We start from the raw sequence: 56,873 nt of genomic DNA, 5'->3' as shown, positions 1-56,873 counted from the left end.
CTGAACGAAGGTGAAATCGTGTCGCTGATCGGCCCCAACGGCGCCGGTAAGACCACGGTGTTCAACTGCCTGACCGGTTTTTACCGCCCGACCGGCGGCACCATCAAATTGCGCGATCGCCACCTGGAAGGGTTGGCGGGGCAGGCCATCGCCCGCATGGGGGTGGTGCGCACCTTCCAGCACGTGCGGCTGTTCCGTGAAATGACGGTGATCGAAAACCTGCTGGTGGCGCAGCATCAGCACCTGAAAAGCGGCGTGTTTGCCGGGTTGCTGAAAACCCCGGCGTTCCGCCGCGCCGAAGCCGAAGCGCTGGCGCGCGCGGCGGAGTGGCTGGAGCGCGTCGGCCTGCTGGAAATGGCCAACCGCTCGGCGGGCAACCTGGCCTATGGGCAGCAGCGGCGGCTGGAGATCGCCCGCTGCATGGTGACCCGGCCGGAGCTGCTGATGCTGGATGAACCGGCCGCCGGCCTCAACCCGAAAGAGACCGACGAGCTGGATCACCTGATCGTCGAGCTGCGCGATCGGCATAAGGTATCGGTGCTGCTGATCGAGCACGACATGAAGCTGGTGATGGGCATTTCCGACCGCATTTACGTGGTGAATCAGGGCACGCCGCTGGCGCAGGGCACACCGGCGGAGATCCGCAACAACCCGGACGTGATCCGGGCTTATTTGGGCGAAGAATAATATGTTGTCATTCAATCAGGTATCCGCCCATTACGGCAAAATTCAGGCGCTGCATCAGGTCAGTCTCACGATAAGCCAGGGGGAAATCGTGACGTTAATCGGCGCCAACGGCGCCGGTAAAACCACGCTGCTCGGCACCCTGTGCGGTGAGCCGCGCGCCAGCGAAGGCAGCATCGTCTTTCAGAACCAGGACATCACCCAGTGGCAAACCTCGCGCATCATGCGCGAAGCGGTGGCGATCGTGCCGGAAGGGCGGCGCGTCTTCTCGCGCATGACGGTGGAAGAAAACCTGGCGATGGGCGGCTTCTTCGCCGATCGCCGGCAGTATCAACAGCGCATCGAACGGGTGTTCACTCTGTTCCCGCGCCTGCTGGAGCGCCGAAGCCAGCGCGCCGGCACCATGTCCGGCGGCGAGCAGCAGATGTTGGCCATCGGCCGCGCGCTGATGAGCCAGCCGAAGCTGTTGCTGCTCGACGAGCCCTCGCTCGGGCTGGCGCCGATCATCATCCAGCAGATTTTCGACATCATTCAGCAGCTGCGGGAAGAGGGCATGACCATCTTCCTGGTGGAGCAAAACGCCAATCAGGCGCTGAAATTGGCGGACCGCGGTTATGTGCTGGAAAACGGCCGCGTGGTGTTGGAAGATACGGGGGCTGCATTGTTAGCCAACGAAGCAGTGAGGTCGGCGTATCTGGGCGGTTAATCCGCCCCCCTACGAATTAAAATAATCAGGTACGAGAAGAAGAAATGAAGACAGAAGGGTTACTCGCGCAGCGCATCGTTAACGTAAAAAGTTCGGCCATCCGTGAATTGCTTAAACACAGCAAGATGGAACACGTCATTTCGCTGGCGGGCGGCATCCCCTCTGATGCGCTGTTCGATTTCGAAGGATTGAGCATCGCCACCCAGCAGGCGATCACCGAACAGCCGAAAAGCGCGTTCCAGTATGGCCTGACCGAGGGCAGCCCGCTGCTGCGTGAGCGCATTTGCGCGCTGTGCGCCGAGCGCGGCGTCACCGCTGGCGCGGAAGAGGTGATGGTTACCGCCGGCTCGCAGCAGGCATTGGATTTGGTGATGCGCGCCATCGTCAACCCCGGCGACGTGTTCGTGGTGGAGCGCCCGACCTACCTGGCGGCGCTGCAAACGTTGGAGCTGGCGGAAGCCAACATCATGTCGGTCTCGTCCGACAGCGACGGCATGGTGGTGGAAGAGCTGGCCGAGCTGCTGAAAACCCAGCGCATCAAGGGCGTGTACGTGGTGCCGAACTTCGGCAACCCCAGCGGCATCACTCTGAGCGCCGAGCGCCGCGAACTGCTGGTGAAGCTGGCCGCCGAACATAACTTCCTGATCATCGAAGACGATCCGTACGGCGAGCTGCGTTTTACCGAAGAGCGCCACCCGACGCTGCATCAGGTGTCACAGCGGGTGCTGGGCAACACCGACCACATCATCTATACCTCGACCTTCTCCAAGATCCTGGCGCCGGGCCTGCGGTTGGGCTGGGCGATCCTGCCGCCGTTCCTGCTGCATAAAGTGGCGATCATCAAGCAGGCGGCGGATCTGCACGCCAGCGCGCTGTCGCAGAGCATCGTCGAATGCTACCTCGGCCTGGGCCGCCTGCCGGCGCAGATCGACAAGATCCGCGCCGCCTACAAACAGAAGGGCGAGATCCTGGCCGGTTTGGTGGAGCAGGAGCTGGGCGACTACATCACCTTCGATAAGCCGAAGGGCGGCATGTTCCTGTGGGCACGTTTCCGCCAGCCGTTCAACGCCACCGAATGGCTGAACGCTACCCTGCAGCAGGGCGTGGTGTTCGTGCCGGGGGAATACTTCTTCTCCGACAACCCGGATCGTTCGACCTTCCGCCTGTCGTTCGCCACCGCCACCGAACAGCAGATGCAGGAAGCGGTGGCGCGTCTGCGCCGTTCGCTGTAATCCTCGCGGCGGCGGAGCCCATGCCCGCCGCCGACATCAAACCGCCATCTTCACTTCACCTTGCCGTCATGTGGCTGTCATATAACGGTTATTTTTCTGTCATCCGCGCATGGCATGTTATCCCCCGTCATCTTTCGAGCCGCAGCGTTGTTGGCTGCCCGACTGCCCCCCTGTCACTTAGTTAGCTAAGCTCCAGGGTGCCAGCAGGTTGCCGCCTAGCTGCAACTCGAAAGCTATAGGGGGCACTCCCTCATCAAGAATTGATTCTTTTCGCTCACGCGCTTTTACACCAGCTTTTTTCAGGAGTTAGGCATGCTCACCTACGCTATTCGCAAAACCACGCTGTGCGTCGCGTTGACCCTGGCGGTCAGCACTCAGGCGCTGGCGGCGACCGAGATCCCGTTCTGGCATTCGATGGAAGGCGAACTGGGTAAGGAAGTGGATTCCCTGGCGGATCGCTTCAACCAGTCGCACAGCGACGTCAAGATTGTGCCGGTTTATAAAGGCAACTACGAACAGAGCCTGGCGGCGGGTATCGCCGCTTACCGCTCCGGCAAGGCGCCGGCGATCCTGCAGGTTTACGAGGTGGGCACCGCCACCATGATGGCCAGCAAGGCCATCAAACCGGTCTACGAGGTGTTTAAAGAGGCCGGCATCAACTTCGACGAGTCGGTGTTCGTGCCGACGGTAGCCGGCTATTACACCGACAACAAGAGCGGCCATCTGCTGTCTCAACCGTTCAACAGCTCCACGCCGGTGCTGTACTACAACAAAGACGCCTTCAAGAAGGCCGGCCTGAACCCGGACCAGCCGCCGAAAACCTGGCAGGAGCTGGCGGCGGATACTGCCAAGCTGCGTGAGGCCGGCATGAAGTGCGGCTACGCCAGCGGCTGGCAGGGCTGGATCCAGCTGGAGAACTTCAGCGCCTGGCACGGCGTGCCGTTCGCCAGCGAAAACAACGGGTTCGGCGGCACCAACGCCAAGCTGGAGTTCAACAAGCCGCTGCAGGTCAAGCACATCGAGCTGCTGGAGGCGATGAACAAGAAGGGCGATTTCACCTACTTCGGCCGCAAAGACGAATCCACCGAGAAGTTTTATAACGGCGACTGCGCCATCACCACCGCGTCATCCGGTTCGCTGGCGGACATCAAGCACTACGCCAAATTCAACTACGGCGTCGGCATGATGCCGTACGACGCCGACGCGAAAAACGCGCCGCAGAACGCCATCATCGGCGGGGCCAGCCTGTGGGTGATGAACGGCAAAGACGCCGCCACCTACAAGGGCGTGGCCGAGTTCCTGCAGTACCTGGCGCAGCCGGAAATCGCCGCCGAATGGCACCAGAAGACCGGCTATCTGCCGATTACCACCGCGGCTTACGATCTGACCAAGCAGCAGGGCTTCTACGACAAGAACCCGGGTGCTGACGTCGCCACTCGCCAGATGCTGAACAAGCCGCCGTTGCCGTTCACCAAGGGCCTGCGCCTGGGCAATATGCCGCAGATCCGCAGCGTGGTGGATGAGGAGTTGGAAGGCGTGTGGACCGGCAAGAAAACGCCTCAGCAGGCGTTGGACGCCGCCGTGCAGCGCGGTGACGTGCTGCTGCGCCGCTTCGAAGCATCGACCAAGTAACCCTGCGTCGCGAGCCCGGCAGACCGGGCTCGCGTCTTCACGCCGATCCTTCCGTACCCGATTAATGGTTTAACTTCTATGTCATCTTCCCGTCCCGGTTTCGGCTGCAGCTGGCTGCCCTATGCGTTGGTGCTGCCGCAGCTGCTGATTACCGCCGTGTTCTTTTTATGGCCCGCCGGCGAGGCGCTGTGGTATTCGGTGCAGAGCCTCGATCCGTTCGGCCTGTCCAGCCAGTTTGTCGGGCTGGATAACTTTACGCAGCTGTTCCAGGATCCTTACTACCTCGACTCGTTTTACACCACGCTGATCTTCAGCTTCCTGGTGGCGGGCATCGGGCTGGCGGTGTCGCTGTTCTTCGCCGCGCTGGTGGACTACGTGCTGCGCGGCAGCCGCCTCTATCGCACGCTGATGATCCTGCCCTATGCGGTGGCGCCGGCGGTGGCGGCGGTGCTGTGGATCTTTCTGTTCAACCCCGGCCTGGGGTTGATCACCCATTTCCTCAACGGGCTGGGCTATAACTGGAACCATGCGCAAAACAGCGGCCAGGCGATGTTCCTGGTGGTGCTGGCCTCGGTGTGGCAGCAGATAAGCTATAACTTCCTGTTTTTCCTCGCGGCGCTGCAGTCGATCCCGCGCTCGCTGGTGGAGGCGGCGGCCATCGACGGCGCCGGCCCGGTGCGGCGTTTCTTCCATCTGGTGCTGCCGCTGATCGCGCCGGTGAGCTTCTTCCTGCTGGTGGTCAATCTGGTGTACGCCTTCTTCGATACCTTCCCGGTGATCGACGCCGCCACCGGCGGCGGGCCGGTGCAGTCCACCACCACGTTGATCTACAAGATCTACCGCGAAGGCTTCGCCGGATTGGATCTCTCCAGCTCCGCCGCACAGTCGGTGATCCTGATGCTGCTGGTGATCGGCCTGACGGTGATCCAGTTCCGCTTCGTTGAACGTAAGGTGCGCTATCAATGATTGAGAATCGACGCGGGCTGGATATCTTCAGCCATGTGATGCTGATTATCGGCGTGCTGGTGGTGCTGTTCCCGCTGTACGTGGCCTTTGTCGCCGCCACGCTGGACGACAAGCAGGTGTTTCAGGTGCCGATGACGCTAGTGCCCGGTGGCCACCTGTGGGAGAACATCCGTAATATCTGGCAGGGCGGCGTGGGCAACCTCAAGGTGCCGTTCTCGCTGCTGCTGCTCAACAGCGTGATCATGGCGCTGGCGATCACCTTCGGCAAGATCGCGGTGTCGGTGCTGTCGGCTTACGCCATCGTGTATTTCCGTTTCCCGATGCGCAGCCTGTTCTTCTGGCTGATTTTCCTCACCCTGATGCTGCCGGTGGAGGTGCGCATTTTCCCGACGGTGGAGGTGATCTCCAACCTCAACTTGCTGGACAGCTACACCGGCCTGACGCTGCCGCTGATGGCCTCGGCCACCGCGACCTTCCTGCTGCGTCAGTTCTTCATGACGCTGCCGGATGAGCTGCTGGAGGCGGCGCGCATCGACGGCGCCGGGCCGATGCGTTTCTTCTGGGACATCGTGCTGCCGCTGTCGAAAACCAATCTGGCGGCGCTGTTCGTCATCACCTTTATCTACGGCTGGAACCAATACCTGTGGCCGATCCTGATCACCAGCGACGCCTCGATGGGCACCGCGGTGGCGGGCATCAAGAGCATGATCTCCACTTCCGGCGCGCCGACCCAGTGGAACCAGGTGATGGCGGCGATGATTCTGACTTTATTGCCACCGCTGGCGGTGGTGCTTCTGATGCAGCGCTGGTTTGTGCGCGGTCTGGTTGATAGCGAGAAATAACGACGATGGCAGGATTAAAACTACAGGCGGTCACCAAGTCTTACGACGGTAAAACGCCGGTGATCAAACAGATCGACCTCGATGTGGCGGACGGCGAATTCATCGTGATGGTCGGCCCGTCCGGCTGCGGCAAATCCACGCTGCTGCGTATGGTGGCCGGGCTGGAACGCACCACCAGCGGCGATATCTATATCGATACCCGGCGCGTGACCGATCTGGAGCCCAAGGATCGCGGCATCGCGATGGTGTTCCAGAACTACGCGCTCTATCCGCACATGAGCGTGTACGACAACATGGCCTACGGCCTCAAGATCCGCGGTTTCGGCAAAGATCATATCCGCCAGCGGGTGGAGGAGGCGGCGCGCATCCTGGAGCTGGAGCCGCTGCTCAAGCGCAAACCGCGCGAACTTTCCGGCGGCCAGCGCCAGCGCGTGGCGATGGGGCGCGCCATCGTGCGCGAACCGGCGGTATTCCTGTTCGATGAGCCGCTGTCCAACCTGGACGCCAAGCTGCGGGTGCAGATGCGCCTGGAGCTGCAGCAGCTGCATCGTCGTCTGAAAACCACCAGCCTGTACGTCACCCACGATCAGGTGGAGGCGATGACGCTGGCGCAGCGGGTGATCGTAATGAACAAGGGCGTGGCGGAGCAGATCGGCACCCCGAGTGAAGTGTACCAACGGCCGGCTTCGCTGTTTGTCGCCGGCTTTATCGGATCGCCGGCGATGAACCTGCTGCCCGGCACCCTCAGTGCCGACGGCGGCCAGCTGCTGCTGGCGGACGGCATGGCGCTGCCGTTGCCGGCGGCCAAGCCGCAGTGGGCGGGGCGGCAGTTGACGCTGGGCGTTCGGCCGGAGCATATTCAGCTGGTGGCGCAAGGCCAGGGCGTGCCGCTGCAGCTGCAGACGCTGGAACTGCTGGGGGCCGACAATCTGGCGCACGGCCAGTGGGGCGGCCACGGGGTGATCGCGCGGCTGTCGCATGAAACCTTGCCGGCGGCGGGCAGTACGCTATATTTGCAGCTGCCTGCTCAGGCGCTGCACTTCTTTGACACCCACAGCGGATTACGGATGGATTGATGACTAGACCCTGGCCTTACCCTCATATCGTCGCCCACCGCGGCGGCGGTTCTCTGGCGCCGGAAAACACCCTGGCGGCGATCGACGTCGGCGCGCGCCACGGCCACAAGATGATCGAGTTCGATGCCAAGCTGGCGCAGGACGGGCAAATTTTCCTGCTGCACGACGACACGCTGGATCGCACCAGCAACGGTTGGGGCGTGGCGGGCGAGCTGCCGTGGGACAAACTGGTGCAGCTGGACGCCGGTAACTGGTACAGCTCGGCCTTCAAGGGCGAGCGGCTGCCGCTGTTGTCGGAGGTGGCGGAACGCTGCCAGGAACACGGCCTGATGGCCAATATCGAGATCAAGCCGACCACCGGCAGCGACGATGAAACCGGCCGGGTGGTGGCGCTGGCGGCGCGGTTGCTGTGGCAAGGGCAGACCGATCCGCTGCTCTCTTCCTTCTCGGTAGAAGCGCTGGCGGCGGCGCAGCGCACCGTGCCGGATTTGCCACGCGGCCTGCTGCTGGAGGCCTGGGACGACAACTGGCGCGAGCTGACCGAACGTCTGGATTGCGTCTCGCTGCATATCGATCACAAAGCGCTGACCGCCGAGCGGGTGAAAGCGTTGAAAGACGCCGGGCTGCGCATTCTGGTGTATACCGTCAACCAACCGGATCGCGCGCGCCTGCTGCTCGACTGGGGCGTTGACTGCATTTGCACCGACCGGATAGATTTGATCGGCCCGGATTTTTAATCCGGCACCGATGAATCCCGCGACGACAAGCCTTGCCGCCGCACCACCGGAAGGAATGCGATGCCTGGCTTTATCCTGTCACTGTGGCACCAGATCGTGCTGTCTTTACCGCTGTTTGTTCTGATCGCGTTGGGTTATGGGCTGATTCGCTGGGGGAAGTGGCCTGCCAGCATCACCGATGGCCTGACGCGTTTCGTGTTTTCCCTCGCCTTGCCCGCCATGCTGTTTCGCATGATGTGCGATTTCTCGCAGCGCCCGGCGGTCGATGCCCGGCTGCTGATCGCGTTCTTCGGCAGTTGCCTGATCGTGTTTGTGCTCGGCCGCCTCGTCGCCCGGCATCTCTTCCGGCTGGATGGCGTCGCCGGTTCGGTGTTTGCGCTGGGCGGTATTTTCTCCAATAACGTGATGCTCGGCTTGCCGATCGCCAGCGTGATGCTGGGGCAGGCGGCGATCCCGTCGGTGGCGCTGGTGCTGGTGTTCAACGGCCTGATCCTGTGGACGCTGGTCACGGTGTCGATCGAATGGGCGCGCAACGGCTCGCCGACGCTGAGCGGCTTCGCTAAAACCGCGCGCAGCGTGCTGACCAACCCACTGATCGTCGGCATCCTGTCCGGCACCCTGTTCAGCCTGACCGGCCTGCCGCTGCCGGCCTTCGTCGATCGGCCGGTCAGCATGCTCGGCCAGGTGGCGGCGCCGCTGTCGTTGGTGGTGCTTGGCATGGGGCTCGCGGAGTATCGCATCGGCGAAGGTTGGCGGCTGAGCAGCGCCATCTGCGTGCTGAAATTGCTGGTGCAGCCGCTAGTGATTTGGCTGCTGGCCTGGATGATGGATCTGCCGCCGATGGAGACCCGCGTTGTGGTGCTGCTGGGGTCGATGGCGGTAGGGGTGAACGTCTACCTGATGTCGCGCCAGTTCAATACGCTCACCGGCCCGGCCGCCACCAGCCTGGTGATGTCCACCGTGCTGGCGGCGATCACCACGCCGCTGATCCTCACCGTTATGGGCGTGCGGGCGTAGCCGGCATCGGCGCCTGCGGCACCGCCGGTGCGGTGCGGTTGAACGGATCGCGCGGCTGGTTGCCGTTAGGCAGCAGCTGCCCGCCGTTTGGCGTGGTTTGCAACAGCTGTTGCCGTTGATTGTCGAACTGTCGCTGCTGCTGCAGGCGGCGTTGATCCATCTGCCGGTTGTTCAACAGGCGCTGTTGCTGCGCCTGCTGGTTGTTTTGGTTGAGTAACTGCTGCTGTGAACGCAGGTCGGTTACGCCGTTGGCCGCCGCCGCCAACCCAGGCAGCAACAGAAGAGCGAACAGAATGTGAGAAGTTTTCATGATGGTTACCTCGTCTTTTTATTAAGCCTAACCCAGCGGTGAAATTTTGCCGGTAGTTTGTCTTTTGTTCAGATGTAAACCGCCTTTCATCCCCTTATGCGTCCATCTTCCGTTACAATCGCCCTTTCGGTCTTTTTAGGGTGAACCCATCGTGCTGCTTTTGGTTATAACCACCATCCTGTGGGCATTTTCTTTCAGCCTGATTGGCGAGTACCTGGCGGGCCATGTCGACAGCGGGTTCTCGGCGCTGGTGCGCATCGGGCTGGCGGCGCTGGTGTTTCTGCCGTTTCTGCGTTGGCGCAATATCAAACTCAAGGTGATCCTGCTGTATATGCTGGTGGGCGCCTTCCAGCTGGGCATCATGTACCTGTTCAGCTTCCGTGCCTACCTGTACCTGACGGTGCCGGAATTCCTGCTGTTCACCGTGCTGACGCCGCTGTACATCACGCTGATCTACGACTTGCTGAGCGGCCGACGCCTGCGTTGGGGCTATGTCTTCAGCGCGCTGCTGGCGGTGCTGGGCGCGGCGATCATCCGCTATCACCAGCTGAGTGAGCATTTCTGGTGGGGGCTGCTGTTGGTGCAGGCGGCGAATATCAGCTTCGCCATCGGCATGGTCGGCTATAAGCGCCTGATGGAAGTGCACCCCTTGCCGCAGCACACTGCGTTTTCCTGGTTCTACCTGGGGGCGGCGGCGGTGGCGGTGGTGGCCTGGTTCCTGTGGGGCAATCCGCAGCAGCTGCCGACCACCAATCTGCAGTGGGGCGTGCTGATCTGGCTGGGCGTGGTGGCGTCGGGGCTGGGCTACTTCATGTGGAACTACGGCGCGACGCAGGTGGATGCCGGCACGCTCGGCATCATGAACAATATGCATGTGCCGGCCGGTTTGTTGGTCAATCTGGCCATCTGGCAACAGCAGCCGCACTGGCCGAGCTTTATCATCGGTGGGGCGGTGATCGTCGCTTCGCTGTGGGTGCATCGCCGCTGGGTAGCGCCGAAACAGCTCGGTTAAGCGAGTGGGCCACCCCGGCACGGGGGGCCCGAATGTTTATACGCCGGCTGCCAATGCTTTGGCGCCGGTCGCGCCAGGGCGTGCGGCATCGCGTACAAACGGCAGATGATCGCAGGCGTGCTGGCGGGCCGAGCGGATAAAGGCTTCGGTCACCGCCTGGCGCTGTTCACCGTCGCGCACGGCGGCGTACAGGCGGCTCCACAGGCCGTCACCCAGGGTTTTGGTCACCACCAGCCCCTGCTGTTCGAAACTCTCCACCACCCAGTGCGGCAGCGCCGCAATCCCCATCCGCGCCGATACCATCTGGATCAGCAGCAGCGTGTTATCGACGTTCTTCAACGCCGGGCTAACGCCCGCCGGCTGCAGAAAATGCCGCCAGATATCCAGCCGTTGGCGCTGCACCGGGTAAATCAACAGCGTTTCGTCACTTAAGTCTTCCGGCTCGATGTGCGGCTTGCCAGCCAGCGGATGATCCGGCGCCATCACCAGACGCACCTCGAAATCGAACATCGGCGAATAGTGCAGGCCGCTGCGCGGCAGAATATCCGACGTCATCACCAGATCCAGTTCGCCCTGTTGCAAGGCCGGCTGCGGATCGAAAGTCACGCCGGAAGTAAAGTCCATCACCACCTGTGGGAAACGCCGGCGGAAGTTGTCCAGCGCCGGCGTCAGCCACTGTATGCAGCTGTGGCATTCGATGGCGATGCGCAGCGTGGTCTGATGCGGCTCGTGGCAGGCCTGCAACGCCTGTTGGATCTGCGGGAGGACCTGCTCCGCCAGCTGCAGCAGGATCTCGCCCTGGGCGGTGAAGCGCAGCGGCTGGCTCTTGCGCACGAACAGCTTGAAGCCCAGACGTTGCTCAAGATCGCTGAACTGGTGCGACAGGGCAGACTGCGTCTGGTGAAGTTGGGCCGCCGCCCCCGCCAGCGAACCGCTGTTGCGCAGGGCCTGCAGCGTCCGTAAATGTTTCAGTTCGATCATGAGAGTCCTTCACATTGACAGTGAATAAATTGCGCTTGTGGTTAATACAGTACCTGCTGATTATGGATGTGTAAACATCTGGACGGCTAAATGGGGAATATGACGATGGCAATTTTGAATCACACACTGGGTTTTCCTCGCGTTGGGCTACGACGTGAGCTGAAAAAAGCTCAGGAAAGCTACTGGGCCGGCAACTCAACGCAGGAAGAGCTGTTGGCGGTTGGCCGCGAGCTGCGTGCTCGTCATTGGCAGCAGCAACAGCAGGCCGGGGTGGATTTGGTGCCGGTCGGCGATTTCGCCTGGTACGATCATGTGTTGACCACCAGCCTGCTGCTGGGCAACGTGCCGGCGCGCCATCAGAATGCGGATGGCGCGATCGATCTGGACACGCTGTTCCGCATCGGCCGTGGCCGCGCACCGACCGGCGAGCCGGCGGCCGCGGCGGAAATGACCAAATGGTTCAACACCAACTACCACTACATGGTGCCCGAATTCCAGCAAGGCCAGCAGTTCAAGCTGGGCTGGACTCAGCTGCTGGACGAAGTGGACGAAGCGCTGGCGCTCGGCCATCGCATCAAACCGGTGCTGCTGGGCCCGGTGACCTATTTGTGGCTGGGTAAGGTGAAGGGCGAGCCGTTCGATCGCCTGTCGCTGCTGAAAGAGATTCTGCCGGTTTACCAACAGGTACTGGCCGAGCTGGCGAAACGCGGCGTCGAGTGGGTGCAAATTGACGAGCCTGCGCTGGTGCTGGAGCTGCCGCAAGCCTGGCTGGATGCGTTCAAACCGGCTTACGACGCGCTGCAGGGGCAGGTGAAGCTGCTGCTGACCACGTATTTCGATAGCGTCGGCCACAACCTCGATACCGTCCGCACGCTGCCGGTGCAGGGTCTGCATGTCGATCTGGTCGCCGGTCATGACGATATCGCCGCGCTGAGCGCCGCATTGCCGCAAGATTGGCTGCTGTCGCTGGGGGTGATCAACGGCCGCAACGTTTGGCGCGCCGATCTGAGCCGCTGGTTCGAACGTCTTCAGCCGCTGGTGGGCACCCGCCCACTGTGGATCGGCAGCTCCTGTTCACTGCTGCACAGCCCGATCGACCTGAGCGTGGAAAGCCGTCTGGACGAAGAAGTGAAAAGCTGGTTCGCCTTCGCGCTGCAAAAATGCGCCGAGCTGGCGCTATTAAGCTCGGCGCTGAACGCGCCTGACGCGACGAAACAGGCTGAACTGGACGCCTACAGCGCACCGATCCGCGCCCGCCGTCAGTCGAGCCGCGTGCATAACTCACAGGTTGAGCGCCGGCTGGCCGCGATCACCGCGCAGGACAGCGAACGCCACAGCGCTTACGCCGAGCGCGCCAGGGCGCAGCGCGAGCGTTTCAACCTGCCGGCCTGGCCGACCACCACCATCGGTTCATTCCCGCAGACCACCGAGATCCGCGGCCTGCGTCTGGACTTCAAACAGGGCCGTTTAGACGGCAACAACTACCGCACCAGCATCGGTGAGCATATCAAACAGGCGATCGTCGAGCAGGAGCGTCTCGGGCTTGACGTACTGGTGCACGGTGAAGCTGAGCGCAACGACATGGTGGAGTATTTCGGCGAGAACCTCGACGGCTTCGTGTTTACCCAGAACGGCTGGGTGCAGAGCTACGGCTCCCGCTGCGTGAAGCCGCCGGTCATCATCGGTGACGTCAGCCGCCCGGAAGCCATTACCGTCGAATGGGCCAAATTTGCCCAGTCGCTGACCGACAAACCGGTGAAAGGCATGCTGACCGGGCCGGTGACCATCCTGTGCTGGTCGTTCCCGCGTGAAGACGTGACCCGCGAAGTGATTGCCAAGCAGATTGCGCTGGCGCTGCGCGACGAGGTGGAAGATCTGGAAAAAGCCGGTATCGGCATCATCCAGATCGACGAACCCGCCCTGCGCGAAGGGCTGCCGCTGCGCCAATCCGACTGGGCCGCGTACCTGAACTGGGCGGTGGACGCCTTCAAACTGAACGCCGCCGTGGCGCGGGACGACACCCAGATCCACACCCACATGTGTTACTGCGAGTTCAACGACATCATGGACTCCATCGCCGCGCTGGACGCCGACGTGATCACCATCGAGACCTCGCGTTCCGATATGGATCTGCTGGAAGCCTTCAAAGAGTTCGAATACCCGAACGAAATCGGGCCGGGCGTCTACGATATCCACTCGCCGAACGTGCCGAGCGTGGAATGGATTGAAGCGCTGCTGCGTAAAGCGGCGCAGAACATCCCGGCGGAACGCCTGTGGGTTAACCCGGATTGCGGCCTGAAAACCCGCGGCTGGCCGGAAACCCGACAGTCGCTGGCCAACATGGTATTGGCGGCGCAGCGCCTGCGCGAGCACGCGTGATGCCGTGCGGCGGATAAACCGCCGCTTATAGATTTACTGGTGTGATGATTGGGCGCTTCGGCGCCCTTTTTTATGCGAGGGAAATTATTTGACGCCGTGCTGGGCGAACCACGCCAGCATGCGCTGCCAGCCGTCCTCCGCCGCTTCGGCGTTGTAGCTGGGGCGATAGTCGGCGTTGAACGCATGCCCGACCTCGGGGTATACCACGATTTCGGCCTCGGCGTTGGCGGCGCGGATCGCCTGGCGCATGGTTTCCACCGTCTCCAGCGGAATGCCGCTGTCCTGCCCGCCATACAGCCCCAGCACCGGCGTTGACAGGTGGGTGGCGACATCGACCGGATGCTTCGGTGAGTTCAGCGTTTTCTCGCCGACCAGTTTGCCGTACCAGGCGACCGCCGCCTTCAACTGCGGGTTGTGCGCCGCGTACAGCCAGGTAATGCGGCCGCCCCAGCAGAAACCGGTGATCGCCAGCTTGCCGGCGTCGCCGCCGTGGCGGATAGCCCAGTGCGCGGCGTGATCCAGATCCGACAGCACCTGACGATCCGGCACCTTGGTCACCAACTGCTGGAACAGCTCGCCGATATCGGTGTAGTCGTTGGCGTCGCCCTGGCGGAAATAGAGCTCGGGCGCGATCGCCAAATAGCCCTGCTTGGCCAGGCGGCGGCACAGATCCTGAATGTGCTCATGGACGCCGAAGATTTCCTGCACCACCAGCACGATGGGGAAAGGGCCGTTATGGTCGGCGGGTTTGGCGACGTAGGCCGGCAGCGCGTCGCCCTGAGAAGGGATGGTCGTTTGCCCGGCGTGAATGCCCTGTTCGTCGGTGATAATCGCGGAGGCGGCCAACGGCGCGGCGGCCGGGGCGAATCCCCCCTGAGCCTGTTCTAATGTCATCACATGTTCGGTTTTCATTGCGGTCTCCGTGCAATAGAAAAAAGCGCTGAGATTAACTATAGGAAAGATTACCCATTATTGGCGCTGCGTGGCGCACTTTCGGACAAGTCGATAAAAAACGGCTAATTATCTGGCTTTGCGGCATTTTTAAGCGCTTTTTATCATGTTATTACGCGTTTTGACCCGCGTAAGTGCCATAAGGTGCGTTAGAGGGCTTTTTTGTCCCTAAGCAACCGATAAGATGGGGGTATTTCGGATTGATGAGCTAGATAGTTTCAACGAGTAACCAATCGGCAGAGAGACAGCAAGATTTGTCGGCTAGACTGAGGTTCAGCGGTGCACAGAGGGCCATTAATGGGTTTTTTGTGACTAAATTCACAAAAAATATGTAGCATGTAATTTGTTTCTCTTTTCATAGTGACTATCGTCACGAAATTAAACGACGATTTTCAGTAGAGTGCTTTTTTGTTCCTCCCAATAAACATGATCCATGAGGAGTCTCGTATGTCTCAGTCTGACGTTTTTCATCTCGGCCTCACCAAGAACGATTTACAAGGGGCCCAGCTTGCCATCGTGCCGGGCGATCCGCAGCGCGTAGAGAAGATTGCCAAGCTGATGGAAAATCCGGTGCATCTGGCCTCCCATCGTGAATTCACTACCTGGCGCGCAGAGCTGGACGGCAAGGCGGTGATCGTCTGCTCCACCGGTATCGGCGGCCCGTCTACCTCTATCGCGGTGGAAGAGCTGGCGCAGCTGGGCATTCGCACCTTCCTGCGCATCGGCACCACCGGTGCCATTCAGGCCAATATCAACGTCGGCGACGTGCTGGTCACCACGGCGGCGGTACGTCTCGACGGCGCCAGCCTGCACTTTGCGCCGATGGAGTTCCCGGCGGTCGCAGACTTCGCCTGCACCACTGCGCTGGTGGAAGCGGCCAAGGCCAGCGGCGCCACCACGCACATTGGCGTGACCGCGTCTTCCGATACCTTCTATCCGGGCCAGGAACGTTACGATACCTACTCTGGCCGCGTCGTTAGCCGTTTCAAAGGCTCGATGGAAGAATGGCAGGCGATGGGCGTGATGAACTATGAAATGGAATCCGCGACGCTGCTGACCATGTGCGCCAGCCAGGGCCTGCGTGCCGGTATGGTGGCCGGGGTGATCGTCAACCGTACCCAGCAAGAGATCCCGAACGCCGAGACCATGAAAAACACCGAAAGCAAAGCGGTGCAGATCGTAGTGGACGCCGCCCGCCGCCTGCTGTAATCGCCTTCCCTCAACGGGCCGCCGACGCGGCCCGTTGAGGTTGATGACAAACTTCATGCCATTGCAGGGTTTGCAAAGAGCAGCGGATAACAAACAGGGAAAATCAATTTATTGATTTTCGGCTGATGGCCACAAAGGAGGAAAAACCACGTTTTTTCCTCCTTTGTCAACGAACTGAACGGGCCGCCGACGCGGCCCGTTTTTCCATTCGCGACGAATCTGTTACGGTGATACTCCTCAGCGCTGCGCCGATGGCCGCCGCGCGTTGTCATAACAAAAACAACGAGGACGTTTATGACCGCCCAGATCCTGCTTCATCCTTCGCTTGCGCCGCTCGACGGTGGCATCAATTTCCGCGACTTCGGTGGCAATGGCATGGCCGACGGGCGCCGCATCAAACGCGGCCTGCTGTTCCGCTCCGGTTCTCTCGAACGGCTGACGGAAAGCGACTGCACTTTCCTCGCCGGGGTGCCGGTGCGTTCGGTGCTGGACTACCGCGATGCCGACGAAGTGCAGGCAAAACCAGATATTCTGTGGAATGGCGCCGATTATCATCACGTGCCGGCCAACCCGCTGAGCAGCGAAGTTAACGCCAACCTGGAAAAGCTCACCAACGAAACGCTGGCCGCTTTCGACGCCCGGGCGTTCATGCTGGAGCTGTATCGCCGCCTGCCGTTTGGCAATGCGGCCTATCAGCGGCTGGCGCAGCTGTTGAGCAACCCTGGCGGCGGCGCGATCGTGCAGCACTGCGCGGTCGGCAAGGATCGCACCGGGGTCGGTTCGGCGCTGGTGCTGTTCGCGCTGGGCGCCGACGAAGCGACGGTACTGGAAGACTATCTGCTGACCGAAACCACGCTGGCCACTTTCCGCGAGCAGATGCTGGATCAGCTGTCTATCAAGCTGAATGCAGCGGCGCTGGAGCAATTCGCCTACGTGCTCAGCGCGCGCGAGGAGTTCCTGATGACGGCGTTGGGCTGTATCCGCCGGCAATACGGCTCCACTGACCGCTGGCTGGAAGCGGAATACGGCCTGGGCGCGGCTCAGCGCGAAGCACTGCAGGCGTTCTACCTCGAGTAAATTGCCGCGTGTTTAGCCGGGGTTTAACTCGCCCCGGCCTATCCTAGGCGGCGAACCATCGCGTATCAGGAGCCCTGCATTGAGCCTCAATGACGTTATCAACTGGGTCAGCGACGTCGTGCGTCAGCACGAAGGCTGGGCCATTCCCATCATCTTCTTCCTGGCGTTCGGCGAGTCGCTGGCGTTTTTGTCGCTGCTGCTGCCGGCCACGGTGATCCTGCTGGCGCTGGGCGCGCTGATCGGCGAAAGCGGCATCGCCTTTTGGCCGATTTGGGCCGCCGCCGCCGCCGGGGCGTTTTTCGGCGACTGGCTCTCTTACTGGATCGGCTATCACTATCAGGATCGCGTGGCCCATATGTGGCCGCTGTCGCGCAATCCGCAGCTGCTGGCGCGCGGCCATGCCTTCTTTGAGCGCTGGGGCGCGCTGGGCATTTTCATCGGCCGCTTTTTCGGCCCGCTGCGCGCCGTGGTGCCGCTGGTGGGCGGCATTTGCGGCATGCCGCAGCGCTATTTCCAACTGGCCAACGTCACGTCGGCGATGATCTGGGCGTTCGGCATTCTGGCGCCGGGGGCGTTCGGCATCAAGTGGCTCAGCCAGTGGCTGGGCTGATTTCTCGCTAAATTGCGCAGCGCCGCGCAATATTGTGCGCGGCGGGCAAAATCAGGCTGGACATCCATACAGCCTCCCCTTAACGTGACGGGCAATGGGCGTGCGAAACGCCGGAACGGCAAGGTGCAACAGGAGGCAGGGTGGATACCAGTCTGATTTATGGGATTGGCGGCGTAGCGATCGGCATGCTGTTGGGGTGGCTGATCGCCAGTCTGCGGGTGCAGCAGACGAATGCGCAACATGAAACCGAGCTGCGGTTGCTGGAGCAAGCGTTGCAGCAGGCGCAGCAGGAAACGGCCGCGCGGCAGGAGACTCTGCAGCGCCACGAGCAGCAGCTGCGGCAGAGCGAGCTGGAGCTGCGTAACCTGCACAGCCAGCTGGCGGCCGGGCATGAAAAGCTGCAACAGCTCAATCATTGGCGCAACGAATGCGAGCTGCTTAACCAGGAGCTGCGCGCCCAGCGCGAGGTTAACAGCGCGCAGGAGGCCGAGCTGCGCGAAGTCACCATCCGTCTGGAAGAGACGCGTATGGCGGCGGAGGAGAAGCAACGCCTGCTGATCAACAGCGAACAGCGCCTCACCACCCAGTTTGAAAATCTCGCCAACCGCATTTTTGAACACAGCGGCCGCAAGGTGGACGAGCAAAATAAGCAAAGCTTGGATCGTTTACTGCTGCCGCTGCGCGAACAGCTGGACGGTTTCCGCCGCCAGGTTCAGGACAGCTTTGGCCAGGAAGCGCGGGAGCGCCACACGCTGACGCACGAGATACGTAATCTACAGCAGTTGAACGCGCAGATGGCGCGCGAGGCCATTAACCTCACCAAGGCGCTGAAAGGCGACAACAAAACGCAGGGCAACTGGGGTGAGGTGGTGCTGAGCCGGGTACTGGAGGCCTCTGGCCTGCGCGAAGGGCACGAGTATGAAACGCAGGTCAACGTGCGGGTGGATCACCAGAGCCGCATGCAGCCCGATGTGATCGTGCGCCTGCCGCAGGGCAAGGATGTGGTGATTGACGCGAAGATGTCGCTGATCGCCTACGAGCGCTATTTCAACAGTGAAGACGAGGTGGAGCGCGAAGCGGCGCTGAGCGAACATATCGCCTCGCTGCGCGGCCACATTCGCATGCTGGGCCGCAAGGACTATCAGCAGCTGCCGGGGCTGCGCTCGCTGGACTATGTGCTGATGTTCATTCCGGTCGAGCCTGCCTTCCTGCTGGCTATCGATCGCGAGCCGGAGCTGATCAGCGAAGCGCTTAAGCACAACATCATGCTGGTCAGCCCGACCACGTTGCTGGTGGCACTGCGTACCATCACCAATCTGTGGCGCTATGAGCATCAGAGCCAAAATGCCCAGCGCATCGCCGATCGCGCGGCGAAACTGTATGACAAGATGCGGCTGTTCGTGGACGATATGTCCGCGCTGGGGCAGAGCCTGGACAAGGCGCAGGGCAGTTATCGTCAGGCGATGAACAAACTGAGCGAAGGCCGTGGTAATCTTATCGGCCAAATTGAAGGTTTCCGCGCGCTGGGGGTTGAGGTCAAACGGCCGATCAACCCGCTGCTGGCGCAGCAAGCCGGCGCGCAACACGATGACGCGGAAGAGGCGAACGACGATGATGTCGCCGCGCTGCCGCAGACGAAAGACGATGACGATACCGCCGGGGAACCGGGCTTCGTTTCGCACGGCTGAGGCTGTGGCGAGGTGGGGTATTCCCCAGGCTTCTGGTACACTCATCCACACAAAATTGACTGAATAGCAGGCAGGACAATGGCAGATCAACCGCAGGAAACCACCGATTTCGGTTTTCGCACCGTCGCTAGAGACGAAAAACAGGCCATGGTGGCGGACGTTTTTCATTCGGTAGCGGCAAAGTATGACGTGATGAACGACCTGATGTCGTTCGGCATCCACCGTATCTGGAAGCGTTTCACCATTGACTGCAGCGGCGTGCGCCGTGGGCAGCGCGTGCTGGATCTGGCCGGCGGCACCGGCGACCTGGCGGCCAAGTTCTCCCGCATGGTTGGCGAGCAGGGGCAGGTGGTGCTGGCGGACATCAACGATTCGATGCTGAAGATGGGGCGCGAGAAGCTGCGCGATCGCGGCATCGTCGGCAACATCAATTACGTGCAGGCCAACGCTGAAGCGCTGCCGTTCCCGGATAACTACTTCGATTGCATCACCATCTCCTTTGGCCTGCGCAACGTCACCGACAAAGACAAAGCGCTGCGCTCGATGTTCCGCGTGCTGAAGCCGGGCGGCCGCCTGCTGGTGCTGGAATTCTCCAAGCCGCTGCTGGCACCGCTGAGCAAGGCTTACGACGCCTACTCCTTCCACGTGTTGCCGAAGATCGGCGAGCTGGTGGTGAAAGATCCTGACAGCTACCGCTACCTGGCGGAATCGATCCGTATGCACCCCGATCAGGAAACCCTGAAAGGCATGATGGGCAACGCCGGTTTTGAAAACGTCACCTATTTCAACCTGACCGGTGGGATTGTCGCCCTGCATCGCGGCTTCAAGTTCTGAGAGGGAGATGCCGATGCTGTTTACCCCTCTGCTGACCGGTGCGCTGGAAACCTCGCTGAATAACCTGCTGTTTCGCGATCGCAGCATGAAAGCTGCTCGCCAACGCCTGGCGGGCAAGGTGCTGCGCATCGAACTGGAAGAACTGGCTTCACCGCTGGTACTGGTGTTCAGCGAACTGCGTGTGGACGTGCTGGGGCAGTCTGAAGACAGCGCCGATTGCACCGTGCGCAGCCGCATTCCCGCCTTACTGAAGCTGCGCGATCGCCAGCAGTTGCCGGTGCTGATGCGCAGCGGCGAATTGACGGTGGAAGGCGATATTCAGGTGGTGCAACAGCTGGTTGGTTTGCTCGATCTGGCGGAGTGGGATCCGGCGGAATGGCTGGCGCCCTATATCGGCGATATCGCCGCCCAGGGCATTACGCAGGCGCTGGGAAAAGGCGCCTCGCTGTTGAAAAGCAGTTTTATGCGCCGGCAGCAGGACGTGGCGGAGGCGCTGACGGAAGAGTGGCGCCTGGCGCCGGGGCCGCTGGAAGTGGTGTGGTTCAATGAAGAAGTTGATGCACTCGCCCGCAGCGCGGAAGCGCTGATTGCTCGCATGGATCAGTTGGAGGGCAAGCGATGACCCCAGGCGAACTGCGTCGTTTGTATTTTATCGTCCGCGTTTTTCTCAGCTATGGATTGGACGAGCTGATCCCGACAATGCGTTTGACGCTGCCGCTGCGCTTTGGCCGCCGGCTGCTGTTCTGGATGCCGAATCGGCATAAGGACAAACCGTTGGGCGAACGCCTGCGGCTGGCGCTGCAGGAACTGGGGCCGGTCTGGATCAAGTTTGGCCAGATGATGTCGACCCGCCGCGATCTGTTTCCGCCGCAGATTGCCGATCAGCTGACGCTGCTGCAGGATCGGGTAGCGCCTTTCGACGGTGCGCTGGCACGTAAGCATATCGAGCTGGCGATGGGTGGCCCACTGGAAACCTGGTTCGACGATTTCGATCAGCAGCCGCTGGCCTCTGCCTCGATCGCGCAGGTGCATACCGCGCGGCTCAAAACCACCGGCCAGGAAGTGGTGCTGAAGGTGATCCGGCCGGATATCGGGCCGATCATCAAGGCCGACGTGCGCCTGATGTACCGGTTGGCCGGCTGGGTGCCGAAGCTGTTGCCGGACGGCCGCCGTTTGCGCCCGCGCGAAGTGGTGCGCGAGTACGAGAAAACCCTGCTGGACGAACTGAACCTGCTGCGCGAAGCGGCCAACGCCATTCAGCTGCGCCGCAATTTCGACGGCAGCCCGATGCTGTACGTACCGGAAGTTTATTCCGACTACTGCCGTGAAAGCGTATTGGTGATGGAGCGCATCTACGGCATTCCAGTCTCGGACATCGCCACGCTGGAGCAGCAGGGCACCAACATGAAACTGTTGGCGGAACGCGGTGTTCAGGTGTTCTTTACCCAGGTATTCCGCGACAGCTTCTTCCATGCGGACATGCATCCCGGTAATATTTTCGTCAGCTACGAACATCCGGAAGATCCTTGCTACATCGGCATCGACTGCGGCATCGTCGGCTCGCTGAACAAGGATGATAAACGCTACCTGGCGGAAAACTTCATCGCCTTCTTCAACCGCGATTACCGCAAGGTGGCGGAACTGCACGTCGACTCCGGTTGGGTGCCGCGCGACACCAATGTGGAAGACTTCGAATTCGCTATCCGCACCGTGTGCGAGCCGATTTTCGAGAAGCCGCTGGCGGAGATTTCCTTCGGCAACGTGCTGCTCAACCTGTTCAACACCGCACGCCGCTTCAATATGGAAGTGCAGCCGCAGCTGGTGTTATTGCAGAAGACCTTGCTGTATGTTGAAGGGCTGGGGCGTCAGCTCTACCCGCAGCTGGATCTGTGGACCACCGCCAAGCCGTTCCTCGAGAGCTGGCTGCGCGATCAGGTCGGCATTCCTGCCGTGGTGCGCGCGCTGAAAGAGAAAGCGCCGTTCTGGGCGGAGAAGCTGCCCGAACTGCCCGAGCTGTTTTACGACAGCCTGCAGCAGCATAAACTGTTGCAACAAAGCGTTGATAAGCTGACCAACCAAATGCAGGCTCAGCGGGTTCGTCAGGGGCAGTCACGTTATTTGTTCGGCGTTGGCGCTACACTCTTGGTAAGCGGCACGCTGCTGCTGCTGGGGCAAGTCGAGGTGTTTCCCGCCTGGATGATGGCCGCCGGCATCGTATGCTGGGTGATTGGCTGGAAGCGAACCACCTGATTTAATTCGTCACTCTGGTAAAGTCGGCCCTATAATGCGGGCTGTCTTTGAAAGACCCTTTAAAATTAGAGGTAATTAAAATGGGCGGTATTAGTATTACGCAATTGTTGATCATCGCAGTGATCGTGGTGCTGCTGTTCGGTACCAAAAAACTGCGCACGCTGGGCTCCGATCTCGGTGCCTCGATCAAGGGCTTCAAGAAGGCGATCGGCGACGACACGCCGTCGACCCCCAACACGGCTGAGAAAAGCAGCCTGGATGACGCTGACTTCTCGGCCAAGCCTATTACCGATAAGCAGCCGGAAGTGAAACCGGAAGAGTCGAAGAACAAAGAGCAGGTATAAACCGTGTTTGACATTGGGTTTAGTGAGCTGCTGTTGGTGCTGGTGATCGGCCTGGTTGTCCTGGGGCCGGAACGGTTGCCGGTCGCGGTCAGAACGGTGTCGGGCTGGATCCGCGCGCTGCGCTCGCTGGCGGCCTCGGTGCAGCACGAACTGTCTCAGGAACTGAAGCTGCAGGAGCTGCAGGACAGCTTGAAAAAAGCGGAACAGGCCGGCCTGCAGAACCTGACGCCGGAGCTGAAGGCGTCGATGGATGAGCTGAAAGACGCGGCGGAATCATTGAAACGCACCTACCGGGGCGAGAAAGAAGAGCTGGCGAACACCATTCATAACCCGCAGGCCATCGATCCGGAAGCCTTGCACGACGGCGTGACGCCGGCGGAAGCGGCAACCAGTGCCAGCGCGCCCGCCGCGGTGCCAAAACCGGCAGTGGAACCTGAAACCGTTGCGGCTGCGCCTGTGGCGGCGCAACCGGCTAAAGCGCCGGTGGAAACCGCGCCTGCTCCTGTCGAACCTGTTGCGGATAAAACCCCAGCGTCTCACCAACCTAGTGGCGATCGTTAATACATGGCTGTTGAAGATACCCAACCCCTTATCAGTCATCTGATAGAGCTGCGCAAGCGGCTGTTGAACTCGATTATTTGCGTGCTGGCGGTGTTCGTGGTGCTGGTGTTTTTCGCCAACGACATCTACCAGCTGGTCTCTGCGCCGCTGCTCAAGCAGCTGCCGGCCGGGGCGAGCATGATCGCCACCGACGTGGCGTCACCGTTCTTTACGCCGATCAAGCTGACCATGATCGTCTCGGTGTTCGTCTCCGCGCCGATGATTCTGTATCAGGTGTGGGCATTCATCGCGCCGGCGCTGTATAAGCATGAACGCCGCCTGATGATGCCGCTGCTGGTGTCCAGCAGCCTGCTGTTCTACCTCGGTATGGCTTTCGCCTACTTCATCGTGTTCCCGCTGGCCTTCGGCTTCTTTGCCAAGACCGCGCCGATGGGGGTGACCATTGCGACCGACATTAAAAACTACCTCGATTTCGTCATGGCGCTGTTTATGGCGTTTGGCGTCGCCTTCGAAGTGCCGGTCGCCATCATTCTGCTGTGCTGGAGTGGTGTCACCTCGCCGGAAGATCTGAAGAAGAAACGGCCGTATGTGTTGGTCGGCGCGTTTGTGGTCGGCATGCTGCTCACGCCACCGGACGTGTTCTCGCAAACCCTGTTGGCGATACCGATGTATCTGCTGTTTGAAGTGGGGGTGTTCTTCGCTCGCTTCTATACTGGAAAACGTCGTCCACAGGCGGAAGAAGAAGACGAGGGTGACGAACCCCCAGCCCCCTGATCCATCTTGATTGCGAAGCCGCCCATTGGGCGGCTTTTGCTTTGGAAAAAACCATGTTTGATATCGGCGTTAATCTCACCAGCAGCCAGTTCGCCAAAGACCGCCAGGCGGTGGTGGAACGCGCCCGCGCCGCGGGCGTGACGGGGATGTTGATCACCGGCACCGATCTGCCGGAGAGCCGTGAGGCCGCCAAACTGGCGCAGCAACATCCGGGTTATTGCTGGTCCACTGCCGGCGTGCATCCGCATAACGCCAGCAGTTGGGATGAACACGCCGCCGAGCAGATTTATGCCCTGGCCGCGTGCTCAGAAGTGGCGGCGATCGGCGAATGCGGCCTGGATTTCAACCGCAACTTCTCGACGCCCGCGCAGCAGGAAGCGGCGTTCACCGCACAGCTGGCGCTGGCGGAGGAGTTGGCGCTGCCGGTGTTTCTTCATTGCCGCGACGCACACGCACGTTTTGCCGAGCTACTGACGCCGTGGTTGGATAAACTGCCCGCGGCCGTGGTGCACTGCTTCACCGGCACCGCCGAAGAATTAACAAGCTGCCTGTCGCTGGGCCTGTCGATCGGGATTACCGGTTGGGTCTGCGACGAGCGGCGCGGCCTGGAATTGCGTGCCCTGTTGTCGCAGATCCCGGCCGAGCGTCTGCTGCTGGAAACTGACGCCCCTTATTTGTTGCCCCGGGATTTACAGCCTAAACCCGCATCTCGCCGCAACGAACCCTGTTTCCTGCCCCATATCGTGCATCAGGTCGCCGTCTGGCGACAGGAAGAGCCGCAATGGCTGGGGCAAAAAACCGATGAGAACGCCCGCCGGCTATTCCGGCTGGTTTGAGCTAGGAGAAAACTATGAGCTATGCATTTCCGGGTACCTTCCCTGGTCGCCGTATGCGCCGCGTGCGCCGTCATGACTTCAGCCGCCGCCTGGTCGCCGAGAATCAACTGACGGTCAACGACCTGATTTATCCGGTGTTTGTCATGGAAGGCAGCAATCGCCAGGAAGAAGTGGCCTCGATGCCGGGCGTATCGCGCATGACGATCGATCTGCTGGTCAAGGAAGCGGAAACCATCGCCAAACTCGGCGTGCCGGTGATCTCCCTGTTCCCGGTAATCGAACCGGGCCTGAAATCGCTGCATGCGGAAGAAGCCTATAACCCGGAAGGGCTGGTACAGCGCACGGTGCGTGCGCTGAAAGACGCGGTGCCTGAGCTGGGCATTCTGACTGACGTAGCGCTCGATCCCTATACTACCCACGGGCAGGACGGGATCATCGATGAGCAGGGCTATGTGATTAACGATGTGACCAAAGACATTCTGGTGCGTCAGGCGCTGTCCCATGCCGAAGCGGGTGCGGAAATCGTGGCGCCGAGCGACATGATGGACGGCCGCATCGGGGCGATCCGCGATCGTCTGGAATTGCAGGGCCTGGTGAATACCCAGATTATGGCCTATTCCGCCAAGTATGCTTCCTGCTACTACGGCCCGTTCCGCGATGCGCTGGGCTCCAGCGGCAATCTGAAGGGCGGCAACAAGAAGACCTATCAGATGGATCCGGCCAACAGCGATGAAGCGCTGCAGGAGATTGCACAGGATCTGCAGGAAGGCGCGGACATGGTGATGGTGAAACCGGGCATGCCGTACCTGGACGTTGTGCGCCGCGTGAAGGATACCTTCGGCGTGCCAACCTTCGCTTATCAGGTGTCCGGCGAGTACGCCATGCATATGGCGGCGATTCAGAACGGCTGGCTGCAGGAGCAACCTGCGGTGATGGAGTCGTTGATGTGCTTCAAACGCGCCGGCGCCGACGGTGTGCTGACCTACTTCGCCAAGCGTGTCGCCCAGTGGCTGCACGACGACGCGATGCGTCGTTAAGCGCAAAGTGAGCCAACAAAAAGGCGCCTGAGGGCGCCTTTTGCATTACATCTTCTGGAACTGTCGGTTGTCGATGCTTTGGCTGACCTGTTTGTTGATCAGATTCAGCAACAACATGGAACGCGCCTCGCCGTCCGGCTCGGTGTAGATCGCCTGCAGCCCTTCGAACACGCCGTCAACGATCAGAACGGTATCCCCCGGCTGCGGGGTTTCCGGATCGACATAGGTTTCGCTGGCGTGCGTGCGCAGCTCATCGATCACCTTGTTCGGGATCACGCTCGGCAACGCACCGAAACGCACGAAGTGGCTGACGCCGCGGGTGGCGCTGATGGTGGTGGTGTGAATGCGCTCCGGGTCGAACTCCACAAACAGATAGTTGGGAAACAGGGGTTCGCTGACCGCGATGCGCTTGCCGCGCACGATCTTTTCCAGCGTGATGATCGGGCTGAGGCAGTTTACCTGCTGCCGTTCCAGATGTTCCTGCGCTCGCAACAGCTGACCGCGTTTGCAATAAAGTAGATACCAGGATTCCATAATTTCACATGCCTTTCTGCCAGCCGGTAAGCATATCAAAAGCTATTCCGGATACATAGTGATGCAAGTTTCAGCGTGTAACATCACCTATCTCTATGAATATGCGGCTATTAGCGAGGGGTCACACACTTTTCGATACGGCGCTGGTATAACAGAGAGCTAAAAATTTGTTACCGTCACAGTATGACAAGGCGTTGTGCTACCGGCTGTGACGCTATTCATCGTTTTTGACCGAGGGGGAAAGAAATGGAGCTGTTTCTGTTGAGCAACGGCAAGCTGTCTGGCGAAGCCGAGCTGCTGGGGTATGCCAAAAGCCAACTGCTGGCGATGATTGCGCGTCGCGGCATCAAATCCGCCGTCTTTATCCCTTACGCCCTGATCCGCTACGACTACGACCAGCGTGCGCAGGAGCTGGCGCAAACGCTGGGCATCGACGTCACCAGCATCCACCACGCCGCTTCGCCGGCGGCGGCGATCGCGCAGGCGGAGTGCATTTTGGTCAGCGGCGGCAATACCTGGTTGCTGAACCAAATGCTGCACGAACAAGGCCTGATCGTGCCCATTCAGCGCGCGGTGCGCGAGCGTGAAGTGCCTTACGTCGGCTGGAGCGCCGGTTGCAACGTGGCCACGCCGAGCATTCGCACTACCAATGACATGCCGGTGCGCTGCAGCGTGGTGCTGCCGGCGCTGGGGCTGTTCCCGGTGCAGATCAACCCGCATTACATCGACGCGCATATCAGCGGCCACATGGGCGAAACCCGTGACGAGCGCCTGGCGGAGTTCTGCGCGATCAACCCGAGCGAATCGGTGGTGGCGCTGCGTGAAGGCAGCCTGCTGCACGTTGAAGGCAATGCGCTGCGTTACTTCAGCGCCAACGGGCAGGGCTTCAAGGTGTTCCGCCACGGTGAGGAGACGCGTGAATACCAGGATACGCGTGCGCTGGCCACGCTGGTGCCGTTCAACTGCGGCTGAGGGCCACCCCGCAGAGGGCGGCGTTAACAAAATTGCAGCAACAACCGTGAAGAGGGCTTATAATGCCCTCCCCACTGGCCGTTATAATGATCAGCATGAAATACCGTGACTTACGCGATTTCCTCTCGTTGCTGGAGAAGAGAGGGGAACTAAAACGCATCAGCCAGCCGATCGATCCTTACCTGGAAATGACGGAGATTGCCGATCGCACCCTGCGGGCGGGCGGCCCGGCATTGCTGTTTGAAAACCCGAAAGGCTACGACATGCCGGTGCTGTGCAACCTGTTCGGTACCGCCAATCGCGTGGCGATGGGCATGGGGCAGGAAGACATCAGCGCGCTGCGCGAAGTTGGCAAACTGCTGGCGTTCCTCAAAGAGCCGGAGCCGCCGAAAGGCTTCCGCGATCTGTTCGACAAAATGCCGAAGTTCAAGCAGGTGCTGAACATGCCGACCAAGGTGCTGGGGTCCGCGCCTTGTCAGGAGCAGGTATGGCAGGGTGAGGATGTCGATCTGGGCCGTATTCCGGTGATGCACTGCTGGCCGGAAGACGCCGCGCCGCTGATCACCTGGGGGCTGACGGTGACCCGTGGCCCGCATAAGGAACGGCAAAACCTCGGCATCTATCGTCAGCAGGTGCTGGGCAAGAATAAAGTGATCATGCGCTGGCTGTCGCATCGCGGCGGCGCGCTGGATTATCAGGAGTGGTGCCAGGCGCACCCCGGCGAGCGTTTCCCGGTTGCGGTGGCGCTGGGCGCCGATCCCGCCACTATCCTCGGTGCAGTCACGCCGGTGCCGGATACGCTGTCTGAATATGCCTTTGCCGGGCTGCTGCGCGGCAATAAAACCGAAGTGGTCAAGTGTCTTTCCAACGATCTGGAAGTGCCAGCCAGCGCCGAAATCGTGCTGGAAGGTTATATCGAGCCGGGTGAAATGGCGCCGGAAGGCCCCTACGGCGACCACACCGGTTACTACAATGAAATCGACCAGTTCCCGGTGTTCACCGTCACCCACATCACCCAGCGCCGCAACGCGATCTACCACTCGACCTATACCGGCCGCCCGCCGGATGAGCCGGCGATCCTGGGCGTGGCGCTGAATGAAGTGTTCGTGCCGATCCTGCAAAAACAGTTCCCGGAAATCGTCGATTTCTATCTGCCACCGGAAGGGTGCTCGTACCGCCTGGCGGTAGTGACCATGAAAAAACAGTACGCCGGCCATGCTAAACGCGTGATGATGGGCGTCTGGTCGTTCCTGCGGCAGTTTATGTACACCAAATTTGTTATCGTCTGTGATGACGACGTCAATGCGCGCGACTGGAACGACGTGATTTGGGCGATCACCACACGAATGGATCCGGCAAGGGATACCGTTCTGGTGGAGAATACGCCGATCGACTATCTGGACTTCGCCTCGCCGGTTTCCGGTCTGGGTTCGAAGATGGGGCTGGACGCCACCAATAAATGGCCGGGTGAAACCGATCGCGAATGGGGCCGTCCGATTCAGATGGATGAAAAGGTACGTGCGCGCGTCGACGAAATCTGGGATGAGCTCGCAATCTTCAGTGACAGGGAACCGACGCTGTAGCGTCAGGCTCTGTTCTCAGCTTTGCATTGATGACCCGACAGAGGGAACGCATGACAATATTGAGCTGTAAAGTGACCTCGGTAGAGGCCATTACCGATACGGTTTATCGGGTACGTCTGGTGCCCGAGCAGCCGTTTTCTTTCAAGGCAGGGCAATATCTGATGGTGGTGATGGACGAGCGCGACAAGCGCCCGTTCTCGCTGGCATCAACCCCGACGCAGCAAGATTACATCGAGCTGCATATCGGTGCTTCGGAGCTGAATCTGTACGCCATGGCGGTGATGGATCGCATCCTGAAAGAGCAGGCGATCACCGTTGACGTGCCGCATGGCGACGCCTGGCTGCGGGAAGAGGGCAGCCGTCCGCTGGTGCTGATCGCCGGCGGCACCGGCTTCTCTTACGCGCGTTCAATCTTGTTGACCGCGCTGGAGCAGCAGCCCGATCGCGACATTTCGATCTACTGGGGCGGGCGTGAGCTGAAGCACCTGTACGATTTGAGCGAGCTGGAAGCGCTGTCGTTGCAGCATCCGAATCTGAAGGTGATCCCGGTGGTCGAGCAGCCGGAAGCCGAATGGCGCGGCCGCAGTGGTACCGTGCTCAGCGCGGTGTTGCAGGATTTCGGTACGCTGGCGGAGCACGACATCTACATCGCCGGGCGTTTCGAGATGGCGAAAATCGCCCGTGAGCGTTTCTGCGCCGAGCGCGGCGCGCAGGAAGCGCATATGTTCGGCGACGCGTTTTCGTTTATCTGACCGAGGCGATACGCAGTGAACGGGGTGGCCGAGGGTCGCCCCGTTTTTATTTGGGCGCCGGCAAACTTCAGGCATAAAAAACCCGCCCCTGACAGGCGGGAAGAACGGCAACTAAACTTGGCGGGATGCCGCGATTTGAAGTGGTGACGCGGTCATCCCAAGATAGACACAGCTAAACGCGTTCAAAGACGGTGGCGATTCCCTGGCCCAGGCCGATGCACATGGTCGCCAGGCCGAACTGTGCGTCGCGACGTTCCATGTTGTTCAACAGGGTGGTCGAGATGCGGGAGCCTGAACACCCCAGCGGGTGGCCGAGCGCGATGGCGCCGCCGTTCAGGTTGATCTTGTCGTCGATGCTGTCCATCAGCCCCAGATCCTTGATGCACGGCAGCGACTGGGCGGCGAACGCTTCGTTCAGCTCGAACAGATCGATGTCCTGCACGCTCAGACCGGCGCGTTTCAGCGCCAGCTTGCTGGCCGGCACCGGGCCGTAACCCATGATGGAAGGATCGCAGCCGACGACCGCCATCGAGCGGATGCGGGCGCGAGCCTTCAAACCGAGCGCTTTGGCGCGCGATTCGCTCATCAGCAGCATGGCGGAAGCGCCGTCCGACAGGGCGGAGGAGCTGCCGGCGGTGACGGTGCCGTTGACCGGATCGAACGCCGGGCGCAGGGCCGACAGGCTTTCGACGGTGGTTTCCGGGCGAATGACTTCGTCAAAATCGTAACGGGTCAGCACGCCGTCGGCATCATGGCCGTTGGTCGGAATGATCTCGTTTTTGAAGTAACCTGCCAGCGTCGCCGCATGCGCGCGCTGGTGGGAGCGGGCGGCGAACTCATCCTGCATCTGGCGGCTGATATTGTGCATCTTGGCCAGCATTTCGGCGGTCAGTCCCATCATCCCGGCGGCTTTGGCCACGCTGCGGCTCAGGCCCGGATGGAAATCCACGCCGTGGTTCATCGGCACATGGCCCATGTGTTCCACGCCGCCGATCAGGCTGACGTGTGCGTCGCCAACCATGATGGCGCGCGCCGCGTCGTGCAATGCCTGCATCGAAGAGCCGCACAGGCGGTTGACGGTCACCGCCGGCACGCGGTGCGGGATCTCGGCCAGCAGCGCGGCGTTGCGGGCAATGTTGAAGCCTTGTTCCAGCGTCTGCTGCACGCAGCCCCAGTAAATGTCATCGATCTCGGCGGCGTCCAGCGCCGGGTTGCGGCTCAGCACTTCACGCATCAGGTGAGCGGAGAGATCTTCGGCGCGTACCTGGCGGAAGGCGCCGCCCTTGGAGCGGCCCATCGGCGTGCGTACGGCATCAACAATAACTACGTTTTCCATCTTTATGACCTCATGCCGGTTGGCGGGTTGCGACGTCGGACAGCGGTGTCGCCACCGGGTAGTAGCTTTCATTGCGCTCGGCCTTGGCGCGCAGACCGGCCGGCACCTGGTACAGGGCGCCGAGGTGTGCGTAACGCTGGGCCAGCTCAACGTAGTTGGCGGTGCCGAGCGTATCCAGGTAGCGGAACGCACCGCCGTGGAACGGAGGGAAACCGATGCCGTAGACCAGTGCCATGTCGGCTTCGGCCGGGCTGGCGACGATCTTCTCTTCCAGGCAGCGAACCACTTCGTTGATCATCGGGATCATCATGCGCGCGATGATCTCTTCGTCGCTGATGGTCTGGCGCGGTTGGCTCACTTCGGTCAGCAGCGCATCGGTCTGCTCGTCGTTGTCCTTGCGCGGCCTGCCTTTGTTGTCCTGGCTGTAGCGGTAGAAGCCCAGCTGATTTTTCTGACCGAAGCGCTGGTTGTCGAACATCACGTCAATGGCGTCGCGATAGTCTTTGCTCATGCGATCCGGGAAGCCGGCGGCCATTACCGCCTGCGCATGGTGCGCGGTGTCGATGCCCACGACGTCGAGCAGGTAGGCCGGGCCCATCGGCCAGCCGAACTGTTTCTCCATCACTTTATCGATCTGACGGAAGTCGGCGCCGTCGCGCAGCAGCAGGCTGAAGCCGGCGAAATACGGGAACAGCACGCGGTTGACGAAGAAGCCCGGGCAGTCGTTCACCACGATCGGCGTTTTGCCCATGCGGCTGGCGTAGGCCACCACTTTGGCGATGGTGTCGTCGCTGGTCTGTTCGCCGCGGATGATTTCAACCAGCGGCATGCGGTGTACCGGGTTAAAGAAGTGCATGCCGCAGAAGTTTTGCGGGCGCTTCAACGATTTTGCCAGATGGTTAATCGGAATGGTCGAGGTGTTCGACGCCAGAACGGTGTCCTCACCGATCAGGTTTTCCACTTCCGACAGCACGGCGGCTTTGACCTTCGGATTCTCGACGACCGCTTCAACGATCACCTGCGCACGCTCGATGCCGGCGTAGTCCAGCGTCGGCTGAATGGTCGACAGCACCTGCGCCATTTTCAGGCCATCCAGCTTGCCGCGTTCCAGTTGCTTATTGAGCAGCTTGGCCGCTTCGTTCATGCCCAGCGTCAGCGATTTGTCGCTGATGTCTTTCATGATCACCGGCACGCCTTTCAGCGCCGATTGGTAGGCGATACCGCCGCCCATGATGCCGGCGCCCAGTACCGCCGCCTGTTTCGGCGCATCCACATTCTTGGCCAGCTTTTTCGCCTGGCCTTTCACGAACTGATCGTTAAGGAAGATGCCGACCAGCGCACGCGCTTCGTTGGATCGCGCCAACGGCACGAAGCTGGCGGTTTCCAGTTTCAGCGCCTCATCGCGGCCCAGCTTGGCGGCGGCTTCAATGGTTTTCACCGCGGTCATCGGTGCCGGGTAATGTTTACCGGCGGTCTGCAGCACCATGCCTTTGGCGGTGGTGAAGCTCATTGCCGCTTCGATCGGGCTGAGCTTCAGCGGCTCCAGCTTAGGTTGACGCGCGGCGCGCCAGTCCAGCTTGCCGTCGATCGCCTGTTGCAGCATTTTCAGCGCTGCTTCGGCCAGTTTTTCCGGTGCTACCACCGCATCCACCAGGCCGACTTTCAACGCGTCTTTGGCGCTGACGTCTTTGCCGGCGGCGATGATTTCCAACGCGCTGTCGTTACCCAGCAGGCGTGGCAGGCGGACGGAACCGCCGAAGCCCGGCATGATGCCCAATTTGGTTTCCGGCAGGCCGATGCGCGCGTCCGGTGAGGCGACGCGGAAATCGGTCGCCAGAATGCATTCGCAACCGCCGCCGAGCGCATAGCCGTTAATGGCCGAAATGGTCGGTACCGGTAAATCTTCCAGCCGGTTAAAGACGTTGTTGGCGAACACCAGCCATTCTTGCAGCTTTTCAGCCGGTGCGGCGAACAGAGAAAGGAATTCGGTGATATCGGCGCCGACGATAAACGCGGCTTTGGAGGAGCGCAGCAGCAGCCCCTTCAGCTCAGGCTGGTTTTCCAGCACGGTGAGCGCTTCGCCCAGGCTGGCGACGGTGCGGGTGTCCAGCTTGTTGACCGAGCCCGGTGCGTTGAACACCAGCTCGGCGATACCGTTATCGAGCCAGTGCAGTTGTAATGTTTCGCCTTGGTAGAGCATGTCTATCTCCTGAATCAGCGTATGATCTGGTATGACCAGATGAAGAGGAGTGTGGTTTTTATGTTAAAAATATGCAAATGAGAGATTGCATATTTGCTGGTTTGATCACATGTCGCCAAGTTACTTTTTTGATTTGAAACGAAGTTATATTTTATGTGCTATCGGCATTTGCTGGAGTTTGTCGGCACTCATACACTTGCCTGCAGCGATTGATCATTCAGACGAGGTAAGGCATGACTAAGGCGGCTTGTGTCAAACGCAGCGGCTTATGGAGTATTCCCGCCAGAACCATGACGCTGGCGTGTCTGTTGGTGTTTATGGCGCAGATGGCGACGACCGTGTATTTGCCTTCGCTGCCGACGGTGATGCGGGAGTTGGCGATGAGCCGACGCGCCACCGAGCTGTCCATTTCGATCTTCGTCATCGGCGCCGCTTTGCCAGTGCTGTTCTGGGGGGCGGCCGCCGATCGCTTTGGCCGCCGTGCGCCGCTGACGCTGTCTTTGTTTCTTTTCATTGGCTGCAGCGGGCTGTTGGCGCTGTGCAGCAACGGCACCCAGCTGTTGGCGCTGCGTGCGCTGCAGGGGGTGGGCGCCGGTGGCGCGGCGATCATTGCGCGTATCATCGTGCGGGATAACTGGAGCGGTGACGAGCTGGCGCGACGGCTGTCGGTGCTGTCCATCGCTTTTATCACCGCGCTGGGCGGCGGCCAGTTCGTCGGCGGCCTGCTCAGCCAATATTCACACTGGCAGATGGGCTTCGTCTTGATGGGCACCACCGGTTTGGCCATTCTGGCGCTGATGGCGACGCTGCCGCTGGAGGCAGGGCGCGCCCGCGGGCCACGCCCGGCGATGGTGGCCACCTACTTCGCCATCCTGCGGCGGCCGGGATTTTTTTGGCCGGCCTGCGTCGGCGGGCTGGGTTTCGCCACCACGGTGACGCTGCAGGAGGTGAGCCCGTTCGTCATGCAGCAGGGGTTTGGGCTCAACGTCACGGCGTTCGGCGCGCTGGGGCTGGTGATCGGCATCGCCTACTTTAGCGGCGCGTTGGCGGTGAACCGCACGGTGGCGCGTGTCGGCGGGAAAAAACTGATGCAAACCGGCAGCGGCATCGTGGCTCTGGCGACGGTGGCGATCCTGATATTGTGGTGGAGCGGCATTTTGGCCGGCCTTTCCGGTATGGCGCTGTTCATCGCGCTGTATTGCCTGACCATTTTTGGCCAGGCGGTGCTGTTTCCCAACAGCATGGCGATGGCGGTCAGCGACGCTAAAGAGTACGGCGCCTATGCGATGGCGCTGTGCGGCTTTCTGCAGCAGTGTCTGGCGGGCGTTGCTGCGGCCGGCGCGGTGTTGTTGGAGCACCATGGTCTGTGGACGCTGGCGATAGCGTTGCTCGGCCTGGCCGGCTGGCTCATGGTTAAACTGCGGATGTAACGGCATTTGCAGGGAATTGCGAGCTGCTCCGCATGCCCAACGCGATGAGGTTGGAGCGTCGGAGCGCTGTGTTAAGATGACTTCTTTCGTGCTAAGGCATAAGGGTACTGTGATGGAAACGCTGGCTTCTTTGTATAACGACCACCTGGCAGAGCTGCAAAAACGCGCGCGCGAAGTGCTGGAGCGCAACAAGTTGGATGCGCTGCTGATTCACTCCGGGGAACTGCAAAAGGTATTTTTGGACGACCATAGCTATCCGTTCAAAGTGAACGCGCATTTCAAAGCCTGGGTGCCGGTGACGTCGGTGCCGAACTGCTGGTTGTGGATCGACGGTGTCAACAAGCCGAAGCTGTGGTTCTACTCCCCGGTCGACTACTGGCACAGCGTAGAACCGCTGCCGGACAGTTTCTGGACCAAATCCCTTGAATTGATGCCGTTGGCCAACGCCGACGCCATTGCCCAGCAGCTTCCGCCGCAGCGCGAGCGCGTGGGCTATATCGGTTATGCGCAACAGCGCGCCCGCGATCTCGGCATCCCTTCTGAGAACATCAACCCGAAAGCGGTGTTGAATTACCTGGATTTCCACCGTTCGATCAAAACCGGCTATGAGCTGGCCTGCATGCGCGAAGCGCAGAAGACGGCGGTAACCGGCCATCGTGCGGCGCATGAGGCCTTCCTCTCCGGCATGAGCGAGTTCGACATCAACCTGGCCTACCTGACGGCGACCGGCCACCGCGATACCGACGTGCCTTACGACAACATCGTGGCGCTGAACGAACATGCTTCGGTACTGCACTACACCAAGCTGGATCATCAGCCGCCGGCCGAATCCCTGAGTTTCCTGATCGACGCCGGTGCGGAATATAACGGCTACGCCGCCGATCTGACCCGCACCTACGCGGCGCAAAGCGGTAGCGAGTTCGCCCACCTGGTGAAAGATCTCAACGGTGAACAGCTGGCGTTGATCGACACCATCAAGACCGGCGTGCGCTATACCGACTACCATGTGCAGATGCACCAGCGCATCGCCAAGCTGCTCAAGAATCACAAGTTGGTGAACGGCCTCAGCGAAGAGGCGATGGTTGAAACGGGTATCACCACGCCGTTCCTGCCGCATGGGCTGGGCCATCCATTGGGTCTGCAGGTGCACGACGCCGCCGGCTTTATGCAGGACGAGCAAGGCACCCATCTGGCGGCGCCGTCCAAGTATCCGTTCCTGCGTTGCACCCGCGTGTTGCAGCCGGGCATGGTGTTGACCATCGAACCGGGTCTGTACTTCATCGAATCTCTGTTGGCGCCGTGGCGCAGCGGTGAGCTCAAGCAGCACTTCGCCTGGGATCGCATCGATGCGTTGAAGCCGTATGGCGGCATCCGTATCGAAGACAACATCGTGATCCATGAAAAGCGCATCGAGAACATGACGCGCGATCTGAACCTGGCCTGATGCGGCCGTACCCGATACCGGCGGAAGCAACCTGCTTTACCGAAGAAATAAAGAAGAGCCGTTTTATCACCCTGCTGGCGCCGACCAGCGGGGTAGAAGCGGCAAAGGCGTTTATTCGGCAGGTGCGGGATGAGCACCCGGCGGCGCGGCACCATTGTTGGGCTTTCGTCGCTGGCAGCCCCGATGACTCGCAGCAGCTGGGGTTCTCCGACGACGGAGAACCGTCGGGCACCGCCGGAAAACCGATCCTCGCGCAGCTGATGGGCAGCGGTATTGGCGAAGTGACCGCCGTGGTCGTTCGTTACTATGGCGGCGTCAAGCTGGGCACCGGCGGGCTGGTGAAAGCCTATGGCAACGGTGTTCAACAGGCGTTGAAGCAGTTGGCGTTGGCACAAAAGGTGCCGGAAGCCGAATATATCTTGCAGTGCGACTATGCGCAGTTGGCGCTGGTGGAGAACTTGCTGCAGCAAACCGCAGGTCGGATCCTGCAGGGCGAATACGGCGCCGCCGTTGTGCTGCATCTAGCCTTGCCGACCACCGAGGCCGAGCTGTTTGGAAATAAATTGCGTGATCTCAGTCGCGGTAATTTGCAATTAACCCCCATTTCGCAATAATTCCTCCCAATTGAATTGCTAAGGATCGTGCTGAAATGCATTTTCGCGCCATAACCCGTATCGTTGGTCTGCTGGTCATCCTGTTCTCCGGGACGATGTTTATTCCTGGCCTGGTGGCATTGATTTACCGCGATGGGGCGGGGCGCGCGTTCAGCCAAACCTTCTTCGTGGCGCTGACCATCGGTCTGATGCTGTGGTGGCCGAACCGCAAACAGAAACACGAGCTGAAGCCCCGAGAAGGCTTCCTGATCGTCGTGCTGTTCTGGACCGTGCTGGGCAGCGTGGGGGCATTGCCGTTCCTGTTTTCGGAACGGCCCAACCTGTCGCTGACCGACGCCTTCTTTGAATCCTTCTCGGGATTGACGACCACCGGCGCGACGACGCTGGTGGGATTGGACTCGCTGCCGAAGGCCATTCTGTTCTATCGCCAGATGCTGCAATGGATGGGCGGCATGGGGATCATCGTGTTGGCGGTGGCGATACTGCCGATACTCGGCGTCGGCGGCATGCAGCTGTATCGGGCGGAAATGCCCGGACCGCTGAAAGATAACAAGATGCGTCCACGCATCGCCGAAACCGCCAAAACCCTGTGGCTAATCTATGTGTTGCTGACCGTCGCCTGTGCGCTGGCGCTCTGGGGGGCTGGGATGTCGGTGTTCGACGCCATTGGCCACAGTTTCTCGACCATCGCCATCGGCGGTTTTTCTACCCACGACGCCAGTATCGGTTATTACGCCAGCCCGACCATCAACACCATCATCGCCGTGTTCCTGCTGATTTCCGGCTGTAACTACGGCCTGCACTTCGCTTTGCTGAGCGGCCGCAGTCTGAAGGTGTATGGGCGCGATCCTGAATTCCGCATGTTCATCTTCGTTCAGTTGACGCTGGTGGTGGTGTGTACGTTGGTGCTCTGGGGACATGGCGTCTATAAGAGCGGTATGGAAACGCTCAATCAGGCGTTCTTCCAGGTGGTATCGATGGCGACTACGGCCGGTTTTACGACCGACAGCATCGCCAAGTGGCCGCTGTTCCTGCCGATGTTGTTGCTGTGCTCGGCGTTCATCGGCGGTTGCGCCGGCTCGACCGGCGGCGGCCTGAAGGTGATCCGTATCCTGCTTCTGTACCTGCAAGGTTCGCGCGAGTTGAAAAGGCTGGTGCACCCCAACGCGGTCTATACCATCAAATTGGGCAACCGTGCGCTGCCGGAACGCATTCTGGAGGCGGTGTGGGGATTCTTCTCTGCCTATGCGCTGGTGTTTATCGTCAGCATGCTGGCGATCATTGCCACCGGCGTTGACGACTTTTCCGCGTTCGCCGCAGTGACGGCAACGCTCAATAACCTCGGCCCCGGTCTGGGCGTAGTGGCGGATAACTTCACCACGATGCCGGCGGCGGCCAAGTGGGTCCTGGTGGTGACGATGCTGTTCGGGCGCCTGGAAGTGTTTACATTGCTGGTGCTGTTCACGCCAACCTTCTGGCGTGAGTAAGCCTGATATAAGGAGTACGCCATGAAGGCATTGATACTTTATTCGAGCCGTGACGGGCAAACACGTGCTATCGCTTCTTATATAGCAAGCAAGTTGCAGGACACGCTGCGTTGTGAGGTGATCGATCTGCTGCAGGCAGAACAGGTCGATCTTAGCCAGTATCAGCAGGTGATGATCGGCGCTTCTATCCGTTACGGGCACTTTAACCCGGCGCTGGATAAATTCGTCAAGCGTCATGCTGAGCAGTTGAATCGGATGCCGAGCGCATTCTTTGCCGTCAACCTGACCGCGCGCAAACCGGAAAAGCGTTCGCCACAAACCAACGCCTATACCCGTAAGTTCCTGTTGGCTTCGCCGTGGCAGCCAAAACAGTGCGCGGTGTTTGCCGGCGCATTGCGTTATCCGCGCTATCGCTGGTTCGATCGCATCATGATTCAATTCATTATGCGTATGACGGGCGGTGAAACGGATACCAGTAAGGAAGTGGAGTACACAGATTGGCAACAGGTCGACCGCTTTGCCCAGGAATTTAGCCAGATCCAGTACGAAAAGTGACAAAAACGCGGGTTTGGCCAGCGTTTTGCCGAAAAAATCCGCGCTTGAAAAGTTTTTTGCATTTAGGGGTTGCGGCCCGCCGAGAACTCCCTATAATGCGCCTCCACTGACCGGGAACAACGACTGACAAGCCGCCGGGTCAGCGAGAGAAAAGCGAAATAAACGCTTGACTCTCCGGGTGAAAAGCGTAATATACGCCACCTCGAGTTAGCAAGCGAAAGCGCCTAACTCACTGCTCTTTAACAATTTATCAGACAATCTGTGTGGGCACTCCACAAGACGATATCCAGCATCTTCGGATGCAAAAAAATATCAAGTCTTGAAGAGTGACTAACTGAAGTAAAATTCATGCAGTAAATCTTTGAGCATCGCTTCTCGAGTGGAAGCAAATCAAGCTTTTAATTGAAGAGTTTGATCATGGCTCAGATTGAACGCTGGCGGCAGGCTTAACACATGCAAGTCGAGCGGTAGCACAAGGGAGCTTGCTCCCTGGGTGACGAGCGGCGGACGGGTGAGTAATGTCTGGGAAACTGCCTGATGGAGGGGGATAACTACTGGAAACGGTAGCTAATACCGCATAACGTCGCAAGACCAAAGAGGGGGACCTTCGGGCCTCTTGCCATCAGATGTGCCCAGATGGGATTAGCTAGTAGGTGGGGTAATGGCTCACCTAGGCGACGATCCCTAGCTGGTCTGAGAGGATGACCAGCCACACTGGAACTGAGACACGGTCCAGACTCCTACGGGAGGCAGCAGTGGGGAATATTGCACAATGGGCGCAAGCCTGATGCAGCCATGCCGCGTGTGTGAAGAAGGCCTTCGGGTTGTAAAGCACTTTCAGCGAGGAGGAAGGTGGTGAGCTTAATACGCTCATCAATTGACGTTACTCGCAGAAGAAGCACCGGCTAACTCCGTGCCAGCAGCCGCGGTAATACGGAGGGTGCAAGCGTTAATCGGAATTACTGGGCGTAAAGCGCACGCAGGCGGTTTGTTAAGTCAGATGTGAAATCCCCGGGCTCAACCTGGGAACTGCATTTGAAACTGGCAAGCTAGAGTCTCGTAGAGGGGGGTAGAATTCCAGGTGTAGCGGTGAAATGCGTAGAGATCTGGAGGAATACCGGTGGCGAAGGCGGCCCCCTGGACGAAGACTGACGCTCAGGTGCGAAAGCGTGGGGAGCAAACAGGATTAGATACCCTGGTAGTCCACGCTGTAAACGATGTCGATTTGGAGGTTGTGCCCTTGAGGCGTGGCTTCCGGAGCTAACGCGTTAAATCGACCGCCTGGGGAGTACGGCCGCAAGGTTAAAACTCAAATGAATTGACGGGGGCCCGCACAAGCGGTGGAGCATGTGGTTTAATTCGATGCAACGCGAAGAACCTTACCTACTCTTGACATCCAGAGAACTTAGCAGAGATGCTTTGGTGCCTTCGGGAACTCTGAGACAGGTGCTGCATGGCTGTCGTCAGCTCGTGTTGTGAAATGTTGGGTTAAGTCCCGCAACGAGCGCAACCCTTATCCTTTGTTGCCAGCGGTTCGGCCGGGAACTCAAAGGAGACTGCCAGTGATAAACTGGAGGAAGGTGGGGATGACGTCAAGTCATCATGGCCCTTACGAGTAGGGCTACACACGTGCTACAATGGCATATACAAAGAGAAGCGACCTCGCGAGAGCAAGCGGACCTCATAAAGTATGTCGTAGTCCGGATTGGAGTCTGCAACTCGACTCCATGAAGTCGGAATCGCTAGTAATCGTAGATCAGAATGCTACGGTGAATACGTTCCCGGGCCTTGTACACACCGCCCGTCACACCATGGGAGTGGGTTGCAAAAGAAGTAGGTAGCTTAACCTTCGGGAGGGCGCTTACCACTTTGTGATTCATGACTGGGGTGAAGTCGTAACAAGGTAACCGTAGGGGAACCTGCGGTTGGATCACCTCCTTACCTAAAGATATTGATTCGAGTGGCGTGCTCACACAGATTGTCTGATGAAAAGTAACGAGCAAAGCGCTACCTGTTGATGCCATGAGTCATTCATGCTGATACGAACCGATTAAGTTATTCAGTTTAATCGGATTTTCGTGTCCCCATCGTCTAGAGGCCTAGGACACTGCCCTTTCACGGCTGTAACAGGGGTTCGAATCCCCTTGGGGACGCCATTCCGATAATGAGTGAAAGACATTATCACCGGTTAGCGATAACCGAAAAAATCTTAAAGATGACTTGCGAGTCATGTTTAAGATATTGCTCTTTAACAATCTGGAACAAGCTGAAAATTGAAACATGACGGCTGAAATTTATCCCTCCGTAGAAGTACCGGGATAAAGAGTAACCTGTCATAGAGTCTCTCAAATGTTTGCAGCGCGAACGATGGAAACATCTTCGGGTTGTGAGGTTAAGTGACTAAGCGTACACGGTGGATGCCTAGGCAGTCAGAGGCGATGAAGGGCGTGCTAATCTGCGAAAAGCGTCGGTAAGGTGATATGAACCGTTACAACCGGCGATACCCGAATGGGGAAACCCAGTGTGTTTCGACACACTATCATGTCATGAATACATAGTGGCATGAGGCGAACCGGGGGAACTGAAACATCTAAGTACCCCGAGGAAAAGAAATCAACCGAGATTCCCCCAGTAGCGGCGAGCGAACGGGGAGGAGCCCAGAACCTGAATCGGCTTGTGTGTTAGTGGAAGCGTCTGGAAAGTCGCGCAGCAAAGGGTGATAGCCCCGTACACTAAAATGCACAGGTCGTGAGTTCGATGAGTAGGGCGGGACACGTGACATCCTGTCTGAATATGGGGGGACCATCCTCCAAGGCTAAATACTCCTGACTGACCGATAGTGAACCAGTACCGTGAGGGAAAGGCGAAAAGAACCCCGGCGAGGGGAGTGAAATAGAACCTGAAACCGTGTACGTACAAGCAGTGGGAGCACCTTCGTGGTGTGACTGCGTACCTTTTGTATAATGGGTCAGCGACTTATATTTTGTAGCAAGGTTAACCGTATAGGGGAGCCGTAGGGAAACCGAGTCTTAACTGGGCGAATAGTTGCAAGGTATAGACCCGAAACCCGGTGATCTAGCCATGGGCAGGTTGAAGGTTGGGTAACACTAACTGGAGGACCGAACCGACTAATGTTGAAAAATTAGCGGATGACTTGTGGCTGGGGGTGAAAGGCCAATCAAACCGGGAGATAGCTGGTTCTCCCCGAAAGCTATTTAGGTAGCGCCTCGTGAACTCATCTTCGGGGGTAGAGCACTGTTTCGGCTAGGGGGCCATCCCGGCTTACCAAACCGATGCAAACTCCGAATACCGAAGAATGTTATCACGGGAGACACACGGCGGGTGCTAACGTCCGTCGTGAAGAGGGAAACAACCCAGACCGCCAGCTAAGGTCCCAAAGTCATGGTTAAGTGGGAAACGATGTGGGAAGGCATAGACAGCCAGGATGTTGGCTTAGAAGCAGCCATCATTTAAAGAAAGCGTAATAGCTCACTGGTCGAGTCGGCCTGCGCGGAAGATGTAACGGGGCTAAACCATGCACCGAAGCTGCGGCAGCGACGCTTAGGCGTTGTTGGGTAGGGGAGCGTTCTGTAAGCCGTTGAAGGTGGCCTGTGAGGGTTGCTGGAGGTATCAGAAGTGCGAATGCTGACATAAGTAACGATAAAGCGGGTGAAAAGCCCGCTCGCCGGAAGACCAAGGGTTCCTGTCCAACGTTAATCGGGGCAGGGTGAGTCGACCCCTAAGGCGAGGCTGAAAAGCGTAGTCGATGGGAAACAGGTTAATATTCCTGTACTTGGTGTTACTGCGAAGGGGGGACGGAGAAGGCTAGGCTAGCCGGGCGACGGTTGTCCCGGTTTAAGCGTGTAGGGGGTGTGACCTGGTAAATCCGGTTACATACTAACCCTGAGGCGTGATGACGATGCACTACGGTGCAGAAGTAGTTGATGCCCTGCTTCCAGGAAAAGCCTCTAAGCTCTAGGTAACATTAAATCGTACCCCAAACCGACACAGGTGGTCAGGTAGAGAATACCAAGGCGCTTGAGAGAACTCGGGTGAAGGAACTAGGCAAAATGGTGCCGTAACTTCGGGAGAAGGCACGCTGGCATGTAGGTGAAGTCCTTCGCGGATGGAGCTGAAGCCAGTCGAAGATACCAGCTGGCTGCAACTGTTTAATAAAAACACAGCACTGTGCAAACACGAAAGTGGACGTATACGGTGTGACGCCTGCCCGGTGCTGGAAGGTTAATTGATGGGGTCAGCCGCAAGGCGAAGCTCTTGATCGAAGCCCCAGTAAACGGCGGCCGTAACTATAACGGTCCTAAGGTAGCGAAATTCCTTGTCGGGTAAGTTCCGACCTGCACGAATGGCGTAATGATGGCCAGGCTGTCTCCACCCGAGACTCAGTGAAATTGAACTCGCTGTGAAGATGCAGTGTACCCGCGGCAAGACGGAAAGACCCCGTGAACCTTTACTATAGCTTGACACTGAACATTGAGCCTTGATGTGTAGGATAGGTGGGAGGCTTTGAAGCGTGGACGCCAGTCTGCGTGGAGCCATCCTTGAAATACCACCCTTTAATGTTTGATGTTCTAACTCGGCCCCGTGATCCGGGGTGAGGACAGTGTCTGGTGGGTAGTTTGACTGGGGCGGTCTCCTCCCAAAGAGTAACGGAGGAGCACGAAGGTTAGCTAATCACGGTCGGACATCGTGAGGTTAGTGCAAAGGCATAAGCTAGCTTGACTGCGAGAGTGACGGCTCGAGCAGGTACGAAAGTAGGTCTTAGTGATCCGGTGGTTCTGAATGGAAGGGCCATCGCTCAACGGATAAAAGGTACTCCGGGGATAACAGGCTGATACCGCCCAAGAGTTCATATCGACGGCGGTGTTTGGCACCTCGATGTCGGCTCATCACATCCTGGGGCTGAAGTAGGTCCCAAGGGTATGGCTGTTCGCCATTTAAAGTGGTACGCGAGCTGGGTTTAGAACGTCGTGAGACAGTTCGGTCCCTATCTGCCGTGGGCGTTGGAAGATTGAGAGGGGTTGCTCCTAGTACGAGAGGACCGGAGTGAACGCACCACTGGTGTTCGGGTTGTCATGCCAATGGCATTGCCCGGTAGCTAAGTGCGGAAAAGATAAGCGCTGAAAGCATCTAAGCGCGAAACTTGCCTCAAGATGAGTCTTCCCTGGGCCTTTAAGGCCCCTGAAGGAACGTTTAAGACTAAGACGTTGATAGGCTGGGTGTGTAAGTGCAGCGATGCATTGAGCTAACCAGTACTAATGATCCGTGAGGCTTAACCTTACAACACCGAAGGTGTTTTTAGAGAGATTTTCAGCGAAGTTCCGAGATTGGTTCTGATGGCGGCACGGGAGTGGCGCGGTTGGAATGAAACAGAATTTGCCTGGCGGCAATAGCGCGGTGGTCCCACCTGACCCCATGCCGAACTCAGAAGTGAAACGCCGTAGCGCCGATGGTAGTGTGGGGTCTCCCCATGCGAGAGTAGGACACTGCCAGGCATCAAATAAAGCCGAAAGCCCTGAACTGACGTTCAGGGCTTTTTGCTGTGCGTAAAATAAATATCCTGACTATATCTATTACTCTGGAAAATAGATTTTTTGTCATATGCAGTTTTTTCTTATAAGAAAGTATAATGTTTTTTATCGGGGAAATAGCCAAATCAATATATAATTGATAGCTTCAGGTTATTATTTAAATAATAAAAATGCCTATTTATTAATGTGTTGATAAGAATTATCTGGTTATATCAACGATAACTCTTAATTCTTTAGTGTATTATTCGATAAATTTCACGTTAATTAAAACAAATATTAGCCAGACGTCTCGAATCGAGTAGACTAGGCGAAAGATTATTTCCGTATAGGTACTGAACGTTATGTCTACTGAAAGCGCGTCTTTAAAAAACCACAATACGTTTGCGCTCCCGGTCAACGCAGCGCACCTGATCATAGCCGATAGAATTGAGCTGATGCTCAAGGTGTGGCAACAAACGCGTAAGCGTCAGGAGCCGCTGCTGATTCTCGGTGAAGGTAGCAACGTGCTGTTCCTGGAGGATTTTACGGGCACGGTAATGGTCAATCAGCTGAAGGGTATCGATGTTCGAGAAGATAACGATGCCTGGCATCTCCACGTCAGCTCCGGTGAAAATTGGCATGACCTGGTGCAATATACGCTGCAGGCCGGGATCTGCGGCCTGGAAAACCTGGCGTTGATTCCTGGATTGGCCGGTTCTGCACCTATCCAGAACATCGGCGCCTACGGCGTCGAATTGAAAGATGTCTGTGAGTATGTCGATCTGCTGGACTTCTCTACCGGTGCCATTGACCGTATTCCGGCAGCCGAGTGTGGTTTCGGCTACCGGGAAAGCATTTTCAAACACCGCTTCCAAACTGGACATGTCATTGTTGGGCTCGGCCTGCGTCTGAGCAAAGAGTGGCAACCCAAGTTGAGCTATGGCGATCTGGCCAAGCTGGATCCTGCCATGGTGACACCACTTCAGGTATTTGAATCTGTGTGCGCCATGCGCCGCAGCAAGCTGCCCGATCCGCGTGAAACCGGCAATGCCGGCAGCTTCTTCAAGAATCCGTTGGTAAACGCAGAGAAAGCCGCAGAACTCATCGCCAAATATCCCGGTATACCGCATTATCCGCAGCAGGATAGCCAGGTGAAGCTGGCCGCTGGCTGGTTGATCGATCAGTGTGAACTGAAAGGATATCGTATCGGTGGAGCTGCGGTACACCGCCAGCAGGCGCTGGTGCTGGTGAATATCGACAACGCCCACAGCCAGGATGTGGTGGCGCTGGCGCGCCACGTACGCAAGACGGTGGCCGATAAATTCGGTGTGTGGCTGGAGCCTGAGGTGCGTTTTATTGGCGCGACCGGTGAGCTGAATGCCGTGGCGGTGCTGTCATGAAAGATACCAAGGTTCCGTTAAAACTGATCGCACTGCTGGCCGATGGCGAATTCCATTCCGGGGAACACCTCGGTGAGTCACTCGGCATGAGCCGTGCCGCGATCAATAAGCATATTCAAACCATTCGCGAGTGGGGACTGGATGTCTTTACCGTGCCCGGCAAAGGATACAGCTTGCCTGCCCCCATGCCGCTATTGGAGGCGGAACGCATTCTTAAAGGGCTGGACGACAAACGCGTTACCGTGTTGCCGGTAGTCGACTCTACCAATCAATATTTGCTGGATCGTATCGAAACGCTGCAATCTGGCGACGCCTGTATCGCTGAGTATCAACTGGCTGGCCGCGGTCGTCGTGGACGCCAGTGGATTTCGCCGTTTGGTGCCAATTTATACCTGTCGATGTTTTGGCGATTGGAACAGGGACCGGCTGCGGCGATGGGACTGAGCCTGGTGATCGGCATGGTGATGGCGGAGGTCTTGCAGCGCCTTGGTGCTAAAGACGTGCGAGTAAAATGGCCCAACGACCTCTACCTGAACGATCGCAAATTGGCAGGGATCCTGGTCGAGTTGACAGGAAAAACCGGCGATGCGGCTCAGTTGGTCATCGGTGCCGGCATTAATTTGGCGATGCGGGATACCAATGCCGGGGGGATCAACCAGGGTTGGATCAACCTGCAAGAAGCCGGCATTAACATCGATCGTAATGAACTGACGGCTACTCTGCTCAATGAATTGCGGCAGTCGTTAAAACAATTCGAGATAGATGGGCTGGCGCCGTTCATTGGCCGTTGGCGCACGCTGGATAATTTTATCGACAGACCGGTCAAGCTGCTGATCGGTGAGCGACAGATTGTGGGCATCGCCCGGGGTATCGACTCGCAAGGTGCACTTCTGCTGGAACAAGACGGGGAAATAAAACCCTTTATCGGCGGAGAGATATCGCTGCGCAGCGCGGAATAGTGAGAAAAGACAAGGGGACGGCAGCGTCCCCTTGATCGTTAGGTGGGCTTACTTTCTTAAACGCACGCTTTCAACGGCGTGGTTGGCGCTTTTGGTCATGATCAGGCTGGCGCGTTCGCGCGTGGGCAGTATATTCTGCTGCAAATTCAACCCGTTAATTTCATTCCATAATTGCGTGGCGATATTAACCGCTTCCGGTTCCGGCAATTTTGAATAGTGATGGAAATAAGAATCGGGATTGGAAAATGCGCCCTGACGGAATTTCAGGAAGCGATTGATATACCAGCTTTGCAATAGCGTCTCCGGGGCATCGACATATATAGAGAAGTCGACAAAATCGGAAACGAATACGCGATGAGGATCGTGAGGGTAATCCATACCGCTTTGCAATACGTTAAGCCCTTCCAGGATCAGAATATCCGGTTGCTCGATGACTTTATTGCCTTCGGGTACAACATCATAGATTAAATGAGAATAAACTGGAGCGGTAACGCGTTTGGCGCCGGATTTCACTTCCGACACGAATTTCACCAGGCTATGCATATCGTAAGACTGCGGGAAGCCTTTTTTCTTCATCAGGCCGCGTTCGTTCAGCACCTTATTAGGATGCAAGAAGCCGTCGGTTGTGATCAGTTCAACGCTGCGGTGTTCCGGCCAGCGGCTCAGCAGTGCCTGCAACAAGCGCGCTGTTGTGCTCTTGCCGACGGCTACGCTGCCGGCGATGCCGATGACATAGGGAATCTTTTGCCCGTCAGTGCCGAGGAATTGCTCCAGAACCGCCTGTCGCCGCAGGTTGGAGCTGATATAGAAGTTCAACAGTCGTGATAGCGGCAGATAAATCTGCGCAACTTCTTCCAACGAGAGATCTTCGTTAATCCCTTTCAGTTTAACGATCTCTTCTTCCGACAACGTCAGCGGCACCGAATCTCGCAACGCAGCCCATTGGGTGCGATCGAACTGTAGGTAGGGCGTTGCTAAAGATTGATCTCTTTTTATCATAAGCCAAATTCTGCCTGTTAACGCAGGTTGGGAAAGGCGCCGGACGCCAGCTCCAGAGAATAAACAAGCTGCATATTATAGACAGCTTCGTTTTTGGCGTAGACTTTTTTCGCAAAAGTTGTCGATAGGCAGCAGTTTATGTCAATTGTGCGAAGCGGCGCGCAGTTGATTAAGCAGGGGGGCAAGGCGGTATCATCGGGGGCGGATACCGCCTGAAGGCTAGCTGGCGATGGCGCGCGAAGGTTGGTTCACGGCGAACAGACGTTTGTAATAAATAACGGTTGGATGGTAATGCCCATCGGGCCCCGCCGCATAATCCGGTAGCTCGCCCAAACAGCGATAACCCAGGCTGCGATAAAGCGCTTCTGCCGCCGAACCGGTCTGCGTATCCAGGTACAATAGTCCGCGCTGCTGTTGCAGTGCCGCGTGCTCTAGTGACTTCATCAGCGCCTGACCTACGCCGTTTCGGCGAGCGCGGCTATGCACCAACAGCTTCACGACCTCCGCACGATTACGGCCGTTCGGCTTCTGGCAGAGCTCGAGTTGCACGGTGCCAACGACGCCGCGCTCGTCGCGGGCAATCCACAGCAGCAGTTCACCTTTGGCCAAGGCCGGTCGCAGACTGTGGAAGTAGCTTTCGGCGTCTTCGTGAGGGATTAAGGTGTCGTAACCGACAGAAGCGCCGTGCGTGACGGCATCGGTCAACAGGCGGGCCAATTCATCGCGGTAAATCGGTAGCGTAGCGGCGTTGATAGGCACTATTTTCATCGGTCATTCCTCCTGGGATGGGGGTAATGAAGAGAAGCAATAACTGAGCCACAGCGGCGAAAGGCATGGCGGCGGCAAAAGGGCGAGGGATCAGTGTAGCCCACGCCGCAGTCCGGGGCAGGTATCCCCTTTTTGGTGCATCGATCCCGCTCACAGTTTACCGTCACGGGTTAAGTGTTTTAAGAAGCCTGACACGGAGAAAGCGGCGCTCAAGGCTTGCAAAAAGTGGATAAAATTGTAGAGAATGATTGCCGCGAGTGATGAATGTTTGCACGCCGCAAGCTGCGAATTGCATGACAGTATGCAAAATTGACTGATTTATGAGCGAAAGTGCGCGTAAAGCAATTTTTTTGTTGCATAGGTCGCCCGCTCTACCTAGAATGCGCTGCACTTGATGCCGGCTTAGCTCAGTAGGTAGAGCAACTGACTTGTAATCAGTAGGTCACCAGTTCGATTCCGGTAGCCGGCACCATTCAAGTCACAAGTAGTTAAAATCTGGTGGGGTTCCCGAGCGGCCAAAGGGAGCAGACTGTAAATCTGCCGTCACAGACTTCGAAGGTTCGAATCCTTCCCCCACCACCAAATCTTGCCTTCGGCGATTAACTGAGATGCGATAAATACCGCAACGGTTGATGGCGGGAGGAGAGGGCGAAAGCCTTCGGCAAGGTTCGAGCTGTGCAGCGCAAGGCGCAGCCGGCCCGAAGGATGCGAGCCGAGTGATGAACAATCCTGCTCCATCCCAAAATTCTACAGAAAAATCAGGTAGCCGAGTTCCAGGATGCGGGCATCGTATAATGGCTATTACCTCAGCCTTCCAAGCTGATGATGTGGGTTCGATTCCCACTGCCCGCTCCAAGATGTGCTGATATAGCTCAGTTGGTAGAGCGCACCCTTGGTAAGGGTGAGGTCGGCAGTTCGAATCTGCCTATCAGCACCACTTCTTAATTTCTCGCCCCCTGATTTTCTTTCTGTTCTGGATTCAACGAGCAAATGCTTGGTTGATGTGGTGATACCACCGATTTATCCGTGTCTTAGAGGGACAATCGATGTCTAAAGAAAAGTTTGAACGTACAAAACCGCACGTTAACGTCGGTACTATCGGCCACGTTGACCACGGTAAAACTACCCTGACTGCAGCGATCACTACCGTACTGGCTAAAACCTACGGCGGTTCTGCACGTGCTTTCGACCAGATCGATAACGCGCCAGAAGAAAAAGCTCGTGGTATCACCATCAACACCTCTCACGTTGAGTATGACACCCCGACTCGTCACTACGCGCACGTTGACTGCCCAGGGCACGCCGACTACGTGAAAAACATGATCACCGGTGCTGCTCAGATGGACGGCGCGATCCTGGTAGTAGCTGCGACTGACGGCCCAATGCCTCAGACCCGTGAGCACATCCTGCTGGGTCGCCAGGTTGGCGTTCCTTTCATCATCGTATTCATGAACAAATGCGACATGGTTGATGATGAAGAGCTGCTGGAACTGGTAGAAATGGAAGTTCGCGAACTGCTGTCCGCGTACGACTTCCCAGGCGACGACCTGCCAGTAATCCGCGGTTCCGCGCTGAAAGCGCTGGAAGGCGAAGCTGAGTGGGAAGCGAAAATCATCGAACTGGCCGAAGCCCTGGACAGCTACATCCCAGAGCCAGAGCGTGCTATCGACAAGCCGTTCCTGCTGCCAATCGAAGACGTATTCTCCATCTCCGGTCGTGGTACCGTTGTTACCGGTCGTGTTGAGCGCGGTATCATCAAAGTTGGCGAAGAAGTTGAAATCGTTGGTATCAAAGACACCGTTAAGTCTACCTGTACTGGCGTTGAAATGTTCCGCAAACTGCTGGACGAAGGCCGTGCTGGTGAGAACGTAGGTGTTCTGCTGCGTGGTATCAAACGTGAAGACATCGAACGTGGTCAGGTACTGGCTAAGCCAGGCTCTATCAAGCCACACACCCAGTTCGAATCTGAAGTGTACATCCTGAGCAAAGATGAAGGTGGTCGTCACACGCCATTCTTCAAAGGCTACCGTCCACAGTTCTACTTCCGTACCACTGACGTGACCGGTACCATCGAACTGCCAGAAGGCGTAGAGATGGTAATGCCAGGCGACAACGTGAACATGATTGTCACCCTGATTCACCCAATCGCGATGGACGACGGTCTGCGTTTCGCAATCCGTGAAGGCGGCCGTACCGTTGGCGCAGGCGTTGTTGCTAAAGTTATCGCTTAATCGCTGATAAAGTTTGACGCGACACGCGGTAAAAGGGCATCATTTGATGCCCTTTTTCTACGCTGTGAACTAGAACCTATCTCATCAGCGATTTTGCAGTCATAATCATTGGTGAGATGGGCTCTTAAACCGTATTGACTGAAATACGTCATAGCGTAAAACACCGGGATAGTGCTAACGCGGTATCCGATCGGTTTGGTTTGCCTCGCAATGCGAGGCAAAGTTGTTTGTTCTGAATCATCATTGTGACAGGTTGGTTTATGAGTGCGAATACCGAGGCTCAAGGGAGCGGACGCGGCCTGGAAGCGGCAAAGTGGCTGATCGTCGCCGTTCTGTTGGTTGTGGCTATTGTCGGTAACTATTACTACCGTGATTTAAGCCTGCCATTGCGCGCGCTGGCAGTTGTACTGATCATCGCCGTTGCAGGTGCAGTGGCTCTGATGACCACCAAAGGCAAAGCCACCGTTGCGTTTGCCCGCGAAGCGCGTACCGAAGTACGTAAAGTGATTTGGCCAACTCGTCAGGAAACGCTACACACCACGTTGATCGTTGCCGCGGTAACCGCCGTGATGTCACTGATTCTGTGGGGGCTGGATGGTATTCTGGTCCGTCTGGTGTCGTTTATTACTGGCCTGAGGTTCTAAAATGTCTGAAGCTCCAAAAAAACGTTGGTACGTCGTTCAGGCGTTTTCCGGTTTTGAAGGTCGCGTAGCACAATCGCTGCGTGAACACATCAAACTGCACGATATGGAAGAGCTGTTCGGCGAAGTGATGGTGCCTACGGAGGAAGTGGTTGAAATCCGTGGCGGCCAGCGTCGCAAGAGCGAGCGTAAGTTCTTCCCTGGCTACGTGCTGGTGCAGATGGTGATGAATGACGCCAGCTGGCACCTGGTGCGCAGCGTACCGCGCGTCATGGGGTTCATCGGCGGTACGTCTGACCGTCCTGCGCCAATCAGCGATAAAGAAGTTGATGCGATCATGAACCGCCTGCAGCAGGTTGGTGACAAGCCGCGTCCGAAAACGCTGTTCGAACCGGGCGAGCTGGTGCGCGTCAACGACGGCCCGTTTGCCGATTTCAACGGCGTGGTCGAAGAAGTCGATTACGAGAAGAGCCGCCTGAAAGTTTCCGTTTCCATCTTTGGCCGTGCAACGCCGGTGGAGCTGGACTTCAGCCAGGTTGAGAAAGGCTGATCGAATAATCAGCAATGAGTGGCGCGTTGCCGCTTGTCAAAGGCGCGAAATTGAACTACAATTTCGCGCCTTTTGTTTTTAGATGCCTTGCCTGATGCATGTTGGGCGGGGTGAAACACGGGGAGCCTTTTGCGAGGCGATACTACCCAAACCGAGGAAATTTAAATGGCTAAGAAAGTACAAGCCTACGTCAAGCTGCAAGTTGCAGCTGGTATGGCGAACCCGAGCCCACCAGTGGGTCCAGCTCTGGGTCAGCAGGGCGTTAACATCATGGAATTCTGTAAGGCATTCAACGCTAAGACTGACAGCGTTGAAAAAGGCCTGCCGATTCCGGTTGTTATCACCGTTTATTCTGATCGCTCCTTCACTTTCGTTACCAAAACCCCGCCAGCAGCAGTTCTGCTGAAAAAAGCGGCTGGTATCAAGTCTGGTTCCGGTAAGCCGAACAAAGACAAAGTAGGTAAAGTGACTCGTGCTCAGGTACGTGAAATCGCAGAAACCAAAGCTGCGGACATGACTGGTTCTGACGTTGAAGCGATGACTCGCTCCATCGAAGGTACCGCTCGTTCCATGGGCCTGGTAGTGGAGGATTAAGAGATGGCTAAGCTGACCAAGCGCATGCGCGTGATCCGTGACAAAGTTGATGCTACTAAACAGTATGACATCACTGAAGCTGTTGCTCTGCTGAAAGAGCTGGCCACCGCTAAATTCGTAGAAAGCGTTGACGTTGCCGTTAACCTCGGCATCGACGCTCGTAAATCTGACCAAAACGTTCGTGGCGCTACCGTTCTGCCACACGGCACCGGTCGTTCCGTTCGCGTTGCCGTATTTGCCCAAGGCGCTAACGCTGAAGCAGCGAAAGCTGCCGGCGCAGAGCTGGTAGGTATGGACGATCTGGCTGACCAGATCAAGAAAGGCGAAATGAACTTCGACGTTGTTATTGCTTCCCCGGATGCAATGCGCGTTGTAGGTCAACTGGGCCAGATCCTGGGTCCACGCGGCCTGATGCCAAACCCGAAAGTGGGTACCGTTACTCCGAACGTTGCTGAAGCAGTGAAAAACGCTAAAGCAGGTCAGGTTCGCTACCGTAACGACAAAAACGGCATCATCCATACCACTATCGGTAAGGTTGATTTCGACGCAGACAAACTGAAAGAAAACCTGGAAGCCCTGCTGGTTGCGCTGAAAAAAGCCAAACCTTCTCAGGCGAAAGGCATGTACATCAAGAAAGTTAGCCTCTCCACCACCATGGGTGCTGGCGTTTCTATCGATCAGAGCGGTCTGTCTGCTGCAGCGAACTAATCGCACTTGCGATTATCGCTTTGACTTGGGGCCGAGATTTGTCTAGAATCTTATGCCCCAAGGTTTTGCTATTGGCTATGCCGTAGGCAAAACAAAGATTTTTCGGTTGGAGCCTGGCCTATCCAGGCCTCCGTCCAAGACCGCAGGTGTATCGCAAGATACTTAATCCTTCCTGCGTAGACGGTGACAGAGCCTAAGAAAATTTTTCTTTTTTATAAAAGAATGTCTTTGCTGGATTCTGCTCACCGTGTTAAGCCGCTCGGCGTGGCGTTTTACAAAGCGCCGAGTGAAGTGAGTTCCGGGGGATTTTCCCCGGCTAATCCAGGAGCAAAAAGCTAATGGCATTAAATCTTCAAGACAAACAAGCGATTGTTGCTGAAGTCAGCGAAGTAGCCAAAGGCGCGCTGTCTGCGGTTGTTGCGGATTCCCGCGGCGTTACCGTAGATAAAATGACTGAACTGCGTAAAGCAGGTCGTGAAGCTGGCGTTTACATGCGTGTTGTTCGCAACACCCTGATGCGTCGCGTAGTTGAAGGCACTCCATTCGAATGCCTGAAAGACACGTTTGTCGGTCCAACCTTGATTGCATTCTCTCACGAACACCCGGGCGCTGCTGCTCGTCTGTTCAAAGAGTTCGCGAAAGCGAATGCAAAATTCGAGGTTAAAGCTGCGGCCTTTGAAGGTGAGCTGATCCCAGCGGCGCAAATCGACCGCCTGGCGACGCTGCCAACTTACGAAGAAGCGATCGCACGCCTGATGGCAACCATGAAAGAAGCCGCTGCCGGCAAACTGGTTCGCACTCTGGCTGCAGTACGCGATCAGAAAGAAGCGGCGTAAGCCACTCTTTCTTAGCCTTTGCTAACGTATTTAAACTATTTCTGAATTTTAGGAACAATTGTTATGTCTATCACTAAAGACCAAATCCTGGAAGCAGTTGCCGCTATGTCCGTAATGGACGTTGTTGAACTGGTTTCCGCTATGGAAGAAAAATTCGGCGTTTCTGCTGCTGCTGCTGTAGCTGTTGCTGCTGGCCCAGCTGAAGCTGCTGAAGAGAAAACTGAATTCGACGTTATCCTGAAAGCTGCAGGCGCTAACAAAGTTGCTGTTATCAAAGCAGTACGTGGCGCTACCGGCCTGGGTCTGAAAGAAGCTAAAGACCTGGTTGAATCTGCTCCAGCCGCTCTGAAAGAAGGCGTGAGCAAAGATGACGCAGAAGCTCTGAAAAAATCTCTGGAAGAAGCTGGCGCAGAAGTTGAAGTTAAATAAGCCAACCTTTCCGGTTGCAGCCTAGTCTTTTAGGCTGATGGCTGGTGACTTTTTAGTCACCAGCCTTTTTGCGCTGTAGGGCGCCAGTAGCGTTTCACACTGTTTGGCTGCTGGTTTCGCCTCCCAATGTTTGTTTCTATTGACGACTTAATATACCGCGGTCTTTGCACTACCAGGAGTTCTGGGGGAAGACGCGATGAAATGGTTTAAGCGTGATAGCAAGAGACATTGCGGAAAGTGTTCCCGCTTTCCGGTCGACAAAACGGTGTTGCATGAACTGTCCCTAATCGGACGGACAGATTGGGTCACTGATCAGCGAGCTGAGGAACCCTATGGTTTACTCCTATACCGAGAAAAAACGTATTCGTAAGGATTTTGGTAAACGTCCACAAGTGCTGGACATACCATATCTCCTTTCTATCCAGCTTGACTCGTTCCAGAAGTTTATCGAGCAAGATCCAGAAGGGCAGTACGGCCTTGAAGCCGCATTCCGTTCTGTTTTCCCTATCCAGAGCTACAGTGGCAATTCGGAGCTGCAATACGTTAGCTACCGTCTTGGTGAGCCGGTCTTCGACGTCAAAGAGTGCCAGATCCGTGGTGTGACGTTCTCTGCACCGCTGCGCGTAAAACTGCGCCTGGTTATCTATGAGCGCGAAGCGCCTGAAGGTACGGTCAAAGACATCAAGGAACAAGAAGTCTACATGGGTGAAATTCCGCTCATGACCGAAAACGGCACCTTTGTGATCAACGGTACTGAGAGGGTTATCGTATCTCAGTTGCACCGTAGTCCTGGCGTATTCTTCGACAGCGATAAGGGTAAAACCCACTCCTCGGGTAAAGTGCTGTACAACGCACGCATCATCCCTTACCGCGGTTCATGGTTGGACTTCGAGTTCGATCCGAAAGACAACCTGTTCGTGCGTATTGACCGTCGCCGCAAACTGCCTGCGACCATCATTCTGCGCGCGCTGAACTACACCACTGAACAGATCCTCGACCTGTTCTTTGACAAGATCGTCTTCGAAATCCGCGACAACAAGCTGCAGATGGAGCTGGTGCCAGAGCGCCTGCGTGGTGAGACCGCTTCGTTCGATATCGAAGCCAACGGCAAAATCTACGTAGAGAAAGGCCGTCGTATCACCGCTCGTCATATCCGTCAGCTGGAAAAAGACGACATTCAGAGCATTGAAGTACCGGTAGAGTACATCGCGGGCAAAGTGGTCGCGAAAGACTATATCGATACCAATACCGGTGAACTGATCTGCGCAGCCAACATGGAGCTGTCGCTGGATCTGCTGGCCAAGCTGAGCCAGTCCGGCCACAAGCGCATCGAAACGCTGTTCACCAACGATCTGGATCACGGCGCGTACATCTCTGAAACGCTGCGTGTCGATCCGACCAACGATCGTCTGAGCTCGTTGGTAGAAATCTACCGCATGATGCGCCCTGGTGAGCCGCCAACGCGCGAAGCTGCCGAAAGCCTGTTCGAGAACCTGTTCTTCTCCGAAGACCGCTACGATCTGTCCGCGGTGGGTCGCATGAAGTTCAACCGTTCTCTGCTGCGCGACGAGATCGAAGGTTCGGGCATCCTGAGCAAAGACGACATCATCGAAGTGATGAAGAAGCTCATCGATATCCGTAACGGCAAGGGCGAAGTGGACGATATCGACCACTTGGGCAACCGTCGTATCCGCTCCGTCGGCGAAATGGCCGAGAACCAGTTCCGCGTAGGTCTGGTGCGTGTTGAGCGTGCGGTGAAAGAGCGTCTGTCTCTGGGCGATCTGGATACCCTGATGCCTCAGGACATGATCAACGCCAAGCCGATTTCGGCGGCGGTGAAAGAGTTCTTCGGTTCCAGCCAGCTGTCCCAGTTCATGGACCAGAACAACCCGCTGTCCGAGATCACGCACAAGCGTCGTATCTCCGCACTGGGCCCGGGCGGTCTGACCCGTGAGCGCGCCGGCTTTGAAGTTCGAGACGTACACCCGACCCACTACGGCCGCGTGTGCCCAATCGAAACGCCGGAAGGTCCAAACATCGGTCTGATCAACTCCCTGTCCGTGTACGCACAGACTAACGAGTATGGCTTCCTGGAAACCCCGTACCGCCGCGTGCGTGACGGCGTGGTGACCGATGAAATCAACTACCTGTCTGCTATTGAAGAAGGCAACTTCGTTATCGCCCAGGCGAACTCCAACCTGGATGAAGAAGGCCGCTTCGTAGAAGACCTGGTCACCTGCCGCAGCAAAGGCGAATCAAGCCTGTTCAGCCGCGACCAGGTTGACTACATGGACGTATCCACCCAGCAGGTCGTTTCCGTTGGTGCTTCACTGATTCCATTCCTGGAACACGATGACGCCAACCGTGCATTGATGGGTGCGAACATGCAACGTCAGGCCGTACCAACCCTGCGCGCTGACAAGCCGCTGGTCGGTACCGGTATGGAACGTGCTGTAGCGGTTGACTCCGGCGTAACCGCCGTTGCCAAACGCGGCGGTGTGATCCAGTACGTGGATGCTTCCCGTATCGTTATCAAAGTTAACGAAGACGAGATGTACCCGGGCGAAGCAGGTATCGA

49 protein-coding genes, 5 tRNA genes, 3 rRNA genes and 1 other RNA gene (2 of these 58 running past the window's edge) are annotated in these 56,873 nt (G+C 58.0%); 50 read left to right on the top strand and 8 right to left on the bottom strand.

Annotation, left to right across the window (positions count from 1 at the left end):
* From livG to FHU12_RS21230, 9 genes are all read left to right on the top strand, one after another.
* Positions 1 to 687 carry the 3' portion of a high-affinity branched-chain amino acid ABC transporter ATP-binding protein LivG gene (livG, locus tag FHU12_RS21270; RefSeq protein WP_025304904.1) on the top strand. Its footprint begins 84 nt before the window's first position, so the window shows 687 of its 771 coding nt (coding positions 85-771); its start codon lies beyond the left edge, outside the window; its stop codon occupies positions 685 to 687.
* Position 688: 1 nt separating this feature from the next.
* A complete protein-coding gene (gene livF, locus FHU12_RS21265) occupies positions 689 to 1,390 on the top strand; it encodes a high-affinity branched-chain amino acid ABC transporter ATP-binding protein LivF (RefSeq protein WP_038874157.1) in 702 nt (233 codons plus the stop codon).
* 44 nt (positions 1,391 to 1,434) lie between these two features.
* Positions 1,435 to 2,622, top strand: coding sequence for an aminotransferase-like domain-containing protein (locus tag FHU12_RS21260; protein WP_141971650.1), 1,188 nt, complete (start codon positions 1,435 to 1,437; stop codon positions 2,620 to 2,622).
* Positions 2,623 to 2,934: 312 nt separating this feature from the next.
* Positions 2,935 to 4,254 (top strand): sn-glycerol-3-phosphate ABC transporter substrate-binding protein UgpB, encoded by a 1,320-nt coding sequence (ugpB, locus tag FHU12_RS21255; RefSeq protein ID WP_049195230.1) that lies wholly within the window; start codon positions 2,935 to 2,937, stop codon positions 4,252 to 4,254.
* Between the two features lie 78 nt (positions 4,255 to 4,332).
* Positions 4,333 to 5,220 (top strand): sn-glycerol-3-phosphate ABC transporter permease UgpA, encoded by an 888-nt coding sequence (gene ugpA / locus FHU12_RS21250; RefSeq protein ID WP_099816946.1) that lies wholly within the window; start codon positions 4,333 to 4,335, stop codon positions 5,218 to 5,220.
* Positions 5,217 to 6,062, top strand: a complete 846-nt coding sequence (gene ugpE, locus FHU12_RS21245) for a sn-glycerol-3-phosphate ABC transporter permease UgpE (RefSeq protein WP_141971649.1) — start codon at positions 5,217 to 5,219, stop codon at positions 6,060 to 6,062. Before ugpA ends, ugpE begins: the two co-directional genes overlap by 4 nt.
* Positions 6,063 to 6,067: 5 nt before the next feature.
* Positions 6,068 to 7,138, top strand: coding sequence for a sn-glycerol-3-phosphate import ATP-binding protein UgpC (locus tag FHU12_RS21240; protein ID WP_141971647.1), 1,071 nt, complete (start codon positions 6,068 to 6,070; stop codon positions 7,136 to 7,138).
* A complete protein-coding gene (ugpQ, locus tag FHU12_RS21235; protein WP_141957700.1) occupies positions 7,138 to 7,875 on the top strand; it encodes a glycerophosphodiester phosphodiesterase in 738 nt (245 codons plus the stop codon). Before FHU12_RS21240 ends, ugpQ begins: the two co-directional genes overlap by 1 nt.
* Before the next feature lie 60 nt (positions 7,876 to 7,935).
* The gene (locus FHU12_RS21230; RefSeq protein WP_141971645.1) at positions 7,936 to 8,892 is read left to right on the top strand and encodes an AEC family transporter; all 957 of its coding nucleotides are present in this window, start codon (positions 7,936 to 7,938) and stop codon (positions 8,890 to 8,892) included.
* Here the strand turns inward: FHU12_RS21230 and FHU12_RS21225 are convergent.
* Positions 8,873 to 9,202 carry a hypothetical protein gene (locus FHU12_RS21225; RefSeq protein ID WP_141971644.1) on the bottom strand — a complete coding sequence of 110 codons (330 nt, stop codon included), beginning with the start codon at positions 9,200 to 9,202 and terminating at the stop codon, positions 8,873 to 8,875. The genes FHU12_RS21230 and FHU12_RS21225 overlap by 20 nt on opposite strands.
* 151 nt (positions 9,203 to 9,353) lie before the next feature.
* Here FHU12_RS21225 and FHU12_RS21220 point away from each other — a divergent pair, with 151 nt between their 5' ends.
* Positions 9,354 to 10,214, top strand: a complete 861-nt coding sequence (locus tag FHU12_RS21220; protein ID WP_048232416.1) for a carboxylate/amino acid/amine transporter — start codon at positions 9,354 to 9,356, stop codon at positions 10,212 to 10,214.
* A gap of 36 nt (positions 10,215 to 10,250) precedes the next feature.
* Here FHU12_RS21220 and metR read toward each other — a convergent pair whose 3' ends face one another.
* Positions 10,251 to 11,195, bottom strand: a complete 945-nt coding sequence (gene metR / locus FHU12_RS21215; RefSeq protein ID WP_141971643.1) for an HTH-type transcriptional regulator MetR — start codon at positions 11,193 to 11,195, stop codon at positions 10,251 to 10,253.
* Positions 11,196 to 11,285: 90 nt separating this feature from the next.
* Between metR and metE the strand changes: the two genes are divergently transcribed.
* Positions 11,286 to 13,574 carry a 5-methyltetrahydropteroyltriglutamate--homocysteine S-methyltransferase gene (gene metE, locus FHU12_RS21210; protein ID WP_185742337.1) on the top strand — a complete coding sequence of 763 codons (2,289 nt, stop codon included), beginning with the start codon at positions 11,286 to 11,288 and terminating at the stop codon, positions 13,572 to 13,574.
* An 84-nt stretch (positions 13,575 to 13,658) separates the two neighbouring features.
* Here metE and FHU12_RS21205 read toward each other — a convergent pair whose 3' ends face one another.
* On the bottom strand, positions 13,659 to 14,486 hold the full coding sequence (locus FHU12_RS21205; protein ID WP_060434760.1) for a dienelactone hydrolase family protein: 828 nt from the start codon (positions 14,484 to 14,486) through the stop codon (positions 13,659 to 13,661).
* A gap of 486 nt (positions 14,487 to 14,972) precedes the next feature.
* Between FHU12_RS21205 and udp the strand changes: the two genes are divergently transcribed.
* The 12 genes from udp (at position 14,973) to hemB (ending at position 25,745) form a co-directional block, all read left to right on the top strand.
* A complete protein-coding gene (gene udp, locus FHU12_RS21200; RefSeq protein WP_004934432.1) occupies positions 14,973 to 15,734 on the top strand; it encodes a uridine phosphorylase in 762 nt (253 codons plus the stop codon).
* Positions 15,735 to 16,028: 294 nt separating this feature from the next.
* Positions 16,029 to 16,811, top strand: a complete 783-nt coding sequence (locus FHU12_RS21190; RefSeq protein ID WP_141971637.1) for a tyrosine-protein phosphatase — start codon at positions 16,029 to 16,031, stop codon at positions 16,809 to 16,811.
* A gap of 79 nt (positions 16,812 to 16,890) precedes the next feature.
* Positions 16,891 to 17,421, top strand: coding sequence for a DedA family protein (locus FHU12_RS21185; RefSeq protein WP_141971635.1), 531 nt, complete (start codon positions 16,891 to 16,893; stop codon positions 17,419 to 17,421).
* A gap of 140 nt (positions 17,422 to 17,561) precedes the next feature.
* Entirely contained in the window at positions 17,562 to 19,109 is a 1,548-nt protein-coding gene (gene rmuC / locus FHU12_RS21180) for a DNA recombination protein RmuC (protein ID WP_141971633.1), read from the top strand.
* Between the two features lie 78 nt (positions 19,110 to 19,187).
* A complete protein-coding gene (ubiE, locus tag FHU12_RS21175) occupies positions 19,188 to 19,943 on the top strand; it encodes a bifunctional demethylmenaquinone methyltransferase/2-methoxy-6-polyprenyl-1,4-benzoquinol methylase UbiE (RefSeq protein WP_025304918.1) in 756 nt (251 codons plus the stop codon).
* A gap of 13 nt (positions 19,944 to 19,956) precedes the next feature.
* The gene (gene ubiJ / locus FHU12_RS21170; RefSeq protein WP_141971631.1) at positions 19,957 to 20,565 is read left to right on the top strand and encodes a ubiquinone biosynthesis protein UbiJ; all 609 of its coding nucleotides are present in this window, start codon (positions 19,957 to 19,959) and stop codon (positions 20,563 to 20,565) included.
* A complete protein-coding gene (gene ubiB / locus FHU12_RS21165) occupies positions 20,562 to 22,193 on the top strand; it encodes a ubiquinone biosynthesis regulatory protein kinase UbiB (RefSeq protein WP_141971629.1) in 1,632 nt (543 codons plus the stop codon). The genes ubiJ and ubiB overlap by 4 nt, the downstream gene beginning before the upstream one ends.
* Before the next feature lie 80 nt (positions 22,194 to 22,273).
* Positions 22,274 to 22,537 (top strand): Sec-independent protein translocase subunit TatA, encoded by a 264-nt coding sequence (tatA, locus tag FHU12_RS21160; RefSeq protein WP_004934452.1) that lies wholly within the window; start codon positions 22,274 to 22,276, stop codon positions 22,535 to 22,537.
* 3 nt (positions 22,538 to 22,540) lie between these two features.
* Positions 22,541 to 23,098, top strand: a complete 558-nt coding sequence (gene tatB / locus FHU12_RS21155) for a Sec-independent protein translocase protein TatB (RefSeq protein ID WP_141971627.1) — start codon at positions 22,541 to 22,543, stop codon at positions 23,096 to 23,098.
* Positions 23,099 to 23,101: 3 nt separating this feature from the next.
* Positions 23,102 to 23,872, top strand: coding sequence for a Sec-independent protein translocase subunit TatC (tatC, locus tag FHU12_RS21150; protein WP_004934456.1), 771 nt, complete (start codon positions 23,102 to 23,104; stop codon positions 23,870 to 23,872).
* Positions 23,873 to 23,925: 53 nt separating this feature from the next.
* Positions 23,926 to 24,708, top strand: a complete 783-nt coding sequence (tatD, locus tag FHU12_RS21145) for a 3'-5' ssDNA/RNA exonuclease TatD (protein ID WP_141971625.1) — start codon at positions 23,926 to 23,928, stop codon at positions 24,706 to 24,708.
* Positions 24,709 to 24,722: 14 nt separating this feature from the next.
* On the top strand, positions 24,723 to 25,745 hold the full coding sequence (hemB, locus tag FHU12_RS21140) for a porphobilinogen synthase (protein ID WP_141971623.1): 1,023 nt from the start codon (positions 24,723 to 24,725) through the stop codon (positions 25,743 to 25,745).
* 45 nt (positions 25,746 to 25,790) lie between these two features.
* On the opposite strand, the gene rfaH is transcribed toward hemB, so the two are convergent.
* A complete protein-coding gene (rfaH, locus tag FHU12_RS21135) occupies positions 25,791 to 26,279 on the bottom strand; it encodes a transcription/translation regulatory transformer protein RfaH (protein WP_039568044.1) in 489 nt (162 codons plus the stop codon).
* A gap of 246 nt (positions 26,280 to 26,525) precedes the next feature.
* Here rfaH and pepE point away from each other — a divergent pair, with 246 nt between their 5' ends.
* From pepE to fre, 3 genes are all read left to right on the top strand, one after another.
* Positions 26,526 to 27,251, top strand: coding sequence for a dipeptidase PepE (gene pepE, locus FHU12_RS21130; RefSeq protein WP_141971621.1), 726 nt, complete (start codon positions 26,526 to 26,528; stop codon positions 27,249 to 27,251).
* An 86-nt stretch (positions 27,252 to 27,337) separates the two neighbouring features.
* On the top strand, positions 27,338 to 28,834 hold the full coding sequence (ubiD, locus tag FHU12_RS21125) for a 4-hydroxy-3-polyprenylbenzoate decarboxylase (RefSeq protein ID WP_025304926.1): 1,497 nt from the start codon (positions 27,338 to 27,340) through the stop codon (positions 28,832 to 28,834).
* Between the two features lie 50 nt (positions 28,835 to 28,884).
* Positions 28,885 to 29,586 carry an NAD(P)H-flavin reductase gene (gene fre / locus FHU12_RS21120; protein WP_048795490.1) on the top strand — a complete coding sequence of 234 codons (702 nt, stop codon included), beginning with the start codon at positions 28,885 to 28,887 and terminating at the stop codon, positions 29,584 to 29,586.
* A gap of 172 nt (positions 29,587 to 29,758) precedes the next feature.
* On the opposite strand, the gene fadA is transcribed toward fre, so the two are convergent.
* Both fadA and fadB read right to left on the bottom strand, forming a co-directional pair.
* On the bottom strand, positions 29,759 to 30,922 hold the full coding sequence (gene fadA / locus FHU12_RS21115) for an acetyl-CoA C-acyltransferase FadA (protein WP_025304928.1): 1,164 nt from the start codon (positions 30,920 to 30,922) through the stop codon (positions 29,759 to 29,761).
* A 10-nt stretch (positions 30,923 to 30,932) separates the two neighbouring features.
* Positions 30,933 to 33,122: a fatty acid oxidation complex subunit alpha FadB gene (fadB, locus tag FHU12_RS21110; RefSeq protein WP_141971620.1), complete on the bottom strand. Its 2,190-nt coding sequence runs from the start codon at positions 33,120 to 33,122 to the stop codon at positions 30,933 to 30,935.
* A gap of 233 nt (positions 33,123 to 33,355) precedes the next feature.
* On the opposite strand from fadB, the gene FHU12_RS21105 reads away from it, so the two are divergent.
* From FHU12_RS21105 to birA, 11 genes are all read left to right on the top strand, one after another.
* On the top strand, positions 33,356 to 34,552 hold the full coding sequence (locus FHU12_RS21105) for an MFS transporter (RefSeq protein ID WP_185742336.1): 1,197 nt from the start codon (positions 33,356 to 33,358) through the stop codon (positions 34,550 to 34,552).
* 112 nt (positions 34,553 to 34,664) lie between these two features.
* Positions 34,665 to 35,996 (top strand): Xaa-Pro dipeptidase, encoded by a 1,332-nt coding sequence (gene pepQ / locus FHU12_RS21100; protein WP_141971618.1) that lies wholly within the window; start codon positions 34,665 to 34,667, stop codon positions 35,994 to 35,996.
* The gene (locus FHU12_RS21095; RefSeq protein WP_141971616.1) at positions 35,996 to 36,610 is read left to right on the top strand and encodes an IMPACT family protein; all 615 of its coding nucleotides are present in this window, start codon (positions 35,996 to 35,998) and stop codon (positions 36,608 to 36,610) included. Before pepQ ends, FHU12_RS21095 begins: the two co-directional genes overlap by 1 nt.
* Positions 36,611 to 36,645: 35 nt before the next feature.
* Positions 36,646 to 38,097 carry a Trk system potassium transporter TrkH gene (gene trkH / locus FHU12_RS21090; RefSeq protein WP_025304932.1) on the top strand — a complete coding sequence of 484 codons (1,452 nt, stop codon included), beginning with the start codon at positions 36,646 to 36,648 and terminating at the stop codon, positions 38,095 to 38,097.
* Positions 38,098 to 38,118: 21 nt separating this feature from the next.
* Positions 38,119 to 38,652, top strand: coding sequence for a menaquinone-dependent protoporphyrinogen IX dehydrogenase (gene hemG / locus FHU12_RS21085; RefSeq protein ID WP_025304933.1), 534 nt, complete (start codon positions 38,119 to 38,121; stop codon positions 38,650 to 38,652).
* Positions 38,653 to 39,051: 399 nt separating this feature from the next.
* Positions 39,052 to 40,593 (top strand): 16S ribosomal RNA (locus FHU12_RS21080).
* A gap of 139 nt (positions 40,594 to 40,732) precedes the next feature.
* Positions 40,733 to 40,808: transfer RNA gene (locus tag FHU12_RS21075), tRNA-Glu, on the top strand.
* 234 nt (positions 40,809 to 41,042) lie between these two features.
* Positions 41,043 to 43,950: ribosomal RNA gene (locus FHU12_RS21070) — 23S ribosomal RNA — on the top strand.
* Positions 43,951 to 44,049: 99 nt separating this feature from the next.
* Positions 44,050 to 44,165 (top strand): 5S ribosomal RNA (gene rrf, locus FHU12_RS21065).
* The 16S, 23S and 5S rRNA genes sit together here with 1 tRNA gene alongside, the layout of an rRNA operon.
* A 377-nt stretch (positions 44,166 to 44,542) precedes the next feature.
* Positions 44,543 to 45,580, top strand: a complete 1,038-nt coding sequence (murB, locus tag FHU12_RS21060) for a UDP-N-acetylmuramate dehydrogenase (RefSeq protein ID WP_141971614.1) — start codon at positions 44,543 to 44,545, stop codon at positions 45,578 to 45,580.
* The gene (birA, locus tag FHU12_RS21055; RefSeq protein WP_141971612.1) at positions 45,577 to 46,539 is read left to right on the top strand and encodes a bifunctional biotin--[acetyl-CoA-carboxylase] ligase/biotin operon repressor BirA; all 963 of its coding nucleotides are present in this window, start codon (positions 45,577 to 45,579) and stop codon (positions 46,537 to 46,539) included. The genes murB and birA overlap by 4 nt, the downstream gene beginning before the upstream one ends.
* A gap of 48 nt (positions 46,540 to 46,587) precedes the next feature.
* Here birA and coaA read toward each other — a convergent pair whose 3' ends face one another.
* Both coaA and FHU12_RS21045 read right to left on the bottom strand, forming a co-directional pair.
* Positions 46,588 to 47,538 (bottom strand): type I pantothenate kinase, encoded by a 951-nt coding sequence (gene coaA, locus FHU12_RS21050; protein ID WP_107228142.1) that lies wholly within the window; start codon positions 47,536 to 47,538, stop codon positions 46,588 to 46,590.
* A 219-nt stretch (positions 47,539 to 47,757) separates the two neighbouring features.
* Positions 47,758 to 48,306 carry a GNAT family N-acetyltransferase gene (locus FHU12_RS21045; protein WP_141971610.1) on the bottom strand — a complete coding sequence of 183 codons (549 nt, stop codon included), beginning with the start codon at positions 48,304 to 48,306 and terminating at the stop codon, positions 47,758 to 47,760.
* 396 nt (positions 48,307 to 48,702) lie between these two features.
* Here FHU12_RS21045 and FHU12_RS21040 point away from each other — a divergent pair.
* The 13 genes from FHU12_RS21040 to rpoB form a co-directional block, all read left to right on the top strand.
* A tRNA-Thr gene (locus FHU12_RS21040) sits at positions 48,703 to 48,778 on the top strand.
* 25 nt (positions 48,779 to 48,803) lie between these two features.
* A tRNA-Tyr gene (locus FHU12_RS21035) sits at positions 48,804 to 48,888 on the top strand.
* A gap of 46 nt (positions 48,889 to 48,934) precedes the next feature.
* Positions 48,935 to 49,050: non-coding RNA, RtT sRNA (locus FHU12_RS21030), on the top strand.
* Positions 49,051 to 49,086: 36 nt separating this feature from the next.
* Positions 49,087 to 49,161, top strand: a tRNA-Gly gene (locus FHU12_RS21025).
* 6 nt (positions 49,162 to 49,167) lie between these two features.
* Positions 49,168 to 49,243: transfer RNA gene (locus FHU12_RS21020), tRNA-Thr, on the top strand.
* A 109-nt stretch (positions 49,244 to 49,352) separates the two neighbouring features.
* A complete protein-coding gene (tuf, locus tag FHU12_RS21015) occupies positions 49,353 to 50,537 on the top strand; it encodes an elongation factor Tu (protein WP_055314187.1) in 1,185 nt (394 codons plus the stop codon).
* Between the two features lie 260 nt (positions 50,538 to 50,797).
* The gene (gene secE / locus FHU12_RS21010) at positions 50,798 to 51,181 is read left to right on the top strand and encodes a preprotein translocase subunit SecE (RefSeq protein WP_004929916.1); all 384 of its coding nucleotides are present in this window, start codon (positions 50,798 to 50,800) and stop codon (positions 51,179 to 51,181) included.
* A 1-nt stretch (position 51,182) separates the two neighbouring features.
* Positions 51,183 to 51,728, top strand: a complete 546-nt coding sequence (nusG, locus tag FHU12_RS21005) for a transcription termination/antitermination protein NusG (protein WP_004929914.1) — start codon at positions 51,183 to 51,185, stop codon at positions 51,726 to 51,728.
* Between the two features lie 165 nt (positions 51,729 to 51,893).
* Positions 51,894 to 52,322, top strand: a complete 429-nt coding sequence (rplK, locus tag FHU12_RS21000) for a 50S ribosomal protein L11 (protein WP_015376316.1) — start codon at positions 51,894 to 51,896, stop codon at positions 52,320 to 52,322.
* A gap of 3 nt (positions 52,323 to 52,325) precedes the next feature.
* A complete protein-coding gene (gene rplA, locus FHU12_RS20995) occupies positions 52,326 to 53,030 on the top strand; it encodes a 50S ribosomal protein L1 (protein ID WP_141971608.1) in 705 nt (234 codons plus the stop codon).
* A gap of 338 nt (positions 53,031 to 53,368) precedes the next feature.
* On the top strand, positions 53,369 to 53,866 hold the full coding sequence (gene rplJ, locus FHU12_RS20990) for a 50S ribosomal protein L10 (protein ID WP_004929905.1): 498 nt from the start codon (positions 53,369 to 53,371) through the stop codon (positions 53,864 to 53,866).
* Positions 53,867 to 53,929: 63 nt separating this feature from the next.
* Positions 53,930 to 54,295 carry a 50S ribosomal protein L7/L12 gene (rplL, locus tag FHU12_RS20985; RefSeq protein WP_004929903.1) on the top strand — a complete coding sequence of 122 codons (366 nt, stop codon included), beginning with the start codon at positions 53,930 to 53,932 and terminating at the stop codon, positions 54,293 to 54,295.
* A gap of 332 nt (positions 54,296 to 54,627) precedes the next feature.
* Positions 54,628 to 56,873 carry the 5' portion of a DNA-directed RNA polymerase subunit beta gene (gene rpoB, locus FHU12_RS20980; RefSeq protein WP_025304938.1) on the top strand. Its footprint extends 1,783 nt past the window's final position, so the window shows 2,246 of its 4,029 coding nt (coding positions 1-2,246); the start codon lies at positions 54,628 to 54,630; its stop codon lies off the right edge, out of view.

The sequence above is a fragment of the Serratia marcescens genome (assembly GCF_006715005.1).
In the GTDB taxonomy this organism is placed as follows: Bacteria; Pseudomonadota; Gammaproteobacteria; order Enterobacterales; family Enterobacteriaceae; genus Serratia; species Serratia montpellierensis.
Note: the sequence above shows the minus strand (reverse complement) of the source record. Positions and strands in the feature narration are given on the sequence as shown.

What these genes read in the sequence shown, in the direction of transcription:
- tatA (WP_004934452.1), top strand. Translation starts at nt 22,274, where the DNA reads ATGGGCGGTATTAGTATTACGCAATTGTTGATCATCGCAGTGATCGTG.
- FHU12_RS21225 (WP_141971644.1), bottom strand. Translation starts at nt 9,202, where the DNA reads ATGAAAACTTCTCACATTCTGTTCGCTCTTCTGTTGCTGCCTGGGTTG.
- FHU12_RS21045 (WP_141971610.1), bottom strand. Translation starts at nt 48,306, where the DNA reads ATGAAAATAGTGCCTATCAACGCCGCTACGCTACCGATTTACCGCGAT.
- murB (WP_141971614.1), top strand. Translation starts at nt 44,543, where the DNA reads ATGTCTACTGAAAGCGCGTCTTTAAAAAACCACAATACGTTTGCGCTC.
- udp (WP_004934432.1), top strand. Translation starts at nt 14,973, where the DNA reads ATGTCTCAGTCTGACGTTTTTCATCTCGGCCTCACCAAGAACGATTTA.
- rplA (WP_141971608.1), top strand. Translation starts at nt 52,326, where the DNA reads ATGGCTAAGCTGACCAAGCGCATGCGCGTGATCCGTGACAAAGTTGAT.
- hemG (WP_025304933.1), top strand. Translation starts at nt 38,119, where the DNA reads ATGAAGGCATTGATACTTTATTCGAGCCGTGACGGGCAAACACGTGCT.
- ugpQ (WP_141957700.1), top strand. Translation starts at nt 7,138, where the DNA reads ATGACTAGACCCTGGCCTTACCCTCATATCGTCGCCCACCGCGGCGGC.
- ubiB (WP_141971629.1), top strand. Translation starts at nt 20,562, where the DNA reads ATGACCCCAGGCGAACTGCGTCGTTTGTATTTTATCGTCCGCGTTTTT.
- ubiD (WP_025304926.1), top strand. Translation starts at nt 27,338, where the DNA reads ATGATCAGCATGAAATACCGTGACTTACGCGATTTCCTCTCGTTGCTG.
- hemB (WP_141971623.1), top strand. Translation starts at nt 24,723, where the DNA reads ATGAGCTATGCATTTCCGGGTACCTTCCCTGGTCGCCGTATGCGCCGC.
- secE (WP_004929916.1), top strand. Translation starts at nt 50,798, where the DNA reads ATGAGTGCGAATACCGAGGCTCAAGGGAGCGGACGCGGCCTGGAAGCG.
- FHU12_RS21205 (WP_060434760.1), bottom strand. Translation starts at nt 14,486, where the DNA reads ATGAAAACCGAACATGTGATGACATTAGAACAGGCTCAGGGGGGATTC.
- metE (WP_185742337.1), top strand. Translation starts at nt 11,286, where the DNA reads ATGGGGAATATGACGATGGCAATTTTGAATCACACACTGGGTTTTCCT.
- FHU12_RS21190 (WP_141971637.1), top strand. Translation starts at nt 16,029, where the DNA reads ATGACCGCCCAGATCCTGCTTCATCCTTCGCTTGCGCCGCTCGACGGT.
- pepE (WP_141971621.1), top strand. Translation starts at nt 26,526, where the DNA reads ATGGAGCTGTTTCTGTTGAGCAACGGCAAGCTGTCTGGCGAAGCCGAG.
- coaA (WP_107228142.1), bottom strand. Translation starts at nt 47,538, where the DNA reads ATGATAAAAAGAGATCAATCTTTAGCAACGCCCTACCTACAGTTCGAT.
- ubiJ (WP_141971631.1), top strand. Translation starts at nt 19,957, where the DNA reads ATGCTGTTTACCCCTCTGCTGACCGGTGCGCTGGAAACCTCGCTGAAT.
- birA (WP_141971612.1), top strand. Translation starts at nt 45,577, where the DNA reads ATGAAAGATACCAAGGTTCCGTTAAAACTGATCGCACTGCTGGCCGAT.
- rplJ (WP_004929905.1), top strand. Translation starts at nt 53,369, where the DNA reads ATGGCATTAAATCTTCAAGACAAACAAGCGATTGTTGCTGAAGTCAGC.
- fre (WP_048795490.1), top strand. Translation starts at nt 28,885, where the DNA reads ATGACAATATTGAGCTGTAAAGTGACCTCGGTAGAGGCCATTACCGAT.
- metR (WP_141971643.1), bottom strand. Translation starts at nt 11,195, where the DNA reads ATGATCGAACTGAAACATTTACGGACGCTGCAGGCCCTGCGCAACAGC.
- pepQ (WP_141971618.1), top strand. Translation starts at nt 34,665, where the DNA reads ATGGAAACGCTGGCTTCTTTGTATAACGACCACCTGGCAGAGCTGCAA.
- FHU12_RS21240 (WP_141971647.1), top strand. Translation starts at nt 6,068, where the DNA reads ATGGCAGGATTAAAACTACAGGCGGTCACCAAGTCTTACGACGGTAAA.
- rplK (WP_015376316.1), top strand. Translation starts at nt 51,894, where the DNA reads ATGGCTAAGAAAGTACAAGCCTACGTCAAGCTGCAAGTTGCAGCTGGT.
- nusG (WP_004929914.1), top strand. Translation starts at nt 51,183, where the DNA reads ATGTCTGAAGCTCCAAAAAAACGTTGGTACGTCGTTCAGGCGTTTTCC.
- rplL (WP_004929903.1), top strand. Translation starts at nt 53,930, where the DNA reads ATGTCTATCACTAAAGACCAAATCCTGGAAGCAGTTGCCGCTATGTCC.
- FHU12_RS21095 (WP_141971616.1), top strand. Translation starts at nt 35,996, where the DNA reads ATGCGGCCGTACCCGATACCGGCGGAAGCAACCTGCTTTACCGAAGAA.
- tuf (WP_055314187.1), top strand. Translation starts at nt 49,353, where the DNA reads ATGTCTAAAGAAAAGTTTGAACGTACAAAACCGCACGTTAACGTCGGT.
- livF (WP_038874157.1), top strand. Translation starts at nt 689, where the DNA reads ATGTTGTCATTCAATCAGGTATCCGCCCATTACGGCAAAATTCAGGCG.
- FHU12_RS21230 (WP_141971645.1), top strand. Translation starts at nt 7,936, where the DNA reads ATGCCTGGCTTTATCCTGTCACTGTGGCACCAGATCGTGCTGTCTTTA.
- ugpB (WP_049195230.1), top strand. Translation starts at nt 2,935, where the DNA reads ATGCTCACCTACGCTATTCGCAAAACCACGCTGTGCGTCGCGTTGACC.
- ugpA (WP_099816946.1), top strand. Translation starts at nt 4,333, where the DNA reads ATGTCATCTTCCCGTCCCGGTTTCGGCTGCAGCTGGCTGCCCTATGCG.
- fadB (WP_141971620.1), bottom strand. Translation starts at nt 33,122, where the DNA reads ATGCTCTACCAAGGCGAAACATTACAACTGCACTGGCTCGATAACGGT.
- FHU12_RS21260 (WP_141971650.1), top strand. Translation starts at nt 1,435, where the DNA reads ATGAAGACAGAAGGGTTACTCGCGCAGCGCATCGTTAACGTAAAAAGT.
- ugpE (WP_141971649.1), top strand. Translation starts at nt 5,217, where the DNA reads ATGATTGAGAATCGACGCGGGCTGGATATCTTCAGCCATGTGATGCTG.
- trkH (WP_025304932.1), top strand. Translation starts at nt 36,646, where the DNA reads ATGCATTTTCGCGCCATAACCCGTATCGTTGGTCTGCTGGTCATCCTG.
- FHU12_RS21105 (WP_185742336.1), top strand. Translation starts at nt 33,356, where the DNA reads ATGACTAAGGCGGCTTGTGTCAAACGCAGCGGCTTATGGAGTATTCCC.
- fadA (WP_025304928.1), bottom strand. Translation starts at nt 30,922, where the DNA reads ATGGAAAACGTAGTTATTGTTGATGCCGTACGCACGCCGATGGGCCGC.
- tatC (WP_004934456.1), top strand. Translation starts at nt 23,102, where the DNA reads ATGGCTGTTGAAGATACCCAACCCCTTATCAGTCATCTGATAGAGCTG.
- rfaH (WP_039568044.1), bottom strand. Translation starts at nt 26,279, where the DNA reads ATGGAATCCTGGTATCTACTTTATTGCAAACGCGGTCAGCTGTTGCGA.
- ubiE (WP_025304918.1), top strand. Translation starts at nt 19,188, where the DNA reads ATGGCAGATCAACCGCAGGAAACCACCGATTTCGGTTTTCGCACCGTC.
- tatD (WP_141971625.1), top strand. Translation starts at nt 23,926, where the DNA reads ATGTTTGATATCGGCGTTAATCTCACCAGCAGCCAGTTCGCCAAAGAC.